Raw genomic sequence first — 57671 nt, forward strand, 5'->3', positions numbered from 1 at the left:
GTTTGATGAAATGGTCATATGAAGCGGGCGTTAATTTTTTCAACGTTTCAATTCCTGCAGTCATTGCAAGTGGATTTCCTGATAAAGTTCCTGCCTGATAAATCATTCCTGCAGGAGCCATGTTTTCCATAATTTCACGTTTACCGCCATATGCGCCAACAGGAAGTCCACCGCCAATTACTTTTCCGAGACATGTAATGTCCGGAGTGACACCGTAATAACCTTGTGCGCAATTGTAACCCACGCGGAAGCCAGTCATTACTTCATCAAAAATAAGAAGCGTGCCGTTGTTCTCTGTCAACTCACGCAGTCCTTCAAGGAAACCTGGTTCAGGTGGGACAACACCCATATTACCTGCGACAGGCTCTACAATGATTGCTGCTAAATCGTCACCGAATTCTTGAATTGCGACTTTAATGCTCTCTAAGTCGTTATAAGGAACAGTGATTGTGTTTTTCGCAACCGATTCAGGCACACCCGGGCTATCTGGTAGACCAAGTGTTGCAACGCCAGAACCCGCTTTAATGAGCAACGAGTCTGCGTGACCGTGGTAACAGCCTTCGAATTTCAAAATCTTATTACGACCTGTGTAACCGCGTGCTAAACGCAGTGCACTCATCGTAGCCTCCGTACCGGATGACACCATACGAATCATTTCAATTGAAGGAACGCGTTCAATAACGAGTTGCGCAAGTTCATTTTCCGCTAATGTCGGCGCACCAAAGCTTGCTCCAGTTTCTGCAACGCGCTTAATGCCGTCAACTACGTCTGGATCAGAATGGCCGTGAATAAGAGGACCCCAAGATAGTACATAATCGATATACTCGTTGCCATCGATGTCTGTAATGATAGCGCCTTTTCCACATTGCATGAAAATCGGGTCCATATTGACAGATTTGAATGCACGAACAGGAGAGTTTACTCCACCTGGCATAAGATTTACCGCTTCTGCAAATGCTTGTTTCGACTTTTCATAATTTCTACCCAATTAGTTCTCCTCCAGCCAGCGTGCCGCATCTTTCGCATGGTACGTCATAATTAGATCTGCACCCGCACGCTTCATACTTGTCAACGTTTCAAGAACAATCGCTTTTTCATCAATCCAGCCATTTTGCGCTGCTGCTTTAACCATGGCATATTCGCCACTCACATTGTACGCGACTACTGGCAATGTAAAATTGTCTTTGACATCACGCATGATATCTAGATACGACAGCGCCGGTTTAACAATCAGGAAGTCAGCACCTTCCGCAACATCCGATTCTGCTTCACGCATTGCTTCTAGGCGGTTTGCTGGATCCATCTGATACGTCTTCCGATCGCCTGATTTAGGGGAAGATTCTGCTGCGTCACGAAAAGGTCCGTAATAAGCAGAGGCATATTTCACCGCATAGGACATGATCGGAATATCTTCAAAACCAGCCGCATCTAATCCCTGACGAATAGCTGCAACAAAACCGTCCATCATATTGGATGGTGCAATGATGTCTGCTCCCGCTTTCGCTTGACTTACCGCAGTACGCGCCAGTAGTTCTAGTGACGGGTCGTTTAGTACTTTGCCGCCTTCTAGAACGCCGCAATGCCCATGGTCTGTAAATTGGCACAGGCAAGTGTCTGCGATGACAATAAGTTCAGGATAACGTTCTTTCGCTAAACGAGTGGCTTTTTGGACAATCCCTTGATCAGAATAAGCTTCCGATCCCCTATCATCTTTCGTTGCAGGAAGACCAAATAAAATGATCGATGGAATTCCAAGTGACACGACTTCATCGAGTTCAATTGCAAAATGGTCGAGTGATTTCTGGAACACCCCTGGCATAGAAGCGATTGGATTATTGATGTCTTCCCCGTCTATGACAAAAATCGGGTAGATAAAGTCCTCTTTCCTCAAGACAGTTTCTCTTACCATAGATCGTAATGTATTTGATGTACGCAAACGTCTGTTGCGTCTGAATTGTAAAGTATCCACTATTACCCTTCCTTTCGACTCGCCAATTTCTCGACGAGATCCATAAGTGTATATGTATCAGGTCTAACATGAACGGTCGCACCAACTTCTAGCAACGCTTTTTCCGTCACATGTCCGATGGCCCCGATTGTAAAACCGTTCCAACCTGTCCGCGGGGCTACTTCTTCAGCAAAAATTTCAACTGCCGAGGGACTTGCGAATAATACGCTCAACCGTTGTTGTTGTTTCAATAAATTTACGAGCGAATCGATGGAGTCAGTTGCACGTTCCGTCTTATAAACTGTCCATTCATCCACTTCAAAAGGAAGTTCCTCTTTGATGGTGACGCCCGCAATAGATCCACGCAGAAAAAGAATGCGTCGGATATCCGTTTCAGCTGGATTAAATTCCTTTACGAATGTATCTGCACTAAACACGGTCGGGATGAAATCAACTGTAAAACCAATTTTTTCAAGTGCTTCTGCAGTCCGAGTGCCTACCGCTGCTATTTTTGCCGGAATTGATTCCGAAGCAACACCATGACGAATCAGTTTAGCACCAAACGCTGCAACCGCACTTTGACTTGTGAATATTAACCAATCATACATCGGACAAGCGGCCAAACGAAGTTCATCTGTCTGTTCCACTAACTCCTCCACTTGAATAAGTGGTAATGAAACAGGCGTCCCTCCGTAGCGCTTCACCAATTCAAAGACATCTTCAGATTTAGGTGTCCCTGTAAAGATAACTGTTTCAGCTAACAGCGGTTGACGATCATGCATCCATATCCGCCTTCACTTTCTCAATCACTTCTGAAGCCCCTTCAGCACGCAGTATTTTTGCAACCTCCATACCCGCTTCAACAGGGTCCGCACTCGAGAAAGTCTTTTTAAATACTTGTTTTGCATCAGGAGAAGCAATATAGCCCGTAAACTCAACTTCGCTACCGTTATATTGCGCAAATCCGGCAATCGGAACTTGGCATGAGCCATCCATTTCAGTTAGGAAAGTACGCTCTGCTTCAACTTCTATCCATGTTTTTTCATCCGTTAATTTCGCAAGTTCTGCAAGCAGCTCTTTATCGTCAAAACGGCATTCAATTGCCAATGCCCCTTGTCCTACAGCTGGAATACAATCTTCAACAGACATGTATTCAGTAGTTACATCCGCACTCCAGCCCATTCGTTTCATACCGGCAGCCGCAAGGAGAATCGCATCGTATTCACCGTCAACCATTTTCTTCAGACGTGTATCGATATTGCCGCGAATCCATTGAATGTCAAGATCCGGACGCAGAAGTAGTAATTGTGAACTGCGGCGTAAACTAGACGTCCCTACTATAGCTCCTACCGGTAAGTCCATGAATTTCACATGACCATTTGAAATGAATGCATCACGCGCATCTTCACGAGGAGGAATACAACCGATAACAAGCCCTTCAGGCAGAACAGCTGGCATGTCTTTCATGCTATGTACTGCAAAATCGATTTCCTTATCAAATAATGCCTGCTCAATCTCTTTTACGAAGAGCCCCTTACCGCCAACTTTCGACAACATTACATCTAGGATTTGATCGCCTTTCGTAACGATTTCTTTCACTTCGAATTCAAACGGAGCACCGGCAGCTTTCAACTGATCTATAAACCAGTTTGTTTGCGTCAATGCTAGTTTACTTCTTCTTGAACCTACGATAATTTTTCTCATATTAATTAATCCAACCTTTCTTAATCAACTATGCTAAAGCATAGTTGTGTCCAAATCCAGTAAAGTAGTTAGCCTAAGAACAGCGCATCCTTGCGACAACAAGGAGGAATGAAAATCAATTTCTCCTTGTTAAATGACCTGCATCACCCAGACCCGAGCTTGCTCGATAAATCCCCTCGAAAATTCTGTGGCATCCGTCTAATGCTTTAACTAGTACAACTGAGGTTTGAAACCGACCTGTATTTAGTTATAACCAGAAATGGAACTCAGATAATTTACTTCCAAGGAAAAAATTGATGATAACAAATAGGAATGCGAATACGTTAGCCCATGCAAAGTCATTTCCTGTTAGCTTGCCACTTCGCTTCAAGAATAATACAGATCCATAAATGGCAAGAAGGACAAATGAGCCGATAATCTTCATATCAAAAAATGACCATACATCAAGTGCAACAATTGCCCACTGCATGCCAAGGATTAGACTGACTAACAGAAATGGAATACCTGTATAAAGAGATGCTTTCATACCTATCTCTGTTTGATGAAGTGAAGGAAGCCTGTTAAATTGTTTCGACCATTTCTTTTTCTTCAAAACTTTATAGACAAGAAGATAAAGAATCGAAAAAACGAATGACATTGCAAATGCCGCATAGGATAAGATTGCAAATGTAATATGGATGAATAGCAGCTCCGACATAAGCGATTCCCCTATCGGTGACTGCTCAATTTGTACAGGTCCGAATGTATGTATCGTCATAAAGATGAACCCAATCACATTTAAGAAAAAGACGGTGTGACTGACTTTGTAAAACAGATGCAAGACAATTGATAAGGTAATCAAAAGCCAAGCATAAAAATAAATTCCCTCAAAAAGAGTTAGTATAGGGAACCTTTGCCATTCAATAATATACATTACAAGAAAGAATGTTTGTAGAAAGTAAACGATGGTTAGAATCCAAAAAGCGCTTCGATGTGCAAATGTATCCTTATTCAAGTAATCTATAAAATAAAAAACAAGACTTACTGCATAAAGCACGACCATCACTTCATGCAGCCTCGCCATTATCATATCAGCCATGATAACTTCTCTGCCTTTCCGAACTAATAGAGGCGTTTCCGCATCTATAGTGTATCACACTGATGCGGAAACGCCCCATTGACAACGTTCAATATGCCAAATCCGGTTGTGCCGTCGCATGTCTTTCTGCTCTGAGCTTTAACCGTTCTTTCGCTTGTTTTGCAAGCATTTCTTTCTCTTTCACAACGTCGTCATCGATGCCGAATATTTGTTGGAAGAGCTCCAGTTTTTCAACTGATTTTGAATCCATTGCTAGTTCTTTCGCTTGCAAAATGGGGTCTTTCAGTAATTGATTAACAATCGATTTTGTATGTTTGCTCAAGACTTTTTTCTCACGGTCTGTCAAATCAGGCATTTTATTTTCAATACTCGCCATCGTTTCCATTTGGATACGATGTGCTTTTTGACGAAGTGCCGAAATGACAGGAACCACTCCAAGTTGGGCAACCCACTCCTTGAACACGACTATCTCCTGTTCAATCATCAAGCCAATTTCTTCAGCAGCCCGTTTTCTTTCAGCAAGATTCGCTTCAACAATACCTTGTAAATCATCGATATCATACAGGAATACGTTCGGTAAATCCCCGATACGCGGATCCAAATCACGCGGCACTGCGATATCGACCATGAATATTGGTCTTCCCTTACGTAACCGCTCTACTAACTGCATAAGTTCGAAGTCAATAACGAAGTCGGTTGCACCTGTTGAGCTGATCAATACATCCGCTTCTAGCAGTGTACATTGCAGTTCTTGCATTGATTTCGCGATGCCACCGAATTTATCTGCAAGTGCTTCTGCTTTCGACAGTGTTCTGTTAACAACAGTCACTTTACTCGCACCACTTCCGTGCAAGTTCTTAACAGCAAGTTCACCCATTTCGCCCGCTCCGAGAATGGCCACATGTTTTTTATCCAATGTGCCAAAGATCTTTTTCCCGAGTTCTACAGCAGCATAGGAAACAGAGACAGCATTATCACCAATTGCAGTTTCAGTATGCGCTTTTTTCGCGAGTGTTACGGCTTGTTTAAATAACTCATTGAAAAACGTACCTGTCGTACCAATCGTTTGGCCTTCAAGGAAACTGTCCCGCACTTGGCCTAAAATCTGCGTCTCACCAAGAACCATGGAATCGATACCTGCTGATACGCGCATCAGATGCTCAATCGCACCATCATTTTCCATGATAATAAGATGCGATGAGAATGATTCCAAAGGTATATCGAACCATTCAGCTAAGAAGTTTTTCACATAATAACGGCCCGTGTGCAGCTGATCGACAACCGCGTAAATTTCAGTTCGATTACATGTCGATATAATAATATTTTCTAATATGCTTTTTTGCTGTTGCAATGTTTGCATCGCCTGCGGCAGTTCTGTCTCAATAAATGATAATTTCTCTCTTATTTCAACAGGTGCTGTCCGGTGATTGACACCGATTACGATTGTATGCATCAGGTGTTCACACCTCTCACGTTCTATTTCACGCTTCCTATTATACCATATAGCTATCACTTTTCTTACTGGGAATTGTGAACAACATATGACTACGAACGGTTAAACGCAACTATTTATAATGATTACAATCTAAGTCTAACAGCCTTCGAATTCACATGCAATTAATGTGCAATCCTAACTCGAATTTAGTGGAACTAGGGTATCCTTCACAACTATTATACGACAAATTAACTAAATTATACGACAGGATAAGAAAAAGATGAACAAATTATTAGTGCATACGATTGAATAACTAAACTGTATGCCAGCACACTATAAAAATCCGGAAAACGATGTATATCTCGTCTTCCGGATTTTTCAATTTTAAAGTTACATTCTGCTCTCAATTTCTTTCCATGCTTCGTCCATGCCAATTCCTTTTTCAGATGAAAAGACAATTAACGCATCATATGGCCGCATTGCAAGTGTTTCACGAACGACTTTTTTATGCTTTTCCCATTTCCCCTTAGGAATCTTGTCCGCTTTCGTCGCAATGATGATTGCAGGCATTTTATTATCTACTAGGAAATCGTACATTGCACAATCTTCAGCACTTGGAGCATGGCGTAAATCAACAATTTGAATGACAGCACGAAGTGGTTCCCGTTCAGTCATATATTGTTGAATGAATTTCCCCCATGTTTCACGAGAAGACTTTGATACTTTCGCATAACCGTATCCCGGTACATCAACGAAAAATACTTGCTCTTCGATTTTATAAAAGTTTAACGTTTGTGTCTTACCTGGCTTCGAAGAAGTTCGCGCAAGGCTTTTTCTACCTATCATCTTGTTTATGAAAGATGATTTACCGACGTTCGACCGGCCTGCTAATGCAAATTCCGGATACCCTTCTGTCGGATATTGGTCGGGTCGTACAGCACTCATTATCATTTCTACGTTATTGACTTTCATTCGGAAGTCTCCTCCAATGCAATTTCGAGGACCTCTTCTGCGTCAGAAACAAGTTTAAATGTCATTTCCTCCCGGACGCTTTCTGGAATATCTTCGATGTCGCGCTCATTTTCTTTTGGCAAGATAATTGTCGTCAAGCCAGCTCGATGGGCACTTAATGTTTTTTCTTTCAAGCCACCAATCGGTAAAACTCTACCGCGCAGTGTAATTTCACCGGTCATCCCGACTTCACGGCGTATTGGCCGTTTCGTCAATGCAGAGACCAGTGCTGTAGCAATCGTCACGCCGGCTGATGGACCATCTTTAGGAATTGCGCCTTCAGGAACGTGGATATGAATATCACACTTTTCATGGAAATCCGGATCAATACCGAACTCCACCGTTTTTGAACGTACGTAAGACAATGCAGTTTGTGCAGACTCTTTCATAACATCTCCAAGTTTACCGGTCAGGATAAGTTTACCTTTTCCTGGCGATAAAGAAACTTCAATCTGCAATGTATCTCCACCAACTTGTGTATAAGCAAGTCCTGTCGCTACGCCTATTTGGTTCACCGTCTCCGCCTGTCCATACCTGTATTTCTTTTTACCAATGAGAGATTCAAGTGTTTTAGGACTAACTGAGATACTTTTCTTCTCACCCGTGACAATCAGTTTCGCAGCTTTACGGCAAATACCTGCAATTTGTCGTTCTAGGCCACGTACACCCGCTTCGCGCGTATAATACCTTACAATGTCCTGAATCGCAGGATCATTGATACGCACTTGCGACTTCGTGAGTCCGTGCTCTTTCAACTGTTTCGGTATCAAGTGATTTTTCGCGATAGAGCGCTTCTCAATTTCCGTGTAACCGGCAATTGAGATGATTTCCATGCGGTCACGAAGCGGTCCTGGAACGGCACTTAAATCATTGGCAGTCGCAATGAACAAGACATCCGATAGGTTATAAGGTTCTTCGATGTAATGATCACTGAATTTATCGTTTTGTTCTGGGTCAAGCACCTCAAGCATTGCGGACGATGGATCCCCCCGGAAGTCATTCGACATCTTATCGATTTCATCCAGTAGGAACACCGGGTTAATCTTACCAGCTTTTTTCATCGCCTGTATAATTCGACCTGGCATAGCACCGACATAAGTCCGTCTGTGACCGCGAATCTCCGACTCATCGCGGACTCCACCAAGTGAGATTCTAACAAATTTCCTGCCAAGAGATTCTGCAATAGATCTAGCTAATGACGTTTTTCCGACACCGGGTGGACCTTCCAGACAAAGAATTGGTCCCCGTAATGAGTTCGTTAACTGACGAACCGCCAAATATTCAAGAATACGTTCTTTAACTGCTTCTAATCCATCATGGTCGCGATTTAAGATTTCTTCTGAGCGACTAATATCGAGCTGATCTTTTGACGCATCGGACCATGGTAACGTTACGAGCCACTCGATATAATTGCGGATGATTCCACTTTCAGCTGCAGCAGACGGTAGTTTTTCATATCTGTCGAGTTCACGCAACGCGGCTTCCCTAACGCCTTCCGGCATACCGGAACTCTCAATCTGCTCAGTCAAGTCTATAACTTCCAGACCTTTACCGTCTTTATCACCCAGTTCAGTCTGAATTGCCTTCATCTGCTCACGCAAATAAAACTCTTTTTGCGTTCGCTCCATTGCTTCCCTAACACGTTCATTAATTTTCTTTTCAAGCTTCAGGACTTCTTGTTCATTATAAAGTCTACTCATAAGCCATTCAAGGCGTTCATTGACACTTTTTATTTCAAGTACTTCTTGCTTTGCAACCAATTTGAGCGGTAAATGAGAAGCGACCGTATCTGCCAGTCTACCAGGCTCTATAATTGAAGCGACAGAGTCATATGTTTCTTCTGTCACTTTTTTCGAGATTTTCGAGTACTTTTTGAAGTATGTAAGTAGCGTTCTCATTAGCGCTTCAGATTCTGCATCAATTTCCTCATCATCTGGATAACCAATTACTTTAACCACAGGATAAAGATCTGCTTCCTCATAATCAGACCATTCTGCACGTTCAATTCCTTCAATAAGTATGCGATACGTCCCGTTTGGTAATTGCGTCATCGATTTAACAAACGCCAATGTCCCTACTTTATACAGATCCTCCGGTTCCGGATTTTCTATACTTATATCTTTCTGTGTAGCGAGAAAAATAAGGTTATCTTGTGCGATTGCGTGTTCAATGGCAAATACGGAGCGCTCTCTTCCAACATCAATATGTAAAACCATCGTAGGGTATACGAGCAGCCCACGAAGCGGCAACAATGGTATATTGTTCAATTCATTAGTTGACATGCGGAAGTCACCTCCATTAATTATGTATATCCAACTTTTGGTTTATTAAAACGTTGAAAAAAAGCTGACATCCGAAGAGCGCATTTTCACACGCATCATCGGAGTCAGCTTCATCCTTCAGGCGTTACGCCGAGTCTTTCTCATTATCCAGATGAACTCGGGTACCGTCCGCTGTTAAAAGAATTGGATTTGATTGCCCCAAGACGGAGTCTTTTGTAATGATACACTCAGTCACTTCTTCAAGTGAAGGCAGTTCATACATTACGTCGAGCATGATATTCTCTATGATTGAACGCAGACCACGAGCACCTGTTTTTCGTGTAATTGCCTCTTTTGCAATTTCAAGCAAGGCATCATCTTCGAATCGCAGTGCAACATTGTCAAGTCCAAACATTTTTTGGTATTGTTTCACAATTGCATTTTTCGGCAGCGTCAAAATCTGATACAGTGTATCTTCGCTCAACTGTTCCAAACTCGCAAGAACAGGTAAACGACCTACGAATTCTGGTATCAAACCAAAACGTTGAAGATCTTCCGGAATCAGTTTAGCAAGGTAAGACTCCTCTTCAATAACCAAGTTCGGCTCAGCACCGAAACCAATTACTTTTTGTCCAATACGGCGCTTAATGATCTCTTCGATGCCGTCAAATGCTCCCCCAACAATAAAGAGGATATTCGTCGTATCAATTTGGATAAATTCTTGATGTGGATGTTTACGACCGCCTTGTGGTGGTACGCTCGCAACTGTCCCTTCAAGAATTTTAAGAAGTGCCTGTTGGACACCTTCCCCTGACACGTCACGTGTAATGGACGCATTTTCGGATTTACGCGCAACTTTATCGATTTCATCAATATAGATGATCCCTTTTTCCGCACGATCCACATCGTAATCTGCAGCCTGAATCAGTTTCAATAGAATATTTTCTACGTCTTCTCCAACATATCCCGCTTCCGTCAAAGATGTAGCATCCGCAATTGCGAAGGGTACGTCGAGGATTCTAGCAAGTGTTTGAGCAAGTAATGTTTTACCGCTTCCTGTTGGTCCGATTAAGACAATATTGGATTTCGATAGCTCGACATCATCAATCTTACTGTTCGAATTAACACGTTTATAGTGATTATAGACAGCGACTGAAAGTGATTTCTTTGCACGGTCCTGTCCGATAAGGTAATCATCGAGTATACTTTGAATTTCTTTCGGTTTGGGAACATCTTTAAGCTCGAAACCTTCTTCAAGTCCGACTTCCTCTTCGACGATTTCAGCACAAAGCTCAACACATTCATCACAAATATAGACGCCTTGACCAGCGACTAACTTACGAACCTGCTCCTGGGATTTCCCGCAAAAAGAACAGTTCAAGTTATCTTTTTCATCGTTAAATTTGAACATTATGCTCACCCCTATTCAAGTGACAATCTTACAAGATTCCCCGATTTTTATCAACTAATTAGAATTCTTCCCTATTCAAGAAGGTCAATCTATGTCTTTCTATGAAAAACAAGGTACGGTCTTCCGTACCTTGTCCTTATTTCACTTTATTATTCAGTAATCTTTGCGTTTTCAACCAGGAATTCAACTGTTTTATTGAAACGAAGGTCGTTTTCAAGAACCGAAGTTCCACCAAGTGTCGTTTTGATTTGCTCAACATCCATACCGAATTGTGCGGACATTTTTTCAAGTTCTGCATTCATGTCTGCTTCTTCAACTACGATGTTTTCAGCTTTACCAATCGCTTCAAGTACTAGTGAAACACGAACACGGTTTTGTGCATCTTCTTTCATTTGTGAACGTAGTGCTTCTTCATCTTGTCCAGAGAACTGGAAGTAAAGCTCAAGGTTCATACCTTGTGATTGAAGACGTTGTCCGAACTCTTCCATCATACGTTCGATTTCAGAATTAATCATTACTTCCGGAATTTCGACTTCCATATTTTTCGCAGCCGCTTCGACAAGATCGTCACGAAGTGCTACTTCAGATGCCGATTTTTTCTCTTCCAAAGTAGCTTCTTTCAGCTTCGTACGCAATGCTTCAAGACTTTCCACTTCTTCATCAATTTCTTTTGCAAGTTCGTCATCTAGTGCAGGAATTTCTTTTGACTTAATTTCATGAAGTTTCACTTTAAAAATTGCTGCTTTTCCAGCAAGTTCAGCTGCATGATATTCTTCTGGGAAATTCACTTCTACGTCTTTATCTTCGCCATTTTTCATGCCGATCAATTGCTCTTCGAATCCAGGAATAAATGAACCTGAACCGATTTCAAGGTCGTACCCCTCAGATTTCCCGCCATCGAAAAGTTCTCCATCAACAGAACCTTCGAAATCGATTTTCACTGTGTCGCCATTTTCAACTGCGCCATCTTCTTTAATAGCTAATTCAGCGAATTTTTGTTGACGCTCTTTAAGTTGCTCTTCGATTTCTTCGTCAGTGACTGTTGTTTCCTGACGTGTTACTTCAAGGCCTTTATAATCGCCAAGTTTAACTTCCGGTTTCAATGTAACAACCGCTTTGAAAATAAGTTCTTTTCCTTTTTCCATTTGTTCGATGTCGATTTCAGGGCGATCGATTGGTTCAACGCCTGCTTCGTCAAGAGCATTTGAATATGCGTCTGGAAGGATGAAATCAAGTGCTTCATTGTAAAGTGATTCTACACCATACATTTTTTCAAACATTTGACGTGGCATTTTCCCTTTACGGAATCCTGGTGCCTGTATTGTTTTCACAACTTTCTTGAATGCTTTATCAAGACCCGCCGTTACTACTTCTGCGGGTACTTCTACTGTTAGAATCCCTGTGTTTCCTTCTTGTTTTTCCCATTTAACTGTCATTATTAAATACCTCCGAATCGTTTTGGCCAATATCTTTTGTTACGTATATACTGCATTGACAACCATTTCAGTATATCATAGTCTCTTCATCTTTCAACAGATTTCGCACTTTGCTAAAGGTCCGAATCGTTGTCAATCTGTTGAATAAGTAAGTTCAGTGCTGTCTCGGGGAACTGCTCACCGGAAAACAGACTTTCTATGTAGTTTACATAGGCTGTTGCGACTTCTTCTGCTTGATGTGTCCCCCAGCCGAAAGGGAATGCAGTAATTGCAAATTTCTCGATGAGACCTTGCGCCATTTCTAATCTAGATGGATCTTGTAGTAACCGACGATCCACTTCTTCAAGGACTAGTTTCGTTAATTCATCTTGCCCAGGTAACGTCATAGCTGTTGGAACAACACGCTTCTCCCAGCCAAATTTCCGCACTGTAAGTTCATCAGAGTGCCCCGTTTGCTGCAGGAGCGTCAATGCGAACGTAATGGCTAACGGTGCTACATCGTCCCGCACTACGATTTTCTCAAGTAAAGGGACTAAGTCAGTTAGGTCACTACCTTCAAGCGAAGCCAGTGCATACTGTTGTGCTAATGCATCCATCTTCATGAATTCGTCCAGTGTGAATAATTCCATTCGATAGCTGGGCTCGTCCTGTGCATAGCGCTCAGACAACCGACCATTCAATTCCCGCAGATAATTGAATTTGTTCAGCATATCAGGTGGAACGATTCCTTCATCAATTAGCGCATCAATTGTCATTTCAACTTCATCGTACTCCTGCAGTTGAATGCTAATTGTCAAATACAGCTCCATTGCATCGACGTAATCGGCGGTTCCGCTATGAAGGAGCCTCGCTGCAATTTCTTTTGCACGTTGAAAGTCTTTTGTTTCGTAAAGGGCAACAGCGTATGGTCCTAGAAATTCCGGATTGTCAGGTTCATATACAATCGCCTGATCAAATGCTTCCACCGCTAATTCATAGTTCTCCTGTTCAACGGCTACATGGCCATTTTCAACAAGCTTTTCAAATGTTCCTGGAAAGACGATAACATTTTCTTTTTTCCTGAGTCTTCCGTATTTCTTTCTCAATACGCGCACCTTCTCTCATCATTTCCCACTATATCACAGCGATTTCTGTTTTAACATTGATAGTTGGTCGATTAGGAAAAAAAGTCGATGGACTGTCCCGAAAAAAAGTAAAGCGTCACCCGACCGAAACTTGGGTGACGCTTTCACAAGGATTTGAAAGACCTATATATACTGTGTCGAATCAATGATTCCATTGAATATCGCTTCGGCGCTTAGGAGATGCCTCTCGCCATAATCCAACTGGCTTTGCCACCAGTCTTAGGGCTTTGGCTACCCCTGTAAGGTGCCCACACTGGGTTCAAGTAAGCACTCCAATGCCAGTTACTAACACTAGATTCAATATACCGTACTGTAATTCATTAAACTGACGTGATTATTGACCGATACCTTCTGATTTTATTACTTCATCCACTTTAGCCATTAGTGCTTCTTCATCTTCACCGTCAGCGATGATTTTAATATCGGCACCAGCTGAAATCCCCAGTGACATAACACCCATAATCGATTTCAAGTTCACTGTCTTTTCCATGTATGCTAGTTTTACATCTGACGTAAATGGTGTCACCGCTGAAACTAATACGGATGATGGACGTGCGTGTAGTCCTTCGTTGCTAGTAACTTTGTAATTTTTCTCAATCATTTTAAACTCTCCCTTTTGATTAATTAGTCTATTAAAACTTAATTCGCTTGCCATAAGTAGCAATCATTTGCTCATTATGTGCAGAGCTCCCATCCAAATTTGCACTTTTAAATATTGGTGGTTCTATACCACTCTCAATCATCATACCAATCACACGACTGAATGTCGCATGAAGAAGCATATTCCCAATTACACCAGAAGCAGGAGCATAAGGCATTCCCTCCGAAATTAGAAGCCCATCCCCTACCGGTATATGCGTATTCAAAACAGCTTCCGCAACATCTTCAAGTCTATTTCCTGAATGGTGTTTGGACGGCTGTTCATACGCATTGTAGTAAAGAGACTGGAGGGAAACCACATAAGCCCCAGACTCTTTTGCAATGTTCGCTACATCAATTGGTACCACATTTCGTCCGGAAGTTGAAATGATAATGATTACATCTTCAGGACGAATGTCTAGCTGACCCGCAAATGTTTGAGTGAATTCGGGGTCTTTTTCATTCGTAGATGCTTGGGTGGCCCCATTATGAAGCATCAGTGACTCGACAATAATAGGTCGTACAGGTACTAAACCGCCCGCACGAAAAAATGGTTCTTCTGCGATTAAGTGAGAATGTCCTGAACCGAATAACTGAACAATACCACCAAGCGAAAGACGTTTCGTCATCTCTGCCGCAATTTCTTCAACAGATTGCTGTTCTTCACAAATAACTTTTTTCATCAACGATTCGATTTCCTTGAAATATTCATTCATACTATCATCTCCGAATCTCACTGATAAATTTATAACGATCTGCCCGATATGTACTTCGAACAATTTCAATCGGAACATCGTTCGTTAAATAACTGATTCGTTCTATCAGCAACACTGCTGAAGGCATAGTAATTTGTAGAAACCCTGCATCTTCCTTTTTCACTAACACAGCTTCCATGCGTTGCGAGGCATGGCTAATTATCAGTCGTTTCTCCTTTTCAATAAACGAATAAAGTGATCCTTCTATGTTATCCAATTCAAGGTCCGGGACCAGCTTGACAGGAAGATACGACCTTTCAATCGCCATCGGTTTGTCGTCCGCATACCTAATTCGCTTAACGATGAATACTTCTTCATCCTTAGCCAACTGTAACTCATGCGCAATATCCATTTCAGGTATCATTCTTTCAAATCTAACAAGTATGTTACTAGGTTTCATCCCACGCGACAGCATATCTTCTGTAAAGCTTGTAAGGCCACTAAGGGGCTGTTCAATCTTGGGCGTCGCCACATAGGTTCCGCGTCCCTTTTCACGATAAAGGAGCCCTTCATTTACTAGATTCGTGATGGATTGGCGGACAGTCATGCGACTCACGCCAAACGTATCCGTCAATTCACGTTCAGAAGGGATTGCCACACCAATTACAAAATCCCCCTGCAGAATTTGATTTTTCAAATAGCTCTCGATTTGAACATACATGGGTACCGGTGACTGTTTATCTAGCATAGTGCTCACTTCCCTAATGAATTTACCAGTTCATATGCATCCCGATCAACAATAAGTACAACATTATCATGATTCCATAAAATGGATGCCGGAAAACTTTCATTCACATCTTTACTTAATAATATTTTCACAGCTTCTGCTTTATTTTTTCCGGATGCCATTATAATAATTTTCTTGCTTTTCAATATCGATTTGATGCCCATTGTAATCGCGTGTGTTGGAACATCATCAATCGAAGGAAAGAAGCGTGCGTTGCTTTCTCGGGTAGATGCAACAAGTTCCACGACATGTGTCAGGCTGTTTGAATCTGTTCCTGGTTCATTAAATCCGATATGCCCATTTTTTCCTATGCCCAATAGTTGCAGATCAATCGGTCCTACGCTATCAATCACTTGTTCATAACGCAGACATTCTTCTTCTGCCGAATCAGATGCCCCATCTGGAATATACGTATTTTCAGTTGAAATATCAATCTTATCAAATAAGTTAACAGACATAAATGCCCGGTAACTTTCCGGATGCTCTTTCTCTAGACCAAGGTATTCATCGAGATTAATAGTGCACACATTATTATACGATATTCCACGTGACGTAACGCCTTCAACTAATCGTTCATAGAGCCCTAGTGGCGTAGATCCTGTTGCAAGTCCAAGGACCGAGTAATCATTTTCAAGAATTTGTGCTTCTACCAATTGTGTAGCCTTTTCACTTACTTCATCATAATTATCACATACGATTACTTTCATACGATTACCTCCTTAGTATAAGCAATGTTTCCCCTACAAATAGTCATCTGGACATTCCAGTCCTCATCGATGATTGTAAGATCTGCATCTTTACCAGGCTCAATTCTGCCTTTATTAGAAAGACCGAGTTGCTCGGCGGCATTTGTTGAAGTCATTGCAACAAGTTCAGCCAGTGTGCAATTTGTAATCGACTTCATATTTTTCGCTGCATTTTCCATCGTTAAGATACTTCCCGCAAGCGTGCCATCAGGCAGCCGTGCGTCCTTATTCGTTACCTCTACATCCTGCCCACCTAAATCATACGTCCCAGGAGGGAGTCCTTTTGCACGCATTGCATCCGTAATAAGAATGATTCGATTTGAACCCTTTTGACGATAAGCAAGTTCTACCGATTTTGGATGGCAGTGAATTTGATCCACGATAATTTCAACCGTCAAAGGATCCTCCACTAAAGATGCACCAACAACCCCCGGTTCCCGATGATGAAAAGGGCTCATTTGGTTGTATAAATGAGTCACATGAGTAGCGCCCACTTCAACCGCATTTCGAACGATATCCGAGGTTGCATCTGTATGCCCAATAGACGCAATCACACCACTCGCTGTTACATCTTCAATGAATGCAAGACCGTTTTCCACCTCTGGAGCAACAGTTACAATTTTAATGCGGTTACCACTTAACTCTTGCCATTGTTCGAAATGGATAAAAGACGGCGTTGTAATATGTTCAATCGGTTGTGCACCCGCCCTTACAGCTGAAATAAAAGGCCCTTCCAAATGAACGCCTACCATTTCAGCTTGCCTTTCATCCGCATTAAATAAACTTGCATTATGTAACGCCTTAGCTATCGCTTCGTCCGACTGTGTCATTGTTGTTGCTAAAAAACTTGTAGTCCCTTCACGGGGAAGCGCGCTCGCCAAACCATTTAATGCTTCCGGCGTCGCATCCATTACATCAAAACCCGAAGAACCATGAATGTGAACGTCAATAAATCCAGGCACAACAATCCAATCCTTACCCATTGCATCGATTCGGATGTCTGCAACTTTATTTATAGCAGCAGCTACTTCTATAATTTCGCCATTTTCTATATAAATGTCGCCAGATATACTGTCTTTTTTTGGATCGACAATTGTAATATTTGAAATCAACAATGTCTTCATCAAATTCGTCACTCCTTTTGAGTATCCTACTATATATTAAAATAAATAGTCCATTCAAATCCGCGGTGGCGCTCGGGGATACCTCCCGCTCGTTTTGCACAGGCGTTCATGCGTTTAACATATACAGTATTCTTAATTTTCACTATACACTTAGTTGGTATAGTTGTCTATACCAGTTTGGAAATTTGATAAAATCAATTGTATGCGCTCATTGGACAGATTAATCCGAAAGGAATTGTTTTTCCTATGACGAAAAAGTAGTGCAAACCAATCGCTTTGGTCCGCACTACTACTCGTATATTTATGATTATGTTCCTTACAAACTGCTCATACGGGCATACCTCAATTATTCCATTTTCTATGATAATAATAAATCGTCACCAGCACAATGAATTCCGATGTCGGTATTGCGAGCCAGACGCCCGTTAATCCAAATAGCCGTGGCATAATGGCAAGCAAAATCAGCAAAATGACAATTTCCCTTGCTGCGGTAATCCACGTTGCCATACGGATCTGTCCGATGGATTGATAATACGTCATCATGACAAAATTTGTACCCATGAAAAGATACCCGATAAAGAATAATTTAATACCCGGAATAGCAAGCGCCATCACTTCCTCTGGGAAATCGCCGAACATACTTGCAATTGGAGCAGCTGCAAATTGACCGACGAGTAGGAAGAAGATGCCCGCCCCGAACGCTGTCCCAATCGCCATTCGAACAGTCTTTTTCATCTTGACTTCACTTCCAGCGCCGCGGTAATAGCTAATCAGCGGTTGAATCGCCGCCCCCATTCCTAAAAACAACAGCAGCATGACACTGTGAACATAATTCAATATCGTAAATGCAGACACACCGGCGGTTCCAGCGAGGTATTCAAACGTGATATTATGTGAGATTGTAAAGACCGAAAACCCGACTTCCGCAAGAAAACTTGGAAATCCAATTACTAATATTAGCAGGAAAAGCTTTCGGTTAAACTTAAAGCGCACGAAACGCAAATTACTTTTCTTTCTAAAAAAATGCGTGCTCAATATGACAAGTCCGACAAATGCTCCAATAACTGTTGCCGCAGCAGCACCCTCTACACCATAATCAAGTACGAATAAAAATACATAATTTAAGCCGATATTGACGACTGCCGTAGCAATAAGTGCAATCATTGACAAATTTGGTCCACCGTCATTTCGCACTAAAATACTGAATGTGTTTTCTACAGTGAAGATGAATCCAAACAGCAACATGACCTTCATATAGCCTGCAGTGTACTCAAACGTATCGGCATTCGCGCCTAACAAATACGCAAGTTCCGTCCTAAACAGAAAAGCAATAAGCCCAATCATTATTGTCAATATAAATATAGCAACAATGGCATGTGAAAAAATAACACGTGCCTCATCGGGCCGTTTAGCACCCATCTTTGCGGAATAGCGGGTCGCTGCACCGATTCCAATCCACAGTGACATCGCGACAAAAATTGTATAAACGGGCGCTGCAATACCTACCCCAGCAAGAGCGACTGGGCCTAAACGATTGCCAACCATAATTCCGTCAACCACAATATTGATAGCCATCAGTAGCATCCCAACCATCGATGGGATTAAATACCTCACAAATGATTTCCCTACAGACTCCGTATCTAAACGGTTTACTACTTGTTCCTTTTTCATTACCAATTCAATTCCTTATCTTATATCGTTTCATAAAACATGAAAACGATTTTAGTTTTTATAGTTTCTTCATTCAAAAAAATAGACTGGCAATTGAAATGCCAGTAAGCTCCCCTTTAATTTCCCTTCACCATACCTGTTAATAACACATCCACAATCGTCCCGTACGCTTCCGCAACAGAAATACTATGTTCTAAAAAAAACTGTCGATCGAGCGTTGCATTCGAAGCCTCTATAATCAGCTTCATTAGCAAATCGATATTCCGATCTACAATGACACCCGCTCGGATCCCTTCTTCAAGAAGCCCCTTTAGATCATCCCACTGATGCAGCTCACGATTCACTCGTTCCCACTGTTCAGGATAGGTCCGTTTTAATTGATTCAAAATCCGGAGATCGTAAAACTCATTGTATTTTGGCATGACGACAATCGCCTTACGTATTTTTTCTAGCAGTGTAAGTTCTGAATTATCAATGATACGTCGTGTTTGTTCATCGAACTCAACGAGCGTCATATCAATAATCGAATCAAGGATGTCTACCTTAGATGAGTAATTTTCATATAACGTCCGCTTGCTAATTCCAAGTCGCCTTGCTAAATCATCCATCGTGAACTTAATGCCATTATTTCGCGTTTCTTCAATAAATGCATTGATGATTCTTGTTTTCAAATTTCGACCTCCCCAAAAACTAAAAATCCGAATGTGGTTTTATTAGTTTCATTATACAACGACTGTACGATGAATGTCCACGGAGGTAGGAAGGTCAGGTTTTAAACGATAAAACCAAAAAGAATTATAACTTTTTCACCATTAACTTTTCATTATTACTATCCACTTCACCAGTGAACTGAAAGGAAAATTTCTGATACAAGTGAAGTGCTCCTTGGTTATCGGCAATGATGCTTAAATAGATTTCATTACAACTATACTCTTGTTCTAACCGTTGAATTAATGCGCTTAACATGATGCTTCCTAATCCAAGACCTTGATGTTTAGAATCGATTAAAAACCGATCCAACCACACTCGACCATTTTCTCCTTCATCGGGAAAAAATCCATACATTGCAAAACCAACTAAACTCTTATCCCAATAAAGCCCTACTGGGTTAAAGTTGCTGCATGCCTTTGCCTCATCTAAGCATTGTTGCGGCGTTTCAATAAAAGACTGTTGCTCTTCATTTATACGCAATTTTAAAATATCGTTTATATTGTCGTTCGAAACTTCTTTGATAATTACTGTCATCATTATTCCTTTCATATTTAAAGACTGTATAGTCGACACTTAACAAATAGAATGTTCTTCCAACACCGATTTGTCCGTAATACTGGCAAGATACAACACCTAGTTAGTTCCAAATAAGTAGTGCCGAATATATATACGACTTAAACAGCCGTCGCGTATCTTAATAGCTAGTACTCATTCTCAAAAAACTAAAAAACCACTTTTAGTTTTATAGGTTTTATTGTACACCATCTGCACGTTAAATGTCTATCGAATCAGATCGTAAATGATAATATGGCGAAAAACAGTAGTAAATAAATAAACGTCACGCCCGAGGAAAACCCCATGCGTGACGTTTAATTATCTCACAACATTGTTAGTAATGAACCACCGATAGCCCCTGTAATCACAATAATCCAAGGAGGAAGCTTCCAATAGGTAAGCATACTAAACAAAAGTGCAGCCAAAGCAAAATCAACAGGCGCTATAATTGAACTCGTCCAAATAGGGAAATAAAAGGCAGATATTAATATTCCAATGACCGCTGCATTCACACCCATGATTGCTCCTTTAACCTTCGGATTGCTTCTTAAACTATCCCAAAAAGGGAGTGCGCCGAGAATAAGCAGGAATGCAGGTAAAAACACTGCAAACGTAGCTACTAAACCACCTTGCCAGCCCTTCATTACCGTTCCTAAATAAGCTGCAAATGTAAATAAAGGACCTGGTACTGCTTGTGTTGCACCATAACCAGCTAAAAATGATTCTTCGCTTATCCATCCAGTTGGTACAAATTCCTGTTCTAATAAAGGTAAAACGACATGACCGCCACCAAAAACTAAAGCACCTGAGCGATAAAAACTATCGAACATAGCTACCCAGTAGGATCCAGTTACTTCCCTAATGACGGGTAGCAGAAAGAGTAAAACGAAAAATAGCAGTAAACAAATCACTGAAACACTCTTAGCAATTGGAAATTGAGAACTCTCTTCATCATTTCCTTCGTGGTGCTTGAACAGAATGAACCCCGCGAATGCAGCGATTAAAATGACACCTACTTGAGCAAAAGCTGTTTGCAAAAATAGAGTACCTATTAACGCGAAAAGGGCAATGGATTTCCTTGTTAAATCTGGTGTCAAATTTTTAGCCATTCCGATAATAGCATGCGCAACTACGGCCACTGCAACGATTTTCAAGCCATGTATCCATCCAGCGTTTCCGGCGTCGAACCCAGTGAGCAACAAGGCGAATAAAATAAGTGCAATAACTGAAGGCATTGTGAACCCTATAAAGGAAATAATCCCACCCAAAACGCCCGCCCGCATAACACCTATACCAATACCTACCTGACTACTAGCTGGACCGGGTAGGAACTGAGCCAATGCAACCAAATCTGCATAACTTTTTTCATCTATCCATTTTCTTCTTCGTACATATTCTTCATGAAAATACCCCAAATGAGCTGTTGGCCCGCCAAAAGAGGTCAATCCAAGTCGTATTGAAACTAAAAATATTTCTAAAAGTGATTTTAATCCTCTATTTGTTGATTTAACTTTTTTCATTGCAGACTCGATACAGATCCCCCCATAATTTCAAAGTTCAATATTAATTCCCGACTAGGTAAATGTACCACCTCGACTAAGATATTCAAGATGTAATCAAGAAACTTTACATCTACTTAACATATTTTCCACCTACATCCCGATGATTGGAACCACTTGCCAATAACCGCGAATATTCTTCATCGACTCTTGTATGAATAATACCTTGATGGAGATAAAACATGAGAACCGTTTCCATTACTAGCACCGAAATAAGAAAATAAGCAGCCAGCTTTATAGAGACCTTGTTCATCCGAGAACCAGCCCCTTTCCTATGTAAATAAGTATAGAGATTAAATATGAGGAAGATATGCAGATGACACTCAACTTCAAAAAAGGAAACATTTTTTTGATATTTCGTTTGTCTATATATTCGGCACTACTTATTTAGAATTAACTGGCGGTAACCTCATCCCTATAACGAACAAATCTAGCGAAGGAGCGACAAGTGTGAGCCGAAGCAATGAGACCGACAGTGATCTTCTGACGGGCTTATTGCGTGAGGCCATCACCATGCGACAAAGCGGTGTTGGAAGCACATTCTATTTTTTAAGTGCCGACGATATAGTGATAAGTATAGCAAAGACACTTTAGGCATCCCCTATTAAGGCGCCTACGCTCAGTTCATATAGGTATTCATTTGGCTAAAATATAGCGACAACAAATAAACGTCACGCCGGAGTAAAAACTCCATGCGCGACGTTTATCAGTTAATATGACATGAGTTTTATCTGAGAACTCACTTACCCCTTTTACTTCGGTGTTAGTTGATACACATCTTTTAATGAATGAAACCCATCGGAAATCACCGTATTATCTAGATTGTATTCATTTACAGCGATTGGCGTTAGCAACACAGAAGGAACTTCAATTTTCCCATTATTAACTTTCTGTTCAGCAGACACATTCTCCCCCTTTGCCATCGCAACCGCTAATTTCGCCATTTCTTGTGTGAGCATCTTGATTGGCTTATAGACTGTCATCGTTTGTGTTCCAGTAACAATTCGCTGTACTCCTGCCAAATCCGCATCCTGTCCCGCAACTGGCACTTGACCTGCAAGCCCTGCAGCAGCGAGTGCTTGAATGGCGCCACCTGCTGTTGCATCATTTGCAGCTATCACCGCATCGATCTGCTTGTTCGTTGTCCGAAGAGCTTCTTCCATATTGGCTTGCGCATTCACTGGAGTCCAATCCTCCGTCCACTGATCGTAGATAATCTTAATATCACCTCGTTCAATATATGGACGCAGTACAGTGAACACACCTTTTTTCAATAAATGTGCATTGTTATCGGTAATTGCACCACCAATAATGACGTAATTCCCCTTCGGTACGAGAGCAGTGATGGCTTTCGCCTGCATTTCACCCACTTGTTCATTATCAAAAGACACATACAAATCGAGATCCGCATTTTTGACGAGTCTGTCATAGGCAATTACTTGGATACCTGCAAGATGCGCCTTGTGCACAATCGCAGCTGTTGCCTCAGCATTATGTGGGACGATTACCAAGAGGTCAATTCCGCTTTGAATGAGCGCCTCCGCCTGTGAAATCTGAAGCGCATCATCTCCATTGGCGGCAACAATTTCAATTTCTGCTCCTAGTGCTTCGACCGCTTCCTTAAACAAATCACGGTCTCTCAACCATCGTTCTTCAAGTAATGTATCCATCGAAAACCCAATACGGATTGGGCTGTCGATTTTACTATGAGGTATCATTTCTTCGGACTTAACGGGTTCCAATGTCTGCTTTGGCGTAGCTATACAAGCAACTAGCAGCAAAGTCATCCCCAAAAACCATACGACTATAGCCTGTCGTTTCATCCACTTCACCCCTATCAGACTTCGACTTTTTTACTCAATAACGTTTTTCGGTACTCTTTCGGGGACACCCCACACATTTTCTTGAACACCTTGCTGAAATAATTCGGCTCATGATAACCGATCTCAAACGTAATTTCTTTTAGGCTTAGCTCTGGATCATTCAAAAGCTTCTTCGCTTTCTCAATTCGGCACTCCGTCAGAAAATCGATATAGTTAATGCCCAACTTCTCCTTGAACATCTTACTAATATAAATCGGGCTTAAATCAACCTTTTTCGCGAGAATATTCAGTGAAATATCTTTATGTGAATGCTCACTGATAAATTGTTTAATTTGATGTATCTTATCAGCCTCCACTCGTTCGTAATGCGCCTCGTAGATAGCATTCATTCTCTCGAGTAGCAGGAGCGTCTCCGTCCGTAATTGACGGTAGTCCTGTGCTTGAAACGAAAAAAACGGTGCATTCGCTTCCATTCCCATTTCATCCATCACTCGGTTCGCAATCCACAGCAACTCAAGCATTCGCTGTTGCGTGTAGATTAGTGAATTCCCCTCATTCTCATGCTGTTGGATTAAATCCAATATGCCAGAACGAATGGATACCCAGTCCCCTAAACGAATTTGGTCAAAAAAGTCTTTCTGCTGCCGCTTGATAACCTGATTATCTGTCTCTAAACTAAGAGCTGGAGCGTCTGCATAAAATCGACTCTTGACCGCTAGCGTTGTATCCATGGTCGCGATAAGCGCTTCTTGGTATGACTGACGAATCTCTTCTAATGGCTCGCAAACTTGGCCAATCCCTATAAACCAGCCTAAGCTCATTTGCTCTTTGGCTAACGATAAAATTGCTTTGGCTAATGTGGTTGCTTGCGAACGAAAGGACTTCTCTTGATCTCGAAACACAATGATAGGGAGTTGCCGTCCATATAACGCACCTACCCATGCATTTCCGGCTTGACGCACCTTTTCCTTGATCCGCACATAATAGTGTTCTGCTCCCTCTGGCAACAACACGACTACAACAAATTTTTCATGAGTAGAGCGAATATCTAGCATCTCAACGAGCATATCAATATGGACTTCATGGACATGGTCAAATAATAGCTGTGTCACGATATCTGTTTCCACTAATGTCAATGCCTTTTGCCACTTTTCATGCTGCACTTGGTTTGTAGCCTCTGCAATACGCTCCAGCCTGCATTCCTCTAATACTTTCCCCACCGTTGCAACAATCTCACTTGCTCTACTAGGTTTCAGTAAGTAATCCTTTACGCCGAGCTTGAGCGCTTGTCTCGCATAATCAAACATATCAAAAGCAGTCACCATAACATATTTGATAGCAGGATGCTCATCTTGAATCTTCTCTATGGCTTCAAGCCCTGTCATACCAGGCATCTTAATATCCATTAAGACCAAATCTGGTTGAATGGTATTTGCTAATTCTATAGCTACTTCCCCATTTCTCGCTTGATAAATGGTAAGTTCAGGGAACGCCTTTTGTAAGATTGCCTGCATCCCTTCTCGCTCAATCGGTTCATCATCAACGATAAGAAGCTTCATCATTTCCCTCTTCCCTTGCCATTGGAATTTGTATGACCACCTTTGTCCCACGACCTTCTCTACTATCAATCGTGACCGAATCTTCTATACCATAAAATAAATGCAATCTCTTCACCACATTTTGAAAGCCTATTCCTGTAGAATGTCCTTCGATTGGTACGATATGCCCCTTCAGCAGCTGCTCCATTTTCTCTCGGGACATCCCTTGTCCACTATCCTCGATTTCAATGATGACCCATGGACCATCCCTCTTGATCCTGAACCAAATGGTGCCTCCATCCTGCTCTGGCTCAATAGCATGGATTACCGCATTTTCAATAATGGGCTGAAGGGTAAGTCCCGGAATTTTCACATCTAAGCAAGATTTGTCGATGTCAGACTTAAATTGTAAACGGTCCGTAAAACGTGCCTTTTGGATTTCCATATACTGATTCAAAACAACCACTTCTTCAAACAACGTCACAGAGCGGTCAATCCGCTTCAAATTATAGCGTAACAAGCCTGCTACACTAACTATAAGGTCGCTCGTCTCCTCCGCACCATCTAAATACGCCTTTTTCGACAATGTGTTCAACGTGTTGAATAAAAAATGTGGATTTATCTGGTTCTGCAAGCTTCTAAATTGACTCTCCTTCAACAACAACTTACTTTGCTGAAGCTCATGCTCGAGCTGAGCCTTTTGTTGGATTTCTACTATTAAATCATTAATATTTATCCGCATCTCATCAAATGTCTGTGCTAAAAAGGCAATCTCATCATTGGATTCCACTTCAATCTGTTGATTAAAACGACCTTGAGACAATGCGTTAGCAGCTTTCGTAAGCTGATGAATCGGCCGCGTGATACTAAGTGAAAACCAGTAAGTAGCCAAAAGTAACACGACAGTAATCAAAAGCAATAGCCAGATTCCTAGCTTTTTCAACTCCTCAGACTGCTTGATAATACCTCGATAAAACCGGTTAGAGGTCTTCAACTCTCGGTCTAAAATCGTCAAGGTCATTTCAGATATGTACATAGAAATGCGATTTGCTTCATTAAATTCATTGGTCGACCCTTCTATTTCGTGCTTCTCTGAAAACATAACGGAGCGATTCACCGTCTCGATTAGGCTATCGATTAAATGAATATAATTAGTTACTGAAAATGCATTTTCCACGTTTCGCAGCTCTGTTACATCCTGTTGCACCGCTTCAATAACGACTATGCTTTTCTCTACCCGTTGCTTATGATTAGCTGTTGGCTCGAGCAAAAAGTTATTTAAATTGGTAATTATGTGTTGGCTAGCAGTTGTCACTTCATTCATCCGCAAATAGCGCTGTAAAATATCATTGGATTGTTCCTGGGTCTTCTGATTATAGTGTGTAAGCGCCAGCCAAATAATCCCCATGATCAGCAACACAACGGAAACGAGTATCCATATTTTTTTTTGAATCGTCATCATGGTTCTTCACCTTCCGCCTCAACCATGCGTGTTTCGGTGAGATAACCATTTGAATCAAGCGGGACGGTCTCTTCTGAAATCCACTGCATCAACCGCTTCACGCTTTCACTGCCCATCTCTTCTGGCTTTTGCTCCAAAATCCCATCGAGCTTGCCTTGCTCTAAAAGGGCAGTTGACCCAACCCCATCATCGAAGGTATAAATATAATACGGTTCTACTTGAGTGCGTCTTCCGATTTCTTGAATCATCGGCCCTGCATAATTTGCATTGATGGCTATAAATGCAGAAGCTTGCGGCATTTCATTCATCAACTGTTGTGTCGTCGCCATTACTTGTTCCTTTGCATCTCCCGTCCCTCTAATAATCATTTCAATGTCTGGGTACCTACTTAATACATCCTCAATACCAGCTAGACGTTCTTTTTGATAATACGCTTGCTCTTGATCACCAAGAATAATCACTTGTCCTGTCGTGCCCATTTCTTTTATCAATTGACGAGCAACCATTTCTCCTGCCCCAAACTGATCCGAACCAACATATGTTTTTCGCAAGCTCTCTTCCACCGGCACATCATTCGCGACGGTAATGACAGGAATCCCATAAAAAGCTGCCTTAACCTTTGTCAGTTCTTTAAATTCTTCGTTATCTAGACCTTGTACGATAATTCCATCCACCTTCGAATGAATCGCAACCTCCATTGTCTTCAAAAAATCATCTTGGTTGTTTCCATAGCTTCCCCACACTTCAAGCTGAACATTTTCTACGTGTGCCTGCTTCAATGCCCCTTGTCCGACCTTATTCCAAAATGGAGTATCAAGCTCTTGCGTAATGAGTACGAGTCGAATAGAGTCCGAGACAAAGGGAAGGTTAGCAGGGCTTTCACTAGTTGAACGTAGCGCCTTAGTTGCGGACGCAATAGTTAAATAGCTAAAAATCATAATGAGTACGATAAGTATAAACACAAATTTTTTCCTCATATTCCTTACCCTTCCCTAAAGCTTGTTTGTTTCTTTCATTTTATCACCTGTCAAGGAATTAACAATGACTTACAAAACGACATTAGACATCCTACAAATAGGATGTCTAATTATCCCGCTATTCTCTTTTAAGCTCTTTGCTTACGTGTCATGACGTCAAAGATTACTGCTCCAGCTAAAACACCACCCCGAATCATGTATTGATAGGAAATTCCTACACCAAGTAAGTTCATCCCACTCGATAATGAGGCCATCACGATGGCTCCGATAATAGCACCCGTTACTTTACCGACACCACCAGCAGAAGAAACCCCACCTACATATGCCGCTGCAATCGCATCAAGCTCAAAGAGAGTTCCAGCTGTGGTCGTTGCCGACTGTAGTCGAGATGTAAATAGAATTCCAGATAACGCCGCGAGCATCCCCATGGAACCGAAGACGATATATGTAATCTTTTGTACATTGATACCACTTAAATGCGCGGCCTCCGGATTACTACCTACTGCATAAATGTGACGACCGAGTACTGTTTTAGTCGTTAAGAAGTGATAAATTAGGACAACAATTATTATAATGATAACCGTCCAAGAAAACCCGTTATAACCTGCTAAAATCCAAGTAATATAAGCAATAATCGCTGATATTAAAACAAGTTTTATGCTAAAGATCCCTTTAGACATTACATCAAAGCCATACGTCAGCTTATTGCGACGATTGGAGATTTCATTGTAAATATAAAATAGAACTCCGACAAATCCTACTAATAACGTCAGTAGATGCAAGCCATTAATTTGCATAATCGATGGAATAAATCCATTCCCGATTGCGTTGAATTGTTCATCCCTAACAATAATCGTTCCCGTTTTTTCTGTGACCTGAAGGAGCGCACCGCGGAAAATCAACATCCCTGCTAGCGTAGCAACAAATGATGGAATTCCAATTTTAGCAACCAATACCCCATTAAATAATCCAATGATGGCACCTAATAGTAAAATTACCGGAATAGTGATCCATACTGAAATGCCCATTTGCGTCAAGAAAATAGCTGTAATTGCACCTAAAAATCCTGCTAAAAAGCCAACCGATAAGTCAATATGGCGAATAACGATGACAAGAGTCATCCCTACTGCCAGAACCGCAATATAACCAGCTGAATCCAATAAGTTACTTATGTTTCGTGAAGACATAAACAAACCGTTCGTCATAATCGTAAATGTTAACAAAATAACGATTAACGCAATATACATCCCGTAATCTCGAATATTGGCTTTGACGAGCGCTTTAGTTTCTTTATAAAATTCCATCGTTATCCCCCCTATTGCGTCGCAAGTTCCATGATCGTTTCTTGTGTCGCTTCCTTCCTGGCCAATTCTCCTTTGATGGCGCCATTCGCCATAACATAGATGCGGTCACTCATTCCTAGTACCTCACCAAGCTCTGAGGAAATCATAATAATACTCATACCTTCGTCAATCAACTGATTCATAATCGTATAAATTTCAAATTTCGCCCCAACATCAATTCCTCTGGTTGGTTCATCTAAAATCAAAATCTTAGGTCCAGTAAACAACCATTTTCCGAGCGATACTTTTTGCTGATTTCCGCCACTTAATTTGCCAACTATTTGCTCTAGTGAACTCGCTTTAATATACAACGAGTCTTTGTACACTTTACCAACCTTCACTTCTTCATTTAAATTGAGAATCCCCTTCTTCGAAATCCCTTTCAGATGTGCGGCCGAGACATTGCTCTTAATATCCTGTAATAAAAATAAGCCGTCTCCTTTTCGATCCTCCGTCACATACGCAATACCGGCCTTAATCGCATCACTTGTATGCTTCAGCACTTTTGGTTCCCCTTGAATTTCCAGATTCCCTTGCAGTTTATAGTTTTTCGGATTCCCAAAAATGCTAAGGGCAAGTTCTGTACGACCGGACCCCATCAGACCGGCGATCCCAATAATTTCGCCTTTTTTAACGTGAAGATCGATGTTTTTCACAACATTTCTTCCTAGTTGCGTGTCATATGCCGACCAATTAGTCAATTTAAGGACCGTATCTCCGATTTTTTTATCTGGATGTTTCGGATAAATGTCCTCAATTTCACGTCCCACCATGTTTTTGATGATGACATTTTCCGCTACTTCCCCTTCACTTGCATCTAGCGTACAAATCGTCTTTCCGTCCCGTAAGACCGTTACTTTATCAGCTATCTCGATAACTTCTTTCAGTTTATGTGAGATCATAATGCAGCTAATTCCTTGGCTTTTTAGTTCCTTTAGAAGTTTTAATAGATTTTCACTGTCATCTTCATTTAACGCTGCTGTCGGCTCGTCTAAAATTAGCAAATTGACATCTTTACTTAATGCTTTGGCAATTTCAACGAGCTGTTGTTTTCCTACACTTAATTCCCTGATCAGTGTTTCCGGTGTCACTTTCAACTTTACTTTTTTCAGTATTTGCGTAGCTTGAACAATTGTTTGATTCCAATCAACGAAAGGACCCTTCTTCACTTCGTTGCCCGCAAATATATTTTCATAGACGGCTAAATCCGGAAAAAGTGCCAACTCTTGATAAATGATGCCAATACCAGCCTTCACACTATCGCTAATCTCTTTGAACTGTTGAACTTGATCTTCAAAAACGATATCTCCATCGTATGTGCCATATGGATAGACTCCACTCAATACCTTCATCAGCGTCGATTTTCCTGCACCATTCTCACCGACCAAACAATGAATCTCTCCTTTTCTCACCTTGAAATTCACGTTCGATAGGGCCTTGACTCCCGGAAACTCTTTAGATATGTCATTCATTTCTAAAATATAGTCACTCATTCCATTGCCTCCCTAACCCAAACAAAATAGAAATGGAGAAGTAGTGATAGATTACGCTATCACTACTTTTCCTTTTCCAATGTGACACTTTTACTTTAAGCCTGTGAATTCACTTGCCTCGTAGTATTCCGAATCAATTAGCTCGGATTTAACGTTGTCTTTATTCACCACGATGACGTTCGTTTGTTTCGCTTTAACCTCAATTGATCCATTATCATAAGAACCTGTTGTTTCTGGTGTATTGCCATCTAAGATTTCAACTGCCATTCCCATCGCATCTTTTACTAATGCACGAACGTCTTTAAACACCGTCATCGATTGTTTTTCGTCGATGATGTATTGGATAGATGCTTTCTCTGCATCTTGTCCTGTCACAAAGTAGTTTGAAATTGCACTGTCAGAGGCAAATACGTCTGCAATTGACCGAGCTGTTCCATCATTCGGAGCTAGAACTGCAACATCACCCTTTAGGTCGTCGCCCGCAGCTGTTAAATGTGTTTGCGCTTTGTTTTTCGCTTCGTTAGCATCCCAGTTCGTTGTAATTTGACCAATAATTTTTCCTAATTGGTCGCGCGAAAGATCCGATGAATCTTTTAATGCCTCTGCCTCACTTGAGTTGGCAACTTTAAAGGTACCATCTGCAATTTTCGGTTGAAGCACTTTCCAAGCTCCTTCGAAGAATAAGAATGCGTTGTTATCTGAAGCTGCCCCTGCATATAGGTAAAGCGGAACGTCAGACCCCTGTGCATTGTCTACTAAATACTGTGCTTGTGCAGCACCTACTGCTAAACTATCGAATGTTACATAATAATCCACTGCATCTGTATCTGTAATTAAACGGTCATATGCAATAACAGTTACGCCCTCTTTTTTAGCCGCTTCGACCGCAGATGCAGCAGCTGCACCATCATGAGGAGTAATAATTAATACCTTGATGCCTTTATTTAATAATGCCTCTACGTTTTCTTTCTCTTTCGCTGAAGACCCTTGACTAAATAGAATTTCCGTCGAATAATCTGAATCTGCTAATGCATCTTTAAAACGTTGCTCATCCTGTACCCATCGAGGTTCATCCTTCGTCGGCAACACTATTCCTACATCAACCGAACTACCTCCATCATTGTTACATCCAGCAGCTACGAGTACGAACACCAACAAAATCCCTAAAAATGTTAACCCCTTGAATTTCTTAATCATTTTTTTACCCCTCTCTTTTTGAATAAAAACGATTTACTACTTAATCATAAACTCTGAAAATTCAATATGAAAGCGCTAACAATAGCAATTTATTAACATTTACTATACTTTTTCAGCTTTCCGAGAAGAGTGGTGATTTTCGGCAAGGAAAAGGAATCGATTCGGTTGCGCAGATTGTTGTTAGCTTGCGACAAGTACTAGTTTTTCGGTAGAAGTGGAAGAGCCATAAAAAATAGCCAAACAAAAATCTCCCACCAATTCGCAAATTGATGAGAGATTTTTGTTCGTTGCATTTTCTTTTTCGAATTAAATTAAGGTATCTGTATCAGAAACAAAGGCACCTTGATTCAAGTCAATCAAAACATCTTAGTCGTCCAATTTTCGCCATTCCAAACATCTGTTACAAACCCTTCATAAAAATCAGGTTCATGCGAAATTAGCAGCACACTGCCTTTGTATTCCTTTAAGGCACGTTTCAATTCCTCTTTCGAGTCTCTATCAAGGTGATTTGTCGGTTCATCAAGGACGAGCAAATTCGTTTCACTGTTGATTAATTTACAAAGACGTACTTTCGCCTTTTCTCCACCACTTAGCACTTTCACCTTACTCTCAATATGTTTGGTCGTTAATCCACATCGTGCAAGGGCCGCACGTACTTCGTATTGTGTAAATTGCGGGAAAGCTTCCCATACTTCTTCAAGACAAGTATTGTTGTTTTCCGACTTGGCTTCCTGTTCGAAGTACCCGATTTCCAGATGGTCACCACGAGTAACAGAACCGGCAAGTGCAGGAATTTCTCCGAGAAGACTTTTTAAAAGAGTCGTCTTTCCAATACCATTTGCACCTGACAAAGCGATTTTCTGCCCGCGTTCCATCGTTAGATCCAAGGCCTCTGACAACGGTTCTTCATAGCCAATCACGAGTTCCTTTGTTTCGAACAGATATTTCCCAGGCGTCCGTGCCTGTTTAAATGAGAATTGCGGCTTCGGTTTTTCGGCATCTAATTCGATGACATCCATCTTGTCTAGTTTCTTCTGTCTGGACATGGCCATTTTACTCGTTGCCGCATTCGCTTTGTTGCGTGCTACGAAGTCTTTAAGGTTTGAAATTTCCTTCTGTTGCTTCTTGTAGGCGGCCTCCACCTGTTGTTTCTTCATCTCATGCACGCGCAAAAACTCATCATAATCTCCAGTATATCGACCGATCTGCTGATTTTCCATATGGTAGATAAGCTGAATAACGCTATTCATGAACGGGAGATCATGGGATATCAAAATGAACGCATTCGCATAGTTCTGCAAATAATTACGTAGCCAGTCAATATGCTCAATATCCAAATAGTTAGTCGGCTCATCAAGGAGGAGAATGTCGGGTTTTTCCAGTAATAACTTACCAAGCAACACCTTTGTCCGCTGACCACCGCTCAGATCATGAACGTCCCGATCCAGACCAAATTCAGTCAATCCCAGTCCATTCGCTACTTCATCAACTTTGGAATCGACGATATAAAAATCATTGTTCGTCAGTTCTTCCTGCATCTGACCCGTCTCCTCAAGAAGGACCTCCAGTTCATCTGCATCGACCTCAGCCATCTTGGCAAAGAGCGCGTTCATTTCCGTCTCCTGGTCATAAAGATATTGGAAGGCGGTCCGCAGCACATCGCGAATACTCATGCCTTGTTTCAACGCAACATGCTGATCCAAATACCCGACCCGCACCCTCTTCGCCCAACTTACCGTCCCCGCGTCTGGCTCTAGCTTGCGGGTAATGATGTTCATGAACGTTGACTTTCCTTCGCCATTGGCACCGATTAACCCGATATGCTCACCTTGCAATAAACGAAAAGAGACGTCTTCGAAAATCGCGCGATCCCCGAAGCCATGGCTTAAATTTGCTACAGTCAATAAACTCATATGTATACACCTGTTCCTTCACTAATAATAATTTCTTCTAATAACGCTGTCCGCAGCCGGTACCAGCATTGAAGTTTCTACTATATTATATAGGGATTTCATTGATGAGGAAAGGCACGATTTTACACTCCCCTTATTCTACATCTTTCATGAAGACAGGAATTCGTCTTTTTCCAAAGTCTGATATAACAAAAAAAAGGTTAAACTACTTTTATGTGCTATTATTAAGTTAAATTCAATTGCCTTTTTCTTCGTTAGAAATGATAAAGCTGTTGTGTAATTGCGGGAATTTTACAGGAGGTTTTTTAGATGAATAATAATGATATATTAATTAGATTAAGATATGCTCTAGATATAAAAGACACGATTATGGTAGAGATATTTAAATTTGGCGGCGTTGAAGTAACGAAAGAAGAAGTGTCAATGTTGCTCATAAAATCAGATGATAATTACCATAATGAAGCTGAAAATGAAGGGGCTCTAAAATGTAGTAATAGTATGTTAGATTCATTTTTAAATGGCTTTATTATTTTTAAAAGAGGGCAACAAGATCCAAAACCGGGACAAGCCGAAAAACCTGCACTGTCTATAAAGAATTTTGAAAGTGTTAATAATATCCTTCTAAAAAAAGTGAAAATAGCACTGGAATTGACAAGTGACGATATGCTTGAAATATTAGAAGAAGCGGGAATCACTATAACAAAAGGTGAATTAGGCGCTGTATTAAGAAAAGAAGGACACAAGAATTATAAAGAGTGCCTCGATAGATACGCTAGAAATTTCTTAAAAGGATTAGCCATAAGATATAGGGTATAAGCGACCGTCCGCATAGAAAACTGCACCCCCGATTATTAGTTGTGGCTAATAATTGGGGGTGCAGTTCATAAACCGGATTTTGTTTAAGTTGGATTGGATTGCACTTCAACTGGACCAACTATTAATGAACTTACAAACCCTTTTCTAACAGCACTGGCTACACAGCTTATTGATGTTTTACTTACGAATAGAATAGAATTGACATTAAAAATAACACCACTCAGATTTGCATGGTGTTATTTTTTATATTTGGATAGCTACAAGAAAACGGTCCATTTTCATGATTTATTCTTGACTTGTGCATATGCTTCTAACGCACGGATTCTGGCAAGAGAATGATCAATGATAGGGTACGGATACGTCTTTCCAAGTACGATGCCGGATTCATGTAGTAAATTTATGGGTGCTTTCCAGGGTTCATGAATATACTTTGATGGGATTTCAGCAAGTTCAGGAACCCATTTCCGGATGTATAGGCCGTCCGGATCAAACTTTTGACTTTGTAGAATCGGATTGAATATCCGGAAGTACGGCGCAGCATCGATTCCTGAGCCAGCCACCCATTGCCAGCCAATAGCATTGCTAGCCGCATCAAAATCAACAAGTGTTTCTTTAAACCAATAGGATCCGTCGACCCAAGAAATGAGTAAGTGTTTGACTAAGAATGAAGCGACAACCATGCGTACCCGATTGTGGATGGTACCTGTTTCCCATAATTCCCGCATGCCTGCATCGACAAGAGGATAACCCGTCAAGCCTTTTTGCCATTTTGCATATTCTTTATCCGATCCCTGCCACGGAAATGCTTTAAACTTTTCACGCAAAGGTGCATGTAGCATTGTAGGGAAATGAATAAGCTGGTGATAAGCGAACTCACGCCATATTAGTTGCCTCAAAAAGGCATTGATGGATGAATGCATATATTCTTCCGATTCCACTTCATTCATTCCCTTAGCTGAATGCCAAATTGCCCTAACACTAATATCTCCCCAGGCTAAATGGGGAGACAATAATGAAACTGAATTGGCTGAGGGGATATCACGTCCCTCAACGTATCGGCTGAGACCTTCGTCGGTAAATTGTTCCCAACTCGTAATGGCACCCTTTTCACCCGGCTCCCAGTGAGTATGGAACTTTTCTTCCCAGCGATTCGCTGACAACAAACCAAGTTCTTCCACCCGCAGAGATGGAAGAACTTGGTCGCACCGAACAATATCAACTGGTATCGGAAGTGGACGATTGACAGACTCACGCATCGTTCTTTTCCAAAACGCCGTAAATACCTTATAAGGTTCATTCTTTTGATTCAGTAAATCACTAGGTGTAAAGAGTAGATTTGAGGAAAATGAACGAACTTCCATGCCATTAAAAAGTAGGTTTTTAGTAATCGTACTATCCCTTCTTATTATGGAAGGCTCATATCTTTCACCAAAAAAGACTGCGTCTGCTTTTGTTTGTTTACAAAGTAAAGAAAGCTCTTTTAAACTGTTGCCCCGTCTGAAAACGAGGGATAAGCCCATCGATTCAAGCTTTTTTTTCAAGGCTATTAATGAATGATGAAGCCACCATTTTCCCGCTGCGCTCGTTGTGTTTTCGCCCTCTTCTTCTTCTTCTGACCAGATAAAAACTGGAATAATAATTCCTTGCTGGGCTGCTTCCCACAGCACTGGGTTGTCATGCACTCGTAAATCTTTTCTGAACCATACGATTATTTTTTTCAATTACATCTCATCCTTCATATCAGCTACTAGTAGTATGCCCCATTTACTTAATATTCTTTGGAGGTAAGGGTACAAATTTACTTGTTCGCATTGCATAGTCAGCGAATTCAGGATGATTCTTATATTTCTTTTCGAGTAAAGGTACTCCTGATACAAATAACAGAAGCAACGTAATGATGATTGGACTTATTATTCCTATCCATCCATTAGGTGAAGATAAAGCGATTAGAAATATCCCCCACCACATGGTTGCTTCTCCAAAATAATTGGGATGACGTGTATACTTCCATAAACCAGACTTCATTAGTTTCCCTTTATTTCCTGGTTTTTTAATGAAGCTTTTCAGCTGATTATCTCCTACGACTTCAAAAAAATAGCCGATTATCCAAATTGTTAATCCAATATAATCTAGTATTCCTAGACCTTTAGTAGACGATACATTTGTCAGTAAAATAGGTTGCGCAATGATAAAGAGCAATACTAACTGGAGTACGTACACATTTAGGAATATTTTTATGTAGACATAATTAGTGCCCCATCTTTTCCTCATATTTACATAGCGATAATCCTCAGGTTTATTCCAATTTCGTTTGAATAAGTAAAAAGCTAAACGCACTCCCCAAAGAATAGTTAAAATCGTTATAAGAGTTGCGCGATCGGTTTGGAACCCTCCAGCAAAATAACTGTAAATCGCCGCTATGACAAATCCCAGTCCCCATGCAATATCGACTAAACCATTGTTTTTCTTTTTTTGTGCAATCAGGAAAAAAAAGAAGAAAAAGAGTAACAACGTAAAAAATGTACCCACATAAACAACTGACATCATAAGGACCTCCTTTAATCTGTAGTCAATGCAATTGCTACGCAGCCTACACCTGCATTCATAGCCACAATTGAAGATATTTCAGTGATGTACTCAGGTTTTCTTCCCATAATAGGCGTGAAAATCCGTTCATACTCATTCGCCCGACCAATCGCATTTGCATGAACGATAGAATAACTGACAATTTTTTTCGTACGGGCAATTTCCTGTACCAAAGCCTGCATTTTCTTTGTATTGGCTTTCACACTTAGTGCTTTACCAATAATGATGCCATCGCCTTTATTATTGATGGATACAACAGGTTTTAAATTCATAATTTTAGCAGTAAGCCCTGTATACTTTTTAACCCGTCCTGAACGAACCATGTACTTCAACGTATCAACACTCACAAATATTTTTGTTTTCTCAATTGTATCGTAAATCAACTTTATTACTTTCGTAAATTCTATGTCTTTCTCAATCGCTTCAGCAGCCTTTAAAACAACAAGACCTTGTCCACCGGAGTTCAATTTCGAGTCGATTACCACAATTTTTTCACCAGTGCTATCAATTTTTTTTGCTGCGTTGAAAACCGTATCATATGTTCCACTCATTTTTTTTGATACGGTTATCACAATGATTGATTCATAGTAAGGTACTATAGATTTCAAATAACTTTCTACTGCTTTCACAGTAGGTTGTGAAGATGTCGGATAATTTTTGGCATCATCCATTGTTTCATATAAATAAGTAGGACTTATGGTTATTTTGTCTAAATAACTACTATCACCTACGAGAAGATTCAAAGGGATCATATGAATTTGGTGCTTGTCCATTAGGTTTTTTGGCAAGTCTGCAATGGAATCTGTTACAATCGCAATTTTATGTTTCCTGCTATGAACAGATTCAAATTGTCTAACCATATCATCTGCTTTTTGTTGAATAATCACTCCAACACCTCTTAGTCTATCAAACAGTATCTCAGGATGATTCGTATGGATATGAACCTTGACCTTGTTCGGACTGCCTGCGACAATCAGTGATTCTCCCAAATCTACTAGATTATTTCTCAACATTTCCAAATCTATCTGCTCGCCTTTTATAAGCGCCTCTGTACAATACCTATTTCTTAGATCTGTATTCTCGTTCGAATGGAGTCCACTATCCTCATACTCGACATCCGCAGATATGTAGTCTGTATCCTCAATCTCCACTTCCAATAAGTAATGGGTTATACCTTCAATAAAATAGACAAATCCTTTTGCACCAGCGTCTACCACGGAAGCATCTCTTAATACTCTAAGCTTCTCTGGCGTGGATTTTAATGATTGCGTGGCGGCTTCAAGCGAGATGGTAAATAGTTGTGTAAAGTCGGTAACACGATCTTTTAGTAAATTAAGCGAGTTACTCCAATCTTTCATAACCGAAATAATTGTTCCTTCTACCGGATTGGAGATTGACTTGTATGCATAGATTACCGCACATTCTACTGCTTCAGAAAAACTAGTTAATGTTATCTCCTTTTCATCGTCCAATCCTAGGTGAAGTCCATTCATAAACTGCGCGAATATAATTCCAGAATTTCCTCTCGCACCCGTTAATGCCGCATCTGCAATAGAGCCCATTGTTTGTTTCGCGGAGCCTTTCATTTTTGTTTCTTCAATAATAGTTTGCATCGTAAACGCTAAATTTGTTCCTGTATCACTGTCTGCTACCGGAAACACATTTATCCTATTAAGCTCATTCTTTTGTTTAATAATCATATTTGCGCCTGAGACAAATGCATAATATAGCTTCTCACTGTCCAAGTATTTACTGTTCAATTACCCTCACCACATTTTCAAAATTATTTAACTATATAATTTGAAATATAGAATCCCACTGAATTCACTTTGGCACTAAGGGATGCCCCCCACCCTAAGCCGAGTATCTTCACCACTAGTCTTAGGGCTTCGGCTCCCCCTTGCAAGGCGCCTTCGCTCAGTTTATATAAGCATTCATTTTTTCAACATATGCAGTTTATTTACTTTATCGTTCAATGGTCGCCTTAACTCATGGTAAGCACCCAGACTTCTTTATTTTTCTTGAACAAGTACACCGTCCGTCATTTTGTAAACCTTGTCGCAATAGCCCACCAGACGTATATCATGTGTGACGACAATGGTCGTGGTGTTTTTGTTCTTCGTTTCATTTTTAAGTAGCTCCATTACTTCATAGGCACGATCTGAGTCAAGAGATGCTGTTGGTTCATCAGCTAAAATAATGGAAGGATTACTGTATAATGCTTTGGCAATTGCCACCCGCTGACGTTCACCGCCAGACAAATCAGCCGGATATTTAGTTCGTAAGTCACCAATACCCAAGTCCTCATAAAGCTCTTCAAGTTGTTTTTTTGTCATATTATCTTTCTTCACTTGGTCCAATAGTTTCAACTGATTGGCGACTGTTAAGAACGGAATAAGATTTGAGGCCTGTAAAATGAAGCCAATTTCCTTTAGCCTTATTTTTGAACGTTCTTTCTCATTTAAATCCGCTAAATTCTTATCATTAATGATTACTGCACCTGAAGTCGGTGTAAGAAGCCCCCCAACAATCGTAAGGAATGTACTTTTCCCCGAACCAGACGGACCGATAATGGCTATCAGCTCACCCCTGTCTGCAGAGAAGTCTGTTACCTTCATTGCTTCTATTTCTTTATGCCCACTGCCAAATGTCTTTTTCACTTGTTTTAATTCTAAAACTGCCATCCTTTACCCTCCTATTGCTTTCAATGGATCGATTCGAACAATTGTAAGAACTGAGAACACCGCACCCAATATCGCAACTACTATCAGAACGAGTCCGTAGATGAGCATCGTTACAAGATCGAATGCTACAGGTACCGCACTAGGTAAAAATGCAGCGGTGATTAAGGTCAACACGAAACCTACAGCCACACCTATTGCAGCTAATATGAATGTTTGTGCAATGACTGAGCGTGACAGATAACTATTCGAGATACCTTGCGCTTTCATGACGCCGAACATGCTAATTTTCTGGACGGTCAAAACGTAAAGGAAGATTGCTACAATGACGGCTGAAATACCAAACAAGAAATAAATCATGAAGTTTAATGTCAAATTCTGTTCCGTGTACCCTGGTAGATTCCGTATGAATGTTTCAATTTCAATTGATTCCAGTGAATCATTCTTAGTGATAGCTGTTAGTTCATCTGCACGAACGACTATTCCATTTATGCTTTCTTTATTTGCTTCGGCTGCTTCACCGAATTTCACACGATGGAAAGTTGCTAAATCCCCATACAAGACCGGGGCTGCATTAAACCTTGCATTGTCTGTAAAACCTACAATTTTTAAAACTTCGCCAGATGAAGATAAATGCAATTCATCGCCTACTTTAAATCCATCCTCTTTTAATGCATCACTGGCGATGACTTCATTGTCATCAACAAAAACCTCGCCTTCCGTCACTTTCGGCATGATGAATTCATCTTTGTTTATCCCGAAAATGGATACGTTCGTCTTTGAATCACCATTGCCGGCGACAGCATTTATTTGACCGATTACGGCAATTTCTTCGGCATCGATTTCATTTACATCTTCAATTGCTAGTGATGACTGGTACATGCTCTTATCCGATTCCTCTGTCAAAATGATAGCTGTTGCTTTCCATTTATCAACTGATTCTCGGTTCAGATTTTCCAAGCCTGTTGCGAGACCAGACAGAAAAAACACTAAATAAGATACGAGCATTAACACACCAATGATTAACGTAAAACGTAATTTATTTTTCTTGATTTCATTTAAAGCTAAAAACATTTTTTCACATCCTTATCTAGTTTTTTGACTTATAATTGCAATGCAGTTTGATGAAGACTCTCTGCTGTAGTTGCTACTTTAATTGTATCATCTCCAATTGCTTTAATTACCTGGACTGGTTCAGTCACATCTACTTCTACTTGATTAATATGATGATTATTCTCTTCAATTAAGTGAAGGGTTTTCTTGAACTTTGACTGTGTTTTGATGGATCCGTCTAGCCCGAGGGCTACACTTTCTTTGACTTCTGTAATTGTATTCACTGCCTAATTAGTAAATCCAGTGGAGATTTGTACAAACCTGGTGATCTGCTCCACAGACTATCTAGATTGCTCAGCTAACTTACGTACCTCCTGCGCAACTACTGCAAATCCTTTTCCAGATTCTCCTGCACGTGCAGCTTCGATTGTCTCTTCTGTTAAGGATGCAAGATCCTGGCCAATTGAACCACCATGTCTTGCACTGTAAACCCTATTTACTCCTTCTGCTTTTTTAACTTTGGATATGTCTCCTAGTCTATCTTTGGTATTGATTGAGGTTGTTTAACTAGTTCAGGTTTCTGCGATTCTTCAACATTATTTTTCACCCATTTAATTAATCGATTCAAAAGTGATTCCCCCGTTCGTTACTTTTCAAATATATTCTATTTCTTAACTCTATTATTAACAGAGTAATAAGTTCGTGTCAAACCTTTGTATAACAAATACAACAAAACGTTATACACATAACAAGAATTGGTATACACTAAGTTTAGATAGTTCCAAATATAGATTAGGAGGAAATTCAATGCACAAATGCACTTCATGTAATCCAACAGAACTTTTTTATAAAATCCTTATTTCGGGTGAAAGTAATTTATCACATCTTCCTCAACTTCAGTCCTATCTTAAATCTAACGGCTTACTGGTCAACATGCATGAAAACATTATTGTTGTAAGAGAAGCTGCAGTTGCAGGGCTATATGATTATTTCAGTGACTTAATGGAAATACAGTCTATTTATTTCAAATTGGATGGCAGTGAATGGAAACCGATCAATGAAGTAATTGAATTACTAGAAATAAAGTGGATTGACCAGCTCATACTCAAGAACAACATTACATTTCACATCCAGCCAATTGTTACGAGGAAACAAGAAGTCTTTGCTTATGAAATGTTGGCTCGATTCCAGGATATTGACGGAAATTCTGTGGCTCCAAATGAAGTATTTAAAGCTGCGAAAAAACGAAACCGTACCTTCGCGCTAGATCGCGTTTGCAGAATGTCTGCCGTTAGAAACGCCGCCGCAATTCAGAAGAAAGTGTTCATAAACTTCATCCCAACTTCAATCTACTCGCCAGAACATTGTCTAAGAACAACAGTGCAACTTGCAACTCAGTTGGGTATCCCCTTTTCCCAATTAGTATTTGAAGTAGTTGAGACGGAGAACGTAGGTGATATAGAGCATTTGAAAAAAATATTGACATATTACAGAGATAGAGGCTTACATTATGCACTGGATGATGTAGGAGAAGGCTTTAGTACAATTGAAGTGATTGAACAATTAATGCCTAATTATATGAAGCTAGATATGAAATTTGTACAAGGTGTTTCTAATGACCTTACTAAACAGGCAGCTGCCCAAAAGTTTTTAACGGCCGCCTTACAAGTTGGTGCAATCCCACTTGCTGAAGGAGTGGAAAAGTGGGAAGACTTCGAATGGTTGAAAGAAGTTGGATACGAATTATTCCAAGGCTATCTGTTTGGAAAGCCCGGTGCAATACCTGCAGTCCTAGCTAAGATGTAGATTAATGCGCGGTGGAACCCTCCATTGTATAACGTTAATAATCCAACGTTGTACAACATGCCAAAAATCCTTATACTTACACAAGGACTCATAGTTTGTCGAAAGGATGTAATCAACATAATGACCCCATCAAACTTAATTGGAATGTATTTTATTCAACAAGTTTCAGACATGACAGGTTTATCGAAACAAGTCATCCGCAAATGGGAAGAACGTTATAATCTTGTACAACCCAAACGATTAGAAAACGGCTATCGTATATATAGTCAAGTAGATATCAACTCCCTGTTAAGCGTGAAGACTCTTTCCGGGCAAGGACATGCCGTTAAGCGTGCTGTGGAGCTTACAAAAGAAAGAAGCACATTGTTAGATGGTGTTCAAGATACTTCCCAGTCCATTCAACATCAAGAAGTGCTAGATGATTATGTCTTTCAACTGCTCGAAAAAGGATCCCATTGTGATGAATTGGAATTAAGTCTAGTATTGCAACAGGCTTATCACTCATTCGGATTAGCAGACTTTTTGTCATCCGTTATCGTTCCATTTTTAAATGAGGTCGGGAACAAATGGAACAGGAAAGAATGGAGCGAGTACCAAGAGGCAGTCTCAAGCCTTGTCGTTCGAGACTTTTTAGTGCAAATTCGTCGTAACTACCAATGCCGTGAGGATGCTCCTTTAGTCGTAGGAGCTTGCCTCCCCTATGAGCGTCATGAAATCCCTTTGCACATACTCTTATTGCAATTTATGGTGAAAGGCTGGAAAACAATATTGGTAGGTGCCTCTCCTGCTCCTGGCTCCATAGAATCAATAGTAGAAAAATTGAAGCCGGCAAAAGTACTGCTTTCTGCAACTACAATGACCCCTTTTGAAAATGATCCGGACTTATTGAAGAAGTTAGATCAGTTCGCGGCTGCAAATAAACAAATTGATTTTTACCTAGGCGGCACAGGTGCACTCCTCTACGCAAAGAACAAAACACTTCAGGCAATCCATGTTACCAGTTCAATTGAAGAAACCTTACGCGCTAATAAAACCGTAAAAAAAGGGTCCAGCTACTAATGCTGGTACCCTTTACTCACGGAGTAATCTCTATTGGTTCCTCTCCTTTTTTATTCATCAAACGAATTGTATCAGCTGAAATTTTCAAAATCACTAGATCGGGATCCTCAGGACCACTGAACCATGGTTTCATATGCTTATTCCATACTTTCTCTTTTATGCTTTCATCGTCAGAAATACTGACAGTACCTTCTATTTCAAGATATTCGTCACCCATACCCTTACCTTCATACCCGATTAAAATATGAGTATGCGGATTTTCTTCAAGTTCATCCACCTTCTGTGTTTGTTTTGATGTCGCAGTGTAAAGCGTAAATTCATCACTGAAAAACGTCATATAGCGTGTGTGTGGCTTGTTTTGTTGAACTGTTGCCATCGTTCCAACAAAGCTCTCTTTCAGGATTTTCAGTGCTGCTTTTTTTTCATTCATCAGTATCGACTCCCTTTTTTAACCTTGATGTAGTTTACCTCTCTGAGAAGGGAACTAAACATCATTCACTTAAATGGAAATAAATATGTGCAAGGAGTGAAAATATGCTTTTAACAAAGCGGGGTTTACAAATAGCTGTTTTATATGGACTGATTTCAGGTTTATTGTTAGCTTCATTATTAAAATTTGTTGAGTACATTACTCATTTTAAAGTTTACACGCTATTACTAAACGTCGATTATATCCCTTACATCAACACGTTTGTTTTTCCAGAATTCGTAGAAGTAGGTTTTCATCTAATTGTCTCTTTTGCTTTAGCGATTTGTTTGTATCTGATGATTGTTTATAGAAAAATTTCATCTCGTAAGAAAATCATTTTTTTATGTACATTCGTCTGTTTCATCATTGGCACCGCACTATTCCCTACAACCACATTTTCTGACAGAACACCTGCATTTACTAGTATTCCCTCATTTTCATATTGGATTGGGGGGCACATAATGTATGGCTACATACTGGGTATATTGTTTGCTCGATATTTCACAAAAGACCAGAAAATTAATTGACTTTTCCATTTATCCACATCTTTCTTTGTAATTTCACTAAATAAAAAATCCAACATCCTCCTTAAGGAATCCTTGCTTTTATACTTTAACGTAGACCTTACAATTTGGAACAGATCGAGTCCATATTCTAATGTAGTAAGCAATAATGGTATAATTAAAATATATTGTACAGTTGTTGACAAGCTAGTCCAGGGAGAGATTTTTTTGAAGAGTTTGTCCTATTAAAGTCAGAGCTGTATTTGACTTAATTCGGGTTGCAACATTTTTAATTGATAGCGTCTGGTTTGAGATGTATTTTAAGATAAAAAGATACACGTCACTATATTAAATCAATGATTTTTTCAGGAGTTGATATCATTACTATGATTGTGGAAGATCATCTTTTACTTTGGAACTATGCATCGCTCAAAATAATTGATGTGAAGAGAGCTGAGCTGTCGATTGGTGGACAACTTCAAACATCCAATCTTTCGGCAAGTACTCTATTTTACTCGATACAAGGACGCGCCCGATTGATGCTCAGCGGAGAAACGCATATTGTTGAGAATGGATATGTATGTCACGCCGGCAAAGGAGCGGAACTAAGTATCTCTGATGTAACAGCTCATATGGACTATTATTTAATTGAGTATAAGGCCCATCTGCCGCTACCGAGTAGTAATGATCTTCTTCAATTGCTGGATCGGGCGAAACCATTTGATATCCAATATGGTTTTGCTGTCAATCATGCTAGCGCGCAGCTCACTACCTTGTCCAGTATGGCACAGAAATGGAGCCAGCCAGGAGCGATGGCAAAACTGCAAGTTAAATCGTTATTTTATCAGTTCGTTTGCGAGCTGATGGAACAGCTACAGCAGCAACAATCAAAGCGGGTTTCGCCGGATATGGTAAGTCAGGCGGCAGATTATATGGATCAGAACTATGCCGAACCAATCACAGCGGAATCGCTTGCGGTGCTATTGAATTGTAGTTCCCGAACGTTGCAGCGGCTGTTCAAAAAGCGACTCTCACTTGGGCCAATTGACTACCTGATTCAGGTACGTATAGACAAATCTAAAGAATTACTCTACCTAACAAATACAGGGCTCAAGGATGTCGCCTTAGCTGTTGGCTATGTGGATAGCTACTATTTCAGCCGCTTATTTAAACGATACACTGGCATTTCACCGAGCACGTATCGGGAGTGGATGCTGCATCTTAGAAAAGATAACCCAGAAAATGTTGCTAATACCCCGCATCAGAAAGAGATAGACCCGCTGAATGCGGCCATCCGTCGATCACTGCGAACTATCATTCATCTTAAAGGCGAGTTAACGTTGGAACTCCCACCAAAGAAAATTGCTGTACTGGATCCCCAGTTTATGGACCATATGCTGGCATTAGATGAACAGCCAGCCGGTAGCGTGATGGCAAGCAGTGATCAGTGTAGTTTCCCTGATTATCTGTTCGACAAGCTACGCACGATCCAGGCCTTAGGAACGTTGAATGAACCCGATTTGGGAGCCTTACGTGCCTTAGCCCCCGATATGATTATCTGTACCGAATTTCATAAAGACATCTACGAAAATCTCACTCAGATAGCACCAACCATAATGCTTAAGCGAAACCACGACTGGAGAGAAACTTTACAAATCTTCGGGCGGATTATGAGTAAGGAACTGGAAGCAGAGCTAGTCTTGCAACAATATAAGCACAAAACCACTAGGCTGAAATCAATTTTGGCCAGCAAACTGGATGGTCAATCAGTATCGATGATTCGGCCACGGGACAATAACATTAGAGTGCATACATCCGTTCATCGTACCGCTGCAATTCTATACAGCGATTTGGGATTACATCCGCCGAAGCGAGCCGTTGACCGCAAAAGGACAAGTTCGATGATTCCTTTAGAGGGATTGCCGGAACTGGATGCCGACCATTACTTCGTATTGATTGACAACAAATCCCAATCCTGGTCGGATGAAATACAAAACACAACTACCTGGAAAAATTTGCGCGCAGTGCAACAGCATAATGTTTACCACGTCAAAGCAAACATGTGGATTGCATATTACGGCCCAATAGCTATGAATCGAGTTGTGGATCAAGTAGCGGAAACTTTTCTAAATACAAAATAGTATAGCTAGAAATATAAAGGAATTAATAACTACTACCATCGCAAGTAGCTTATTATACAAACACTGTTGTTGGAACCCATCAATTCCAGCAACAGTGTTTTTGTGTCGCTATAATCCATTAGCGATTGTCGCAAATATGCATTGTCGTGGACAATACGGGTCGGTATACTGTTATTAGTGATAATGATTATCATTATCGATTATATGCTGGAGGGGTTATTCATATGATTTTGAAAAATAAAGTTGGGTGGATCATTAGCCTGTTATTAAGTTTGGTTATGATTCTCGGAGCGTGCTCAAACAATACAAATCAAGGCAGCAATAACGCTGAAGATGACGTGAAAAATCAAGAACAAGCTAACACTGACACGGGAGTGGAGCCGGCAAAAGTATCGCCCGTCACAATCGAACATCTGCGTGGCGAAATGACGTTTGAGAAAGTACCCCAGAAAATTGTCGTACTGGACGTACAGTATGCGGATCAAATGCTAGCGCTAGGCAAGCAGCCAGCAGGTAGCGTAATAGCGGAAACCGACAATGGACTCCCACAATATTTAGGCGATAAGATGGGAGGTATTCCGTTACTTGGAACATATGTAGAACCAAATCTGGAAGGAATCCTTGCAATAGAACCTGATCTAATCATCGCTACAGAGTTCCATGATAAGATCTACGAAGATTTAATCAAAATCGCACCCACGCTTACACTAGAGCGCAATGAAGATTGGCAGACCGTTCTATTAAAGTTTGGACAAATTTTGGATCAGCAGCAAGATGCGCAGAAGCTGGTTGATGATTATCAACAGAAAGTTAATGATTTAAAAATCGAATTGGCCGACAAAATGAAGGATCAATCTGTCGCACTAATCCGCCCAAGGGATAAGATGATTCGTCTTCAAACGACATCCCATCGAACTTCACAGATTTTGTACGATGATTTGGGTCTCAATCCACCCAAAATGGCGGTTAATAGCACCGATTCAAGCACAATGATCTCAATTGAAGTCTTACCAGAGCTAGGTGCAGATCATCTGTTTCTGCTCCAGGACGATACGAATATAGATTTGACATCTGAATTTCAAAACACCTCGATTTGGAAAAACCTGAGCGCGGCTACAGCCAACCAAATCTATGTGGAGAACACGGCCCAGTGGATAGGTTACTATGGGCCCATTGCCATGAATTTGGTTGTCGATCAGATCGCTGATGCACTTAACTAAATCCTTTTGAACTAAGAATCCAAGGGAGTTTTGTATATGAAAAAGCAGTCCCTGCTTGAGCAGGACGAATGGGATTACTTAAAGCAACATTTTGGCCTGTGCGAACATGCCAAGACCAGTCGGCTATATTCAGTGAGTGCATTGGACTTACTCGACGAGGAAATTTGCTCCGATTACCTGGACCGGCTGTCTTTGATTCTGGGTTCTCCATCAAAGATGATTACTGCTTCTCAATTCTTAAAAAGGTATGCCTTTTTAACCGCTGCTCCCCTGTTATACGCTATGACTGTGTATAACAGAGATCTAGATTTCTCTATTGAAAATTGCTCACTCGAATTGTCACTAGATCTTCCAAAGCTAGAGCATATTAGTCTTTTTCATGTTGATGCCGTTATGCCTGACACTACCATTCGGCATGTTTGGCGAGATGCGGTTATTCAAGCCCTTTTTGCAGAAAATATAGGAAGACTCATACAAGTCATGTCTAAAGTGGCCAATGTATCAAAGCTGATTTTATGGGAAAATGTTGCAGTTCGTGTATTTTCTCTCTATGAAAAACGAATCGATGAAACTGGGAATCAGGAGGTACTAACTCGGGCCCAAGCAGATTTCCAGTACCTAATTCATCATGCTTCCGGTGCTTTATTTGGCGAAAAACAAAACCCGATAAGCCGCTTTTATAATAAACCAACATTGTCGTCTGTCATTAATTCACCTATACGCGTTCGCAAAACCTGTTGCTTTTACTATGATATCGCTAGTGTAAAGGAATACTGCTCTAACTGTCCGAAGTTAAGAAGCTAGAAAGGTGTTGCAAGTATCATTTTATAGCAACTAAAATCCCTTAACTGAGCTTTGCTTGCAATCAAATGTACGTCACGGTTGTATTTATACAACGTGGTGGATATGTTAATTTACAAAATTCACAATACCAGCATTGATTTCAAATTTGCTTCATAAATCGATTCCTTTTTGACTATAAATTCCAAATAATAGACCCACACTCTATAATAAAAGAGTGTGGGTCTATTATTTTTAAGTTACAAACGTGTTGAACTTAGGGCACTTAACAAATAGAACGTTCTTCCTAAACCGCTTTGTCTCTCGGTTCTGGCCTCACACTTGTCGTTCATAACTAGCAGGGATTTGTTCTTAATCTGCGTATTATTTTGCCGTTCGCCAATTTTTTCCTAACGTTTTTAAATTTTGTTGATGGTTAATGATTTTTGATTCCTCATTAATTTGTTACAATTGACTTCAGACATCGCCAGCATTTGATGCTACACCAATACAGTAAAATAGTAGGGAAGAAAGGCCAGTCTTTTTTGTTGGAATTCGAGTTGCGACGTTATATACTTTTTCGTTTCATAACTCTGTACTTTTATTTCACATTATACAATTGATCGTTTACATATGTTATGTGCGCTAGATACTATCTATCAGTCGGAGGTTTTTCTTTGAATGTTGTCATAAACAGATTTAAAAAAATGGTGTTAAAAAGATTTTTTTTGTACAGCACTATAGCGATTTGTTTTGTTACTTCTATGCTGTTTGTTCAATTTAATTATTCTTTTTACGATCGACCAATTGCTAAAATTATCGAGATCAACCTTATAGATTCAGTTAAAATTGTTGATATGCATAACAATCGCGATCAGTTGTTCACACAGCAAATCATCGCCGAGATAAAAAACGGACAAGAAAAGGGACAACAAATCCATATATCGAACAAGTATTCAACTTCCGGTGCTTATGACCATGCTTTTCATGTAGGTCATGAATTATTTGTTTCAATTGATAAGAAAAAAAAGGATTCCGGCGATTTGACCGGAAGTATAAAAGATGTTAAACGTGATAAATACATTTTAATGATCATGTGGGTGTTTATCTTTGTTTTACTTCTAATCGGAAAAAAGCAAGGGTTTTTTTCGATTATCAGTTTAGCGGTCAATGCCCTTTTACTATCTTTTGCACTAGATGTTTATGTAAACAATTCAACTATCAGTTTACTATGGATATGCGGGATAACTATTATTTTATTTACCGTCACCTCATTGTTACTCGTAAACGGTTTTAATGAAAAAGCTTATGCTGCGATTGTGGCAACACTTATAGGTACATTTATATCCTTACTAATTGCCTATCTGGTCATATGGTTCACTGCAGGAAATGGATTACGATATGAGGAGATGAGCTTTCTGACACGCCCTTATGAAATCGTATTCATGGCTGGTCTCTTCGTCGGTTCTTTAGGTGCCGTGATGGATGTCGCCATTACAATGTCTTCTTCCATCTTTGGACTTTACGAGAAAGACAATAATATATCGACAAAAGCATTGACCAAGTCTGGTTTAGAAATTGGAAAAGATATTATGGGTACCATGACTAACATTTTGTTCTTTGCGTATATTAGTGGTTCCATTCCAGTCATAATTTTATATATAAAAAACCATACTTCACTGTCATTTGCCCTTTCTATGAACCTTTCTTTGGAATTAGCGCGAGCGTTGGCAGGTGGCATTGGGATTGTATTAGCAATTCCTATCGGTTTATACACATCTATTTATTTTGTGAATCGAAAGAGGCATAAATTATGAATGTATTGGTGTGGCTAGCAGCCATTTTGTTTATATTGATGATTGTCATTGGCGGAAAAAAAGGAGCAAGGTCCTTCATTTCCTTATTCCTAAACTTCGGTGTCATCCTTCTTATCATATTGTTCATGGCAGACCCGAATGCAAACCCAATTATACTGACGATAATTGGGTGCACGATTATTAGTTGCATTAACCTTTTTTTTATCAATGAAGTGAACAGTAAAACAAAAACTGCATTCCTTTCTACCGCCATCACAATTGTTATTTTATTGATTTTCATCAATCTGGTAACGAAAATCACGATGATTCAAGGGTTTGGTGAAGAGGAAATCGATGAACTGACCATATTTTCTCTTTATATTGGTGTGGATTTTGTTAAAATTGCAGCTTCAGTCATTATTATGAGTACAATCGGAGCTATTACGGATGTAGCCATTTCGATAACTTCCCCTATGCTTGAAATATTTATCCAACATCCAACAATTAGTAGAAAAGACTTATTCAAATCTGGGATAAGTATTGGAAAGGATATTCTAGGGTCCAATACAAATACGTTGTTTTTCGCCTTTTTCGGAGGGTATATGGCGTTGCTTTTGTGGTTTAAGGACTTATCTTATACCATAGGAGAAATCGTAAATTCAAAAATATTCGGAAGTGAAATGATTACAATATTTAGTGCAGGTATTGGTATCGCACTGATTGTACCAATTGCTTCCTGGATTAATGCATATTATTTAGTGAGGTCAAGGGAAAAAAACATTAAATAGACCTCAGTCAATTTCAACAAACCCAATGAACCTTCTGCCTTCCACTAAGTGGTAGTTTGTTATTTGTTTTCATAGTGAAATATTTCAATACAACTACTTTATCACTTACTATTATATCCATATTTTACTACATGCGTTGACTAACTAACCAACCATTAATAGTAAATAAAGTAATCAAACACTAGGCGCTCCTGTTATGGTTACTTTTGAATTGGTTAGGACTGAACGACTTCTTTACCATTATCGAGATGCTTTGATGTCTAGGGATGCGACTCCATCGCATCCCTAGACCTTTTTTTCATTAATCGTATGGTGACCATTTGTCCGTCGCCCTCCAAAAGTGCAGATACACGAGATGCTAAAGCTTTCACGGATGAATGAATAACCATTTTCCTATCCAGTGAGGAGCAGCCAAAGATGCAATTTCACACTTTACTTACAAGTGCTTCATGTAAAAAAATGATTAATCGACAGACTTGCATTTTTATATTTCAAAGGCAGTAAAACTGCCTTCGTTTTCAAAATCATGAACTTGAACAACCCTATCTGAAAATTGCTCTACTATTTTAGTGCTGCTTCCTAGCACTAAAGAAAGAACATTGAAATCCTTCTCTTTTTTCTTTTTGTTGAATGCTAATAGAAATGAATCGCTTAAAGTGTCTTCACCATCCGTAACGAATACTAGATCGGCTTGTTTAAACTGACTTTCGTTAATTACATTCATCGCTTGATCAAGCGGAAGAACAAAATTCGTACCTCCACCTAAGAAGGTTCGAACCAAACTAACCATATCAGACCCTTTAATTTTCCCTTTTTCATATTTATGGATTTGTGTACGAGTAGAGAATAATATCAAGCAAAAATCCCTTCGTTGCTTTCTTGCAATGGAAATAAGGGTTAATATAAAACCTTTGGATTGGGTATCCAGTTGGTACATACTCCCTGACTGATCTAGACAAAGTACAATTGGCCCCTTCTCTAATACCTCACGCCCTTTCTGTTCATATTGCATGGTCTGGCCTTCCACAAAGCGACGGAGAAAATCGTTCTTCGTTATTGGATGCATGTATAAGCCGAATTCCATCGGGAGTAACCTCTCTATTTCCTTACCTAACATAACTCCTCTTCTTTCCATAGAGACCTTATGTATGGATTTCTGTTTTTTACGGGCTATCTGTTTGAATCTGCCCGCCCACTCCGCTATTTCTTTCATCGTTTTATCAGCAGCCAATTTTTCAGCTAATACTAGTTGATCGCGTAAAGGAACTCTTTTTAATTCTGCATCACCACTACCTGCACCGTAACCACCAAACAACGATTTCAGACCGTCTTTCACTTGTTTTGTCTCTTGCATAGCTTGAGCCAATGCTTGTGAAAAGCTCTGCCTGTTTTCTTGAAGCAACTGTTGCAATTTCTTATCAAGTTTAGTCATCGCTTCTGTAAATATCTCTTTTGACAACTCACTATCATTTCCTGTATCCTCTTTCCATTCCTCCTTTTGATGTTGCTTATGCAATGCGTTAATTTCCTGCATCTGTTTTTCAAAATCTTCATCTTCCTTTTTTTGGTCATCCAGCCATTGGATTGTCTTCTCTCCAAATTTCACCGTGCCGATAGCTGACGACAAATCATCCAATCGGGTGAAGCTTCGGTAGTTTACAAAGTATTCATCCGCCATGATTCTTTCCATCAGTGATTTATTTACCTTAAGAACACTGTCTATGTCCTTTGCCCTAATTTCAGGTTTCATCTTATATAAGGAAGCCCAAATATCAGCCAGTAATGGTTCTAAAATTGGCAACGCACCTTCGTCTCTTATCTTTTGAAGCCCCAGAGACATGTCAAATAGCTCTTTGAAGCGCCTTTTATCGAATGCGTCCGTATTCAATACTGAACGATTCTCATTGTGACTTTTAAGACTTTTCACAACGAACACTCCCTTTCACATTTTAAAAAAGGTGCTGGTGGCCCCCCTCTTTTCATTTTGAACATCAAAATACCACGGATCTAAAATACTATCCAGAATTTCATGTTCCATCGAGATTACTTTATCAAGTAATGCGTCGATATCAACCTTCCGACTTTGATTGTTACTTTTAATCTTATTCAAATCAGCCACTAAGGCTTTCATTTTTTGAGTAGCTTCCATTCCAGCCTCTGGCGATTGATCCTGCTGCATGGAGTAGAACACTTCATTAGCTTCATTTTGTATAGAATAAAGGGCCTGAGTAACAATATCTTGTGAATGTTTTCGAATGATGTTAGACACAGCATATTTTTGGTCCACCGTTTCCCAAAGGGCATTTTCAAGGATGATAATATCTTCTACCTTCACAACTTGCCTTTGGTTTATCAACGCCTTCGCTTGAAGGACCGAAAGCGACTGTTTAAACCGCCTATCAGATGGCCGGATCCCCTCATCTCGCAATTCATTACGTATTTCCGAAAGTGTTACATACACTTCATCCGGTATTGTAACCATATCCGAAAAAAACTGAAGTTGAATCAATTCATCCATAGTCATCGAAGGCATGACCTGATTTTGACCGGTGCCCTTCATCATAGAAACAAAATTCGTTTCATCTGCGATATAATCTAGTTCGAACCGAAGTAAGAACCTGTCGAATAAAGCTTCAAGTCCTTCTCCGTCTTCAGGATATTCGTTCGAAGCTCCAATAACAGACATCAAAGGAACCTTTACTGGCGTTCCATTATTATAGTAGAGCCGTTCGTTTATTATCGTCAGCAAACTATTCAAGATAGCAGAGTTGGCTTTAAATATCTCATCCAGGAAAACAAGATTTGCTTCGGGCATTTTAGTTGCCGTATTACGCTTGTATACGCCTTGTTCAAGGTCTTTTAACGACAACGGCCCAAACACTTCTTCAGGTGTACTGAATCTTGTCAACAACCACTGGAAGTATTCTGCTCCTTGTACGATTTTAGCTAATTCAACCGATAAAGCTGATTTTGCAGTTCCGGCAGGTCCAATCATGAGCATGTGTTGTCTAGAGAGTAGAGCGATAAGAATCCCTTCAACCTCATTCTCCCGTTCGAAAAACTTTGAATTGAGCGCTTGTCTGATTTCCTCTAACTTTTTGAAATTAGTATTTGTCATTTTGGTCAACTCCTTAATTTGTAATAAATAGAAAAAGGAATCCAGTTTCTCATGACCCTACTTCCCTCTAAAAGATACGTTCTCTACATTACAGTTTGATGAATACTCAGTCGTTTTAATCTTCCCATTACCATATTTTTATAACAGATGTCTTTGCACCAACTATTTTCATAGGTAAAGTCATACTACTTTTGAGAAATTCGTGCAGGGAGGTTCACTAATGGTATGTGGATTAAGTCCGGTCATTGAATTTGGTTTTTCCTTATATCCAATGACATATCGTTTTGTGGAAGAAATCAAGGGGTCGCTGCAACAGTAGTGAAAAATGCCACAATCTTAGTGATTGTGGCAGTCTTAGAACTTATACTTTCCTATCCTTTTAAAATAACACCTGAAATTCGAGTGACTTACAAGTGAACCTACTCCAATCTTTCAATAACAGTGGCATTCGCCATCCCCATTCCTTCACAGATTGCTAGCAAACCAAATCGTTCATTTTTCCGTTCTAACCGATTTAACAACGTAACAAGTAATTTTGTTCCTGTCGCTCCAAGTGGATGTCCTAAAGCAATGGCTCCCCCGTCAACATTTAACTTTTCATATTCAGCACCAACATCTTTTAACCAAGCTAGAGGAACTTGAGCAAAAGCCTCATTCACTTCATAGGTATCGATGTCCTTTATAGATAGACCTGCTTTTTCCAATACTTTTCTGGTCGCTTCGATTGGACCTGTCAGCATAAGCGTCGGATCTGAACCGACAACGGAGCGTGCAACGATACGAGCGCGTGGTTTCAAACCTAATTGTTCCGCTTTTTCACGGGACATTAACAGGACAGCTGAGGCTCCGTCACTAATTTGACTTGCATTCCCTGCAGTGATTACGCCGTTTTCATCGAAGATTGTTTTCAAATTACCCAGAACCTCCAATGTCGTCCCTTCACGCGGCCCTTCATCTACAGCAAAGTGGGTCGTTGTGCCATCTTCTTGCTCAACTTCCACAGGCACGATTTCATTTTCGAAATGCCCTTTTTCAATGGCGTCGAATGCCCGCAAATGGCTGTTCACGGAGTACTGATCCAACTCTTCTCGTGTTAAACTCCATTTTTTCGCCATTCTTTCAGATGAAATCCCTTGGTTTACAATTTCATATTGATTGGTTAATTTCTTACTTGGACCTTTACCGAGTCCACTCGAAAACATTGGCTCACGCGTCATGCTTTCAACGCCACCTGCAATGACGATGTCCATATCACCAGATGCAATTGCTTGTGCTGCAAAATGCAAAGCCTGTTGACTCGATCCGCATTGACGATCGATTGTCACACCCGGTACATGGATCGGGAACCCAGCAATTAATAATGAAGTTCTGGCAATATTCATGGCTTGCTCCCCCACTTGGGACACGCAACCTAAAATGACATCTTCCACTTCGCCTTTATCTATCCCTGCACGTTTCACGACTTCATCTAATACAATCGCCGCCAAATCATCCGGCCGTACATTGGTCAAAGCCCCTTTTCGTCTCCCCACTGCAGTTCGAACACATTCAACGATGACTACTTCCCTCATAATAAAATTCCCCCTTGAATTAAAATAACTTTGTCTTTCTTAACTTAGAACAAAAGGTAGAATACGTTTCATTGTTTTGGAAATTGTACTCTTTTCAATTGATTACTTAATATTGACTACTGCACTCCCTCTTGCCTCATTATAGACTTCAAAGAATGACTTGCCTAATACAGATTGGAGATTAACGTGTGGAAATATCTCTTTCAGTATAAGCTTCCCTTAGCTGAAACTTCATTAGCTTTCCAGATGTGTTCCTAGGCAAAGCATCTATAAAAACCACTTTCTTAGATGCTTTGAAACGTCGAATTCGCTTGGGTGAAATCCAATTGCATTTATCTAGGTGACATACGGATGCTGCCATCCAGCCGAACAACTTCTCCGTTGATATACTCGTTTTCTATCATGAAAGATACCAAACTTGCATATTCGGATGGTCTTCCCAACCTTTTCGGGAACTCCACGGATTTCTCCAATTTCTCCACTACATGATCAGCCAATGTGTCAGCGAGAGGTGTGCGAAATAGCCCCGGTGCAATCGTGTTCACCCGGATACCGAATGAAGACAGATCCCGTGCGGCCGGCAATGTCAATCCGACCACCCCAGCTTTACTTGCACCATAAGCCGCTTGTCCCACCTGCCCTTCATACGCCGCAACAGATGCGGTATTGATAATAACACCTCGCTCTCCGGAATCCGTAAGTGGCTCGTTTTTCGCAATCTGCTCTGCCGCTAGCCGAAGTACATTAAATGTCCCGAACAAATTGATATCAACCACTCTTTTGAAATTTTCAAACGGAATCACACCTGAACGACCTATTATCTTTTGTGGTGTCCCTACTCCTGCACAATTGACACAAATATGGAGTGCGCCATGTTGTTCCATTGTTTTCTGGATTCCTGCTTGAACGGAAGCCTCATCTGATACGTTCACTACTGCATACGTAACGCTTTTTCCAAGTTCATTACATGCTTGTTGCGCTTTTTCTTCATTCAAATCAAATATGACCACATTTGCCCCCTTTTCAGCCAATGCTTTTACGGTTCCTAACCCTAATCCGGATGCCCCCCCGGTTACGATCGCCACTTTATTTTCTATATTCATTTTGAATGTCCCCCTTTTATCCTAATGAAATTTCCCCTTTACCTGCTTTAACGTCGCTACTATAAGAAAGCTAACAATTACTAATAAGACCCATGAACTCACCTTTCCTAGATGAACAAGACTCCATGCAGCGGTTTGGTTTGGATAGTTCCAAGCTCCAAAGAACGTTGCAATATTTTCGGCTATCCATATAAAAAAGCCAATGAGCACAAAAGAAAGTACGAGCGGCATACGGTAACGAGTTCCGTCAACCACGTATGTGGCCCATGATTGCCAAAAGACGATAATTACGAGTCCAGATAGCCACCAACGAACGTCAATCCAAAAATGGTGGATGAAAAAGTTCAAATAAATAGCTGCTGCAAGAGATACAACTACAAAAAACGGCGTCCACTTAACCAGTTCAACCTTAAATCTCCTCCATGCCTGGCAAAGATAACTCGCTACACTTGCGTACATAAATCCGCTATACAAAGGCACTTCAAAAATTTTGAAATATCCTTCCTCTGGATATGACCAGGAACCCATATGTACCTTGAA

The 57671-nt window shown here is 40.4% G+C and carries 50 protein-coding genes and 1 pseudogene (2 of these 51 running past the window's edge); 9 read left to right on the forward strand and 42 right to left on the reverse strand.

Annotated elements, in window-relative coordinates; genetic code table 11:
* The 29 genes from hemL to I2484_RS07465 form a co-directional block, all read right to left on the reverse strand.
* Window positions 1–988, reverse strand: the 5' portion of a protein-coding gene (hemL, locus tag I2484_RS07325; RefSeq protein ID WP_207150386.1) for a glutamate-1-semialdehyde 2,1-aminomutase. 305 nt of this gene lie to the left of the window's left edge; 988 of the gene's 1293 nt are visible here — the first part of the coding sequence; the start codon lies at window positions 986–988; its stop codon lies off the left edge, out of view.
* Window positions 989–1969 carry a porphobilinogen synthase gene (gene hemB / locus I2484_RS07330; protein ID WP_207150387.1) on the reverse strand — a complete coding sequence of 327 codons (981 nt, stop codon included), beginning with the start codon at window positions 1967–1969 and terminating at the stop codon, window positions 989–991.
* 2 nt (window positions 1970–1971) lie between these two features.
* A complete protein-coding gene (locus I2484_RS07335) occupies window positions 1972–2730 on the reverse strand; it encodes a uroporphyrinogen-III synthase (protein ID WP_207150388.1) in 759 nt (252 codons plus the stop codon).
* Entirely contained in the window at window positions 2723–3652 is a 930-nt protein-coding gene (gene hemC / locus I2484_RS07340) for a hydroxymethylbilane synthase (RefSeq protein ID WP_207150389.1), read from the reverse strand. The genes I2484_RS07335 and hemC overlap by 8 nt, the downstream gene beginning before the upstream one ends.
* Window positions 3653–3899: 247 nt before the next feature.
* Window positions 3900–4730 carry a cytochrome c biogenesis protein gene (locus I2484_RS07345; RefSeq protein ID WP_207150390.1) on the reverse strand — a complete coding sequence of 277 codons (831 nt, stop codon included), beginning with the start codon at window positions 4728–4730 and terminating at the stop codon, window positions 3900–3902.
* Between the two features lie 88 nt (window positions 4731–4818).
* Window positions 4819–6183, reverse strand: coding sequence for a glutamyl-tRNA reductase (gene hemA, locus I2484_RS07350; protein WP_207150391.1), 1365 nt, complete (start codon window positions 6181–6183; stop codon window positions 4819–4821).
* 372 nt (window positions 6184–6555) lie between these two features.
* On the reverse strand, window positions 6556–7137 hold the full coding sequence (yihA, locus tag I2484_RS07355) for a ribosome biogenesis GTP-binding protein YihA/YsxC (protein ID WP_207150392.1): 582 nt from the start codon (window positions 7135–7137) through the stop codon (window positions 6556–6558).
* A complete protein-coding gene (lon, locus tag I2484_RS07360; protein ID WP_207150393.1) occupies window positions 7134–9458 on the reverse strand; it encodes an endopeptidase La in 2325 nt (774 codons plus the stop codon). The genes yihA and lon overlap by 4 nt, the downstream gene beginning before the upstream one ends.
* A 124-nt stretch (window positions 9459–9582) precedes the next feature.
* Window positions 9583–10848 (reverse strand): ATP-dependent protease ATP-binding subunit ClpX, encoded by a 1266-nt coding sequence (clpX, locus tag I2484_RS07365; protein WP_207150394.1) that lies wholly within the window; start codon window positions 10846–10848, stop codon window positions 9583–9585.
* A gap of 149 nt (window positions 10849–10997) precedes the next feature.
* Window positions 10998–12284, reverse strand: a complete 1287-nt coding sequence (gene tig / locus I2484_RS07370) for a trigger factor (protein WP_207150395.1) — start codon at window positions 12282–12284, stop codon at window positions 10998–11000.
* 113 nt (window positions 12285–12397) lie between these two features.
* Window positions 12398–13369, reverse strand: coding sequence for a tetratricopeptide repeat protein (locus I2484_RS07375; RefSeq protein ID WP_207150396.1), 972 nt, complete (start codon window positions 13367–13369; stop codon window positions 12398–12400).
* Window positions 13370–13742: 373 nt separating this feature from the next.
* A complete protein-coding gene (locus I2484_RS07380) occupies window positions 13743–14009 on the reverse strand; it encodes a phosphocarrier protein HPr (protein WP_218627949.1) in 267 nt (88 codons plus the stop codon).
* 31 nt (window positions 14010–14040) lie between these two features.
* Window positions 14041–14763 carry a sugar isomerase domain-containing protein gene (locus I2484_RS07385; protein WP_207150397.1) on the reverse strand — a complete coding sequence of 241 codons (723 nt, stop codon included), beginning with the start codon at window positions 14761–14763 and terminating at the stop codon, window positions 14041–14043.
* A 4-nt stretch (window positions 14764–14767) separates the two neighbouring features.
* Entirely contained in the window at window positions 14768–15490 is a 723-nt protein-coding gene (locus tag I2484_RS07390; RefSeq protein WP_207150398.1) for a GntR family transcriptional regulator, read from the reverse strand.
* Window positions 15491–15495: 5 nt separating this feature from the next.
* On the reverse strand, window positions 15496–16236 hold the full coding sequence (nagB, locus tag I2484_RS07395; RefSeq protein WP_207150399.1) for a glucosamine-6-phosphate deaminase: 741 nt from the start codon (window positions 16234–16236) through the stop codon (window positions 15496–15498).
* The gene (nagA, locus tag I2484_RS07400; protein ID WP_346014165.1) at window positions 16233–17399 is read right to left on the reverse strand and encodes an N-acetylglucosamine-6-phosphate deacetylase; all 1167 of its coding nucleotides are present in this window, start codon (window positions 17397–17399) and stop codon (window positions 16233–16235) included. The genes nagB and nagA overlap by 4 nt, the downstream gene beginning before the upstream one ends.
* Before the next feature lie 342 nt (window positions 17400–17741).
* A complete protein-coding gene (locus tag I2484_RS07405) occupies window positions 17742–19070 on the reverse strand; it encodes an MATE family efflux transporter (RefSeq protein ID WP_207150401.1) in 1329 nt (442 codons plus the stop codon).
* A 116-nt stretch (window positions 19071–19186) separates the two neighbouring features.
* Window positions 19187–19741: a TetR/AcrR family transcriptional regulator gene (locus I2484_RS07410; protein WP_207150402.1), complete on the reverse strand. Its 555-nt coding sequence runs from the start codon at window positions 19739–19741 to the stop codon at window positions 19187–19189.
* Between the two features lie 124 nt (window positions 19742–19865).
* The gene (locus I2484_RS07415; protein ID WP_207150403.1) at window positions 19866–20315 is read right to left on the reverse strand and encodes a GNAT family N-acetyltransferase; all 450 of its coding nucleotides are present in this window, start codon (window positions 20313–20315) and stop codon (window positions 19866–19868) included.
* Between the two features lie 344 nt (window positions 20316–20659).
* A complete protein-coding gene (gene chrA / locus I2484_RS07420; RefSeq protein ID WP_207150404.1) occupies window positions 20660–21856 on the reverse strand; it encodes a chromate efflux transporter in 1197 nt (398 codons plus the stop codon).
* 112 nt (window positions 21857–21968) lie between these two features.
* Window positions 21969–22148 carry a hypothetical protein gene (locus I2484_RS07425; protein WP_207150405.1) on the reverse strand — a complete coding sequence of 60 codons (180 nt, stop codon included), beginning with the start codon at window positions 22146–22148 and terminating at the stop codon, window positions 21969–21971.
* Window positions 22149–22647: 499 nt separating this feature from the next.
* Window positions 22648–23718 carry a D-xylose ABC transporter substrate-binding protein gene (xylF, locus tag I2484_RS07430; protein WP_207150406.1) on the reverse strand — a complete coding sequence of 357 codons (1071 nt, stop codon included), beginning with the start codon at window positions 23716–23718 and terminating at the stop codon, window positions 22648–22650.
* Window positions 23719–23732: 14 nt separating this feature from the next.
* On the reverse strand, window positions 23733–25280 hold the full coding sequence (locus tag I2484_RS07435; RefSeq protein WP_207150407.1) for a response regulator: 1548 nt from the start codon (window positions 25278–25280) through the stop codon (window positions 23733–23735).
* A complete protein-coding gene (locus I2484_RS07440) occupies window positions 25258–26718 on the reverse strand; it encodes a sensor histidine kinase (protein WP_207150408.1) in 1461 nt (486 codons plus the stop codon). The genes I2484_RS07435 and I2484_RS07440 overlap by 23 nt, the downstream gene beginning before the upstream one ends.
* A complete protein-coding gene (locus tag I2484_RS07445) occupies window positions 26715–27695 on the reverse strand; it encodes a substrate-binding domain-containing protein (RefSeq protein WP_207150409.1) in 981 nt (326 codons plus the stop codon). The genes I2484_RS07440 and I2484_RS07445 overlap by 4 nt, the downstream gene beginning before the upstream one ends.
* 128 nt (window positions 27696–27823) lie before the next feature.
* Window positions 27824–28999 carry a sugar ABC transporter permease gene (locus I2484_RS07450; RefSeq protein WP_207150410.1) on the reverse strand — a complete coding sequence of 392 codons (1176 nt, stop codon included), beginning with the start codon at window positions 28997–28999 and terminating at the stop codon, window positions 27824–27826.
* An 11-nt stretch (window positions 29000–29010) separates the two neighbouring features.
* Window positions 29011–30531 (reverse strand): sugar ABC transporter ATP-binding protein, encoded by a 1521-nt coding sequence (locus tag I2484_RS07455; RefSeq protein WP_207150411.1) that lies wholly within the window; start codon window positions 30529–30531, stop codon window positions 29011–29013.
* 90 nt (window positions 30532–30621) lie between these two features.
* Window positions 30622–31728, reverse strand: a complete 1107-nt coding sequence (locus I2484_RS07460; RefSeq protein ID WP_207150412.1) for a sugar ABC transporter substrate-binding protein — start codon at window positions 31726–31728, stop codon at window positions 30622–30624.
* 356 nt (window positions 31729–32084) lie between these two features.
* The gene (locus I2484_RS07465) at window positions 32085–33641 is read right to left on the reverse strand and encodes an ABC-F family ATP-binding cassette domain-containing protein (protein ID WP_207150413.1); all 1557 of its coding nucleotides are present in this window, start codon (window positions 33639–33641) and stop codon (window positions 32085–32087) included.
* Window positions 33642–33950: 309 nt separating this feature from the next.
* Between I2484_RS07465 and I2484_RS07470 the strand changes: the two genes are divergently transcribed.
* The gene (locus I2484_RS07470) at window positions 33951–34457 is read left to right on the forward strand and encodes a YehS family protein (RefSeq protein ID WP_207150414.1); all 507 of its coding nucleotides are present in this window, start codon (window positions 33951–33953) and stop codon (window positions 34455–34457) included.
* Window positions 34458–34735: 278 nt separating this feature from the next.
* Here I2484_RS07470 and I2484_RS07475 read toward each other — a convergent pair whose 3' ends face one another.
* The 7 genes and pseudogenes from I2484_RS07475 to I2484_RS07505 form a co-directional block, all read right to left on the reverse strand.
* Window positions 34736–36178, reverse strand: coding sequence for a cryptochrome/photolyase family protein (locus I2484_RS07475; RefSeq protein WP_207150415.1), 1443 nt, complete (start codon window positions 36176–36178; stop codon window positions 34736–34738).
* Between the two features lie 43 nt (window positions 36179–36221).
* Window positions 36222–37001, reverse strand: a complete 780-nt coding sequence (locus I2484_RS07480) for a DUF1295 domain-containing protein (RefSeq protein ID WP_207150416.1) — start codon at window positions 36999–37001, stop codon at window positions 36222–36224.
* A gap of 14 nt (window positions 37002–37015) precedes the next feature.
* Window positions 37016–38803 carry a DAK2 domain-containing protein gene (locus tag I2484_RS07485; RefSeq protein WP_207150417.1) on the reverse strand — a complete coding sequence of 596 codons (1788 nt, stop codon included), beginning with the start codon at window positions 38801–38803 and terminating at the stop codon, window positions 37016–37018.
* 252 nt (window positions 38804–39055) lie between these two features.
* A complete protein-coding gene (locus I2484_RS07490; protein WP_207150418.1) occupies window positions 39056–39727 on the reverse strand; it encodes an ABC transporter ATP-binding protein in 672 nt (223 codons plus the stop codon).
* A 3-nt stretch (window positions 39728–39730) separates the two neighbouring features.
* Window positions 39731–40798, reverse strand: coding sequence for an ABC transporter permease (locus tag I2484_RS07495; protein ID WP_207150419.1), 1068 nt, complete (start codon window positions 40796–40798; stop codon window positions 39731–39733).
* Window positions 40799–40827: 29 nt separating this feature from the next.
* On the reverse strand, window positions 40828–41061 hold the full coding sequence (locus I2484_RS07500) for a hypothetical protein (protein WP_207150420.1): 234 nt from the start codon (window positions 41059–41061) through the stop codon (window positions 40828–40830).
* Window positions 41062–41124: 63 nt separating this feature from the next.
* Window positions 41125–41205 (reverse strand): annotated as a pseudogene (locus tag I2484_RS07505) (methyl-accepting chemotaxis protein); the annotation flags it as partial.
* Between the two features lie 379 nt (window positions 41206–41584).
* Here I2484_RS07505 and I2484_RS07510 point away from each other — a divergent pair.
* Together I2484_RS07510 and I2484_RS07515 are read left to right on the forward strand one after the other, a co-directional pair.
* Complete coding sequence (locus I2484_RS07510; RefSeq protein WP_207150421.1) at window positions 41585–42583, forward strand: EAL domain-containing protein; 999 nt, start codon at window positions 41585–41587, stop codon at window positions 42581–42583.
* A gap of 120 nt (window positions 42584–42703) precedes the next feature.
* A complete protein-coding gene (locus I2484_RS07515) occupies window positions 42704–43642 on the forward strand; it encodes a MerR family transcriptional regulator (RefSeq protein ID WP_207150422.1) in 939 nt (312 codons plus the stop codon).
* Between the two features lie 16 nt (window positions 43643–43658).
* On the opposite strand, the gene I2484_RS07520 is transcribed toward I2484_RS07515, so the two are convergent.
* Window positions 43659–44072: a pyridoxamine 5'-phosphate oxidase family protein gene (locus I2484_RS07520; RefSeq protein ID WP_207150423.1), complete on the reverse strand. Its 414-nt coding sequence runs from the start codon at window positions 44070–44072 to the stop codon at window positions 43659–43661.
* Between the two features lie 104 nt (window positions 44073–44176).
* On the opposite strand from I2484_RS07520, the gene I2484_RS07525 reads away from it, so the two are divergent.
* The 6 genes from I2484_RS07525 (at window position 44177) to I2484_RS07550 (ending at window position 51339) form a co-directional block, all read left to right on the forward strand.
* On the forward strand, window positions 44177–44638 hold the full coding sequence (locus tag I2484_RS07525; RefSeq protein WP_207150424.1) for a hypothetical protein: 462 nt from the start codon (window positions 44177–44179) through the stop codon (window positions 44636–44638).
* Window positions 44639–45000: 362 nt separating this feature from the next.
* A complete protein-coding gene (locus tag I2484_RS07530) occupies window positions 45001–46755 on the forward strand; it encodes an AraC family transcriptional regulator (protein ID WP_207150425.1) in 1755 nt (584 codons plus the stop codon).
* A gap of 224 nt (window positions 46756–46979) precedes the next feature.
* A complete protein-coding gene (locus I2484_RS07535) occupies window positions 46980–47975 on the forward strand; it encodes an ABC transporter substrate-binding protein (protein WP_207150426.1) in 996 nt (331 codons plus the stop codon).
* A 36-nt stretch (window positions 47976–48011) separates the two neighbouring features.
* Entirely contained in the window at window positions 48012–48779 is a 768-nt protein-coding gene (locus I2484_RS07540; protein WP_207150450.1) for an IucA/IucC family C-terminal-domain containing protein, read from the forward strand.
* A gap of 653 nt (window positions 48780–49432) precedes the next feature.
* A complete protein-coding gene (locus I2484_RS07545; RefSeq protein WP_481886386.1) occupies window positions 49433–50572 on the forward strand; it encodes a YibE/F family protein in 1140 nt (379 codons plus the stop codon).
* A complete protein-coding gene (locus I2484_RS07550) occupies window positions 50569–51339 on the forward strand; it encodes a YibE/F family protein (protein WP_207150427.1) in 771 nt (256 codons plus the stop codon). Before I2484_RS07545 ends, I2484_RS07550 begins: the two co-directional genes overlap by 4 nt.
* Before the next feature lie 484 nt (window positions 51340–51823).
* Here I2484_RS07550 and I2484_RS07555 read toward each other — a convergent pair whose 3' ends face one another.
* The 5 genes from I2484_RS07555 to I2484_RS07575 all read right to left on the reverse strand — a co-directional run.
* Window positions 51824–53266 carry a VWA domain-containing protein gene (locus I2484_RS07555; protein WP_346014163.1) on the reverse strand — a complete coding sequence of 481 codons (1443 nt, stop codon included), beginning with the start codon at window positions 53264–53266 and terminating at the stop codon, window positions 51824–51826.
* Between the two features lie 15 nt (window positions 53267–53281).
* Window positions 53282–54457 (reverse strand): AAA family ATPase, encoded by a 1176-nt coding sequence (locus I2484_RS07560; protein ID WP_207150428.1) that lies wholly within the window; start codon window positions 54455–54457, stop codon window positions 53282–53284.
* A gap of 419 nt (window positions 54458–54876) precedes the next feature.
* A complete protein-coding gene (locus I2484_RS07565) occupies window positions 54877–56028 on the reverse strand; it encodes a thiolase family protein (RefSeq protein WP_207150429.1) in 1152 nt (383 codons plus the stop codon).
* Between the two features lie 332 nt (window positions 56029–56360).
* A complete protein-coding gene (locus I2484_RS07570; RefSeq protein WP_207150430.1) occupies window positions 56361–57131 on the reverse strand; it encodes an SDR family NAD(P)-dependent oxidoreductase in 771 nt (256 codons plus the stop codon).
* Window positions 57132–57152: 21 nt separating this feature from the next.
* Window positions 57153–57671, reverse strand: partial view of a DUF817 domain-containing protein gene (locus I2484_RS07575; protein ID WP_207150431.1) — the 3' portion only. The gene runs 246 nt beyond the window's last position; only the last 519 of its 765 coding nucleotides appear in the window; its start codon lies off the right edge, out of view — the gene reads right to left on this strand; it ends in the stop codon at window positions 57153–57155.

Source organism: Sporosarcina sp. E16_8 (assembly GCF_017347095.1).
Taxonomy (GTDB): Bacteria; Bacillota; Bacilli; order Bacillales_A; family Planococcaceae; genus Sporosarcina.

Bases quoted from the DNA above. Each gene is read 5' to 3' on its own strand.
- I2484_RS07525 (WP_207150424.1), top strand. From the start codon at position 44,177: ATGCTTTTAACAAAGCGGGGTTTACAAATAGCTGTTTTATATGGACTG.
- I2484_RS07450 (WP_207150410.1), bottom strand. From the start codon at position 28,999: ATGGAATTTTATAAAGAAACTAAAGCGCTCGTCAAAGCCAATATTCGA.
- hemC (WP_207150389.1), bottom strand. From the start codon at position 3,652: ATGAGAAAAATTATCGTAGGTTCAAGAAGAAGTAAACTAGCATTGACG.
- I2484_RS07460 (WP_207150412.1), bottom strand. From the start codon at position 31,728: ATGATTAAGAAATTCAAGGGGTTAACATTTTTAGGGATTTTGTTGGTG.
- I2484_RS07535 (WP_207150426.1), top strand. From the start codon at position 46,980: ATGATTTTGAAAAATAAAGTTGGGTGGATCATTAGCCTGTTATTAAGT.
- I2484_RS07510 (WP_207150421.1), top strand. From the start codon at position 41,585: ATGCACAAATGCACTTCATGTAATCCAACAGAACTTTTTTATAAAATC.
- I2484_RS07415 (WP_207150403.1), bottom strand. From the start codon at position 20,315: ATGACAGTAATTATCAAAGAAGTTTCGAACGACAATATAAACGATATT.
- nagB (WP_207150399.1), bottom strand. From the start codon at position 16,236: ATGAAAGTAATCGTATGTGATAATTATGATGAAGTAAGTGAAAAGGCT.
- I2484_RS07570 (WP_207150430.1), bottom strand. From the start codon at position 57,131: ATGAATATAGAAAATAAAGTGGCGATCGTAACCGGGGGGGCATCCGGA.
- I2484_RS07380 (WP_218627949.1), bottom strand. From the start codon at position 14,009: ATGATTGAGAAAAATTACAAAGTTACTAGCAACGAAGGACTACACGCA.
- I2484_RS07490 (WP_207150418.1), bottom strand. From the start codon at position 39,727: ATGGCAGTTTTAGAATTAAAACAAGTGAAAAAGACATTTGGCAGTGGG.
- I2484_RS07495 (WP_207150419.1), bottom strand. From the start codon at position 40,798: ATGTTTTTAGCTTTAAATGAAATCAAGAAAAATAAATTACGTTTTACG.
- nagA (WP_346014165.1), bottom strand. From the start codon at position 17,399: ATGAAGACATTGTTGATTTCAAATATTACAATTGTCGATCCAAAAAAA.
- yihA (WP_207150392.1), bottom strand. From the start codon at position 7,137: ATGAAAGTCAATAACGTAGAAATGATAATGAGTGCTGTACGACCCGAC.
- clpX (WP_207150394.1), bottom strand. From the start codon at position 10,848: ATGTTCAAATTTAACGATGAAAAAGATAACTTGAACTGTTCTTTTTGC.
- I2484_RS07405 (WP_207150401.1), bottom strand. From the start codon at position 19,070: ATGAAAAAGGAACAAGTAGTAAACCGTTTAGATACGGAGTCTGTAGGG.
- I2484_RS07540 (WP_207150450.1), top strand. From the start codon at position 48,012: ATGAAAAAGCAGTCCCTGCTTGAGCAGGACGAATGGGATTACTTAAAG.
- chrA (WP_207150404.1), bottom strand. From the start codon at position 21,856: ATGAAAAAAGTTAAATCAACAAATAGAGGATTAAAATCACTTTTAGAA.
- I2484_RS07565 (WP_207150429.1), bottom strand. From the start codon at position 56,028: ATGAGGGAAGTAGTCATCGTTGAATGTGTTCGAACTGCAGTGGGGAGA.
- I2484_RS07435 (WP_207150407.1), bottom strand. From the start codon at position 25,280: ATGATGAAGCTTCTTATCGTTGATGATGAACCGATTGAGCGAGAAGGG.
- lon (WP_207150393.1), bottom strand. From the start codon at position 9,458: ATGTCAACTAATGAATTGAACAATATACCATTGTTGCCGCTTCGTGGG.
- I2484_RS07440 (WP_207150408.1), bottom strand. From the start codon at position 26,718: ATGATGACGATTCAAAAAAAAATATGGATACTCGTTTCCGTTGTGTTG.
- hemA (WP_207150391.1), bottom strand. From the start codon at position 6,183: ATGCATACAATCGTAATCGGTGTCAATCACCGGACAGCACCTGTTGAA.
- I2484_RS07550 (WP_207150427.1), top strand. From the start codon at position 50,569: ATGAATGTATTGGTGTGGCTAGCAGCCATTTTGTTTATATTGATGATT.
- I2484_RS07480 (WP_207150416.1), bottom strand. From the start codon at position 37,001: ATGTCAGTTGTTTATGTGGGTACATTTTTTACGTTGTTACTCTTTTTC.
- I2484_RS07560 (WP_207150428.1), bottom strand. From the start codon at position 54,457: ATGACAAATACTAATTTCAAAAAGTTAGAGGAAATCAGACAAGCGCTC.
- I2484_RS07465 (WP_207150413.1), bottom strand. From the start codon at position 33,641: ATGAGTTTATTGACTGTAGCAAATTTAAGCCATGGCTTCGGGGATCGC.
- I2484_RS07515 (WP_207150422.1), top strand. From the start codon at position 42,704: ATGACCCCATCAAACTTAATTGGAATGTATTTTATTCAACAAGTTTCA.
- tig (WP_207150395.1), bottom strand. From the start codon at position 12,284: ATGACAGTTAAATGGGAAAAACAAGAAGGAAACACAGGGATTCTAACA.
- I2484_RS07385 (WP_207150397.1), bottom strand. From the start codon at position 14,763: ATGAATGAATATTTCAAGGAAATCGAATCGTTGATGAAAAAAGTTATT.
- I2484_RS07470 (WP_207150414.1), top strand. From the start codon at position 33,951: ATGAATAATAATGATATATTAATTAGATTAAGATATGCTCTAGATATA.
- I2484_RS07390 (WP_207150398.1), bottom strand. From the start codon at position 15,490: ATGCTAGATAAACAGTCACCGGTACCCATGTATGTTCAAATCGAGAGC.
- I2484_RS07455 (WP_207150411.1), bottom strand. From the start codon at position 30,531: ATGAGTGACTATATTTTAGAAATGAATGACATATCTAAAGAGTTTCCG.
- I2484_RS07445 (WP_207150409.1), bottom strand. From the start codon at position 27,695: ATGAGGAAAAAATTTGTGTTTATACTTATCGTACTCATTATGATTTTT.
- I2484_RS07335 (WP_207150388.1), bottom strand. From the start codon at position 2,730: ATGCATGATCGTCAACCGCTGTTAGCTGAAACAGTTATCTTTACAGGG.
- I2484_RS07425 (WP_207150405.1), bottom strand. From the start codon at position 22,148: ATGAACAAGGTCTCTATAAAGCTGGCTGCTTATTTTCTTATTTCGGTG.
- I2484_RS07345 (WP_207150390.1), bottom strand. From the start codon at position 4,730: ATGGCTGATATGATAATGGCGAGGCTGCATGAAGTGATGGTCGTGCTT.
- I2484_RS07530 (WP_207150425.1), top strand. From the start codon at position 45,001: ATGATTGTGGAAGATCATCTTTTACTTTGGAACTATGCATCGCTCAAA.
- I2484_RS07520 (WP_207150423.1), bottom strand. From the start codon at position 44,072: ATGAATGAAAAAAAAGCAGCACTGAAAATCCTGAAAGAGAGCTTTGTT.
- xylF (WP_207150406.1), bottom strand. From the start codon at position 23,718: ATGAAACGACAGGCTATAGTCGTATGGTTTTTGGGGATGACTTTGCTG.